Below are 54,806 nucleotides of genomic sequence, written 5' to 3'. Positions count from 1 at the left end.
GCGATTGACGAAACGATCGGGATTGCCGCCTTCGGGACTTGCCGCCTCGACGTTGGTGAATTCGCTCTGCACCGGCTTCAGTTCGTTCATATTCCCGCTCTTCCACACCGTCTGCCGCCAGAGTGCCGCGCGTCGTTCAGGACGCGCAAAGGACGCTCTGCCACTCCAAGGCCACGCATGATCCGTTCCGAAAACCGAAGTCGGTTTTCCGGGCCATGCATTAACCGGCTTAACTTATCCTCTGACAGGCTTTTGCGACAGTTTCATTTCATCGAACTTGCAAAGAGGCCTGTTATGATCCAGATGCAGAAGAGACTGCGTTAAGGAGACGACGATGGCAGGCGGTTCCATTCCCCATTTCCAGAACGATGCGGGCTACCCGGCTATCGACATCGGCGTCAAGGAATTCATGTGCACGGGCGCCAACCCGCCTTTCGATCACCCGCACGTGTTTCTCGACATGGGCGACGACAATGAAAAAGTTTGCCCCTATTGCTCGACGCTCTACCGCTATTCGCCCAAGCTGAAGGCGACGGAGACGCTGCCGGCCGGCTGCATCTATATCGACCAGGCCGCCTGATTCTTTCGCGACAAGCTCGATGAACGACATACGTTCCCGGCAAGTCCTCATCGCCGGGGCGGGCGTCGCCGGGCTGACCGCAGCGGTTGCTTTCGCCAAACGCGGCTATTCCGTGCGGGTGTTCGAACAGGCGCAGCGCCTGGAGGCGGTAGGCGCCGGCCTCCAGCTTTCTCCCAACGCGACGCGCATCCTTGGCCAGCTTGGCGTGCTCGATCGTCTGCTGCCGGCAGCGGTGCGGCCGGAAGCCGTGGTCTTGAAGGACGCCGCGACCCTCCGTGAACTGGCACGCGTACCGCTCGGACAGGTCGCCGAGGCCCGCTGGCAGGCACCCTATCTCGTCGCCCACAGGGCCGATCTGCAGAGTGCGCTGATGGCGCGTGCCAACGAGATCGCCGAGATCGCGATCGTCACTGGCGCCCACATCGACAGCGTTGCCACGGGCACCCATGGCATCACCGCGACGGCCGAGATCAACGGCAAGACCATCACGGCCGAGGGGTTCCTGCTGGTCGGCGCCGATGGCGTCTGGTCATCGGTGCGCGGGCTTGTCGATTCGGCCAAGGGGCCGGCCTCGCCAAGAAGCCGCTTTTCCGGCGAACTGGCCTGGCGCACGACCATTGCCGCGCAGAGTGCCGCAGGGCAGGCTTTCGCGGCGATCGGCGCTCCGGACTGCGTCACCACCTTCCTGCACCCGGGCTTCCATATGGTCGCCTATCCCGTCAGCAAGGGTGACGCATTCAATCTCGTCGCCTTCACCAAGGGCGAGCGCATTGCCGAAGGCTGGTCCGGCCATGCCGATCCCGGCATCCTCGCCGGCGCGGTGCGCGGCGCCGCGCCTGGCCTTGCAAGACTGGTGGAAGTGGCCGGCCCGTGGCTGACCTGGCCGCTCCATACGGTCGACCAGAAGCGACCCTGGACAACGCCGGACGGCATCGCACTGATCGGCGACGCCGCACATGCGATGACCCCGTTCGCGGCGCAAGGCGCGGCCATGGCCATCGAGGATGCGGCGACACTTGCCGGTATCATTGCCGACTCCCCTGCCCATCCGGCACGAAGCCTGCAAATCTGGGAGAACCTGCGGCGGCCGCGCGTCGCCAGGGTCGCACGCCGAGGCGCCATCAACCGCCTTGCCTGGCATGCCGCGGGCCCGGTCGCGATCGCGCGAAATCTGTTCCTGAAAATGCGCTCGCCGGAAAAGCTCGCGGCGGATTTGGACTGGCTCTACGGCTGGCAGCCGCAGAAGATCATTCGACGTTGAACGTGCCGGGACCGCTAGCTAAAAGCACCAATCGGTTGGCAGGACAGAGGGGGGTGTGAAGGAACGCGACGCTTGCCAATTCGCGGAATGCCCCCGCTAATTATACAGCCGCATCGACAGGCCAAGCGATACAGGCAGCGGATTCCACCAGCCGGTGCGCAGGCCGGCGGTGCGCAAGGCGGCCGCCGTCCAGGTGTTGCAGCCGACCAGTGCATTGAAATGGCCGTTGGCTTCGTAAAAGCCGTCGAACCTGGAATAGGCCGCGTCCGAAACAAGGATCGGACCCTTCGGCCCCCGCTGGAAACTCGCATCGATGAAATCGAGCAGCGCCACGAAGCGCACCTCGCCGATATCGAAGCCGGCAATGCCGGGACGATCTTCGACGATGTCGCCGGAGACATCGACATGCATGACCGACGCGTCGAGGGTCAGTGCCTTCATCACCGGCACCGCCTTCAACTCAGACCATGTCGGCGTCGCCAGATAGAAGGCGCGGCCGCCCCAGCCGAAGACGATGTAGCGGACCTCAGGGGCATCCGCCGGTATGCCGGCGTCGGCCAGGAAATGGAAACGCTGGCGCACGGCATCGTTGACCGGAATGGCAATGTCCGTGTGGATCGGGTTCTTCAGCACCAGGATGCGGTGCGTGTTGGCGGGTGCTGCCGCGACGGCCGGCCGCCACAGCGGGCGCGGCACGAGAGCGCCCATCGTCACAGCGAGCGCAATGACGATCAACAGAAGACCTAGAAAACGTCCCAGCCTTTTCATGAATGGCGGCCCCTGCAAACGCGTCCGGCGCAACACATCTGCCCACCTCCTGGCGGTCCATACGAAAAAAGCCCGGCCAAGGTTTCGGCCGGGCTTCTTCCGTCTGTGGAAAAACAATCAGTGCAGGATCTGCGACAGGAACAGCTTCGTGCGCTCGTGGCGCGGGTGGTCGAAGAACTCGGCCGGCGTGTTCTGCTCGACGATCTGGCCCTGGTCCATGAAGATAACGCGGTTGGCGACCTTGCGGGCAAAGCCCATCTCGTGGGTGACGCACAGCATGGTCATGCCTTCTTCGGCAAGGCCAACCATCGTCTCCAGCACCTCCTTGATCATTTCCGGGTCGAGCGCCGAAGTCGGCTCATCGAACAGCATGATGCGCGGGTTCATGCACAGCGAGCGGGCGATCGCCACACGCTGCTGCTGGCCGCCGGACAGCTGGCCGGGATATTTGTGGGCCTGTTCCGGGATCTTGACGCGCTTGAGGAAATGCATGGCGATTTCCTCGGCCTGCTTCTTCGGCGTCTTGCGCACCCAGATCGGCGCCAGCGTGCAGTTCTCGAGGATGGTCAGATGCGGGAACAGGTTGAAGTGCTGGAACACCATGCCCACCTCGCGGCGGACCTCGTCGATCTTCTTGAGATCGTTGGTCAGTTCCTTGCCGTCGACGATGATCTTGCCCTTCTGGTGCTCTTCCAGACGGTTGATGCAGCGGATCATCGTCGATTTGCCGGAGCCCGAAGGGCCGCAGATGACGATACGCTCGCCGCGCATCACTTTCAGATTGATGTCCTTCAGCACATGGAATTCGCCATACCATTTGTGCATGGCGATGATGTCGATGGCGACATCGGTGGTGGAAATCTGCATCTTGGCGGCGTTGACCTTGATCTCTTCCGCGCTAACGGCATTTTCGGTGGCCATGACAGGGTCCCCTTGTTCTTTTGTTTAGCGTTTGTGGCCGGTGTCGAGCCGACGTTCGGTGAACATTGAATAGCGCGACATGCCGAAGCAGAACAGCCAGAAGACGAAGGCCGCGAAGATCAGGCCAGATCTGGCCGTCTGCGCCGTTGCCCAGTTTGGGTCGGAGAAGTTCTGCTTCACAATGCCGAGCAGGTCGAACATCGAGATGATGATGACCAGGCTGGTGTCCTTGAACATGCCGATAAAGGTGTTGACGATGCCCGGGATCACCAATTTCAGTGCCTGCGGCATGATGATGAAATACATCTTCTGCCAATAGCCGAGGCCGAGCGAATCCGCACCTTCATACTGTCCCTTGGGGATCGCCTGCAGTCCGCCGCGCACCACTTCGGCCATATAGGCGGCGGCAAACAGCGACACGCCGATCAAAGCGCGCAGGAACTTGTCGAACGAGACGCCGGCCGGCAGGAACAGCGGCAGCATGACGCTGGCGAAGAACAGCACGGTGATCAGCGGGATGCCGCGCACCGTCTCGATGAAAACGACGCACAGCGTCTTGATAATCGGCATCTTGGAACGGCGGCCGAGCGCCAGCACGATGCCCAGCGGCAGCGACACGGCAATGCCGACGAAGGACAGGCTGAGCGTCACCAGCAGCCCGCCCCACAGCGAGGTTTCGACATGCGGCAGGCCGAACATGCCGCCGACCAGCAGGATGAAGGCGACGATCGGCAGTGCAAAGAACAGCAGAATGGCATTCAGGCCCTTGCGCGGCACCTTCGGGATAAGCATCGGCACCAGCAGCGCCACGAACAGGATGGCGACCAGGATCGGACGCCAGCGCTCCTCGATCGGATAACGCCCGAGCATGAACTGGCCGAATTTGGCATTGACAAAAGCCCAGCAGGCGCCGGTCCAGCCCTCCGGCTGGACGCCGCCTTGCGTCACGGTGGCGCATACGGTCCGGTCCGGCCCGGTCCACACAGCGTTGATGAACGCCCAGTTGATGATTTGCGGCAGGATCATCGCCACCAGGGCGATGCCGACGATGGTCATAATGGTGTCGCCGGTGGAAGCGATCAGGTTCTTGCGCACCCACGCGCCGAAACCCGTGACGCCGGCAGGCGCTGGCTGCGCCAGCGCCATTTCGCTGCGCACCCAGGACATATCATGTTCTTGCATGTCCTTACCTCACCTCTCCACCAGCGCCATCTTGGCGTTGAACCAGTTCATCACAACCGAGGTCAGAAGGCTGATGGCCAGATAGATCACCATCATGATCACCACGCCCTCGACCGCCTGGCCGGTCTGGTTCAGCACCGTGCCGGCGGTCGCCGTCAGGTCCGGGTAGCCGATGGCGATGGCGAGCGACGAGTTCTTGGTCAGGTTGAGATACTGGCTGGTCAGCGGCGGAATGACGATGCGCATGGCCTGCGGCACGACGACCAGCCGCAGGATCGATCCGGGCCGCAACCCCAACGCACCGGCAGCTTCCGTCTGGCCCGTGCTGACACCCCTGATGCCGGCGCGTACGATCTCGGCAATGAAGGCGGCGGTATAGCAGGACAGCGCCAGATACAGCGACAGGAACTCCGGCCTGACCTGGAAGCCGCCGGTCAGGTTGAAGGTCGATTGCTTCGGGTAATCGAAACTCAAGGGGAAGCCGCTCAGCGCATAGGCGAGCAGCGGCAGCCCGACGATCACCGCGGCGGACGTCCAAAACACCGGAAATTGCTGGCCGGTCGCCATCTGCCGCTGCCGCGCCTTGCGCGCGACGAACCACGCCATGGCGATGCCGACAAGCAGAGCGACGAAGATCAGCCACGAGCCGTCGCCCCAGACGGCGCGTGGAAAATAGAAGCCGCGCTGGTTGAGGAAGGAGCCGAACGGCAAATTGATGCTCTCGCGCGGCGGCGGCAACACGGCAAGCACGCCGGAATACCAGAAGAAGATGACCAGCAGCGGCGGGATGTTGCGGAACACCTCGACATAGACCGTGCAGATCTTCCTGATCAGCCAGTTTTGCGAAAGCCGGCCGATGCCGACAATGAAGCCGATGATTGTCGCGGTGATTATGCCGACGACGGCGACGATCACGGTGTTGAGGAAACCAACCAGGATGGCACGGCCATAGGTCGAATCCGATGAATAGGCGATGGCGCTTTCGCTTATGTCGAAGCCGGCGCGGCCCTTGAGGAAGCCGAAGCCCGACGCGATGTGCAGCCGGGTCAGATTGTCGATGACGTTGTGGGCAATCCACCAGACGCCAGCCACCAGCACGACGACGACCACCGCCTGGAAGAATACGCCCCGGACCCTCGGATCGTTGATGAAGGAACCGCGGCTGGGCTCCTCGCGAAGAACTTCCTGCGATGCCATTCGACCGTCCCCTGGAAAGAGAAACCGGGAAGCAGACGACCTGCCTCCCGGATCACATTTCGATCAGCGGATCGGCGGAGCGTACTGCAGGCCACCCTTGGTCCACAGCGCGTTGATGCCGCGCGCGATCTTCAGCGGGCTGCCCGAACCGACATTGCGTTCGAACATTTCGCCATAATTGCCCACGGCCTTGACGATGTTGACGACCCAGTCGTTGGAGACGCCGAGATCGGTACCGATCTTGGTATCGGCTTCCTGGCCAAGCACGCGCTTGATCTCCGGGCTGGGCGAGTTCTTCATTTCGTCGACATTGGCCTTGGTGATGCCAAGCTCTTCCGCCTGCAACAGTGCGAAATAGGTCCACTTGACGATGTGGTACCACTGGTCGTCGCCCTGGCGCACGGCCGGTCCGAGCGGCTCCTTGGAGATGATCTCGGGCAGCACGACGTGGTCGGCCGGCGAGCCCAGCGTCAGGCGGATGCCGTAGAGGCCCGACTGGTCGGTGGTGTAGACGTCGCAACGGCCGGCGTCATAGGCGGCGTTGACCTCTTCCAGCTTTTCGAAGACGACCGGATTGTACTCCATCTTGTTGGCCTTGAAATAGTCGGCCAGATTGAGTTCGGTGGTGGTGCCGCTCTGCACGCAGACGGCGGCGCCGGAAAGCTGCAACGCCGAATTGACGCCCGGCAGCTTCTTGGCATTGATCATGAAACCCTGGCCGTCATAGTAGGTGACGCCGATGAAATTCAGGCCAAGCGCCGTGTCGCGGTTGATGGTCCAGGTGGTGTTGCGCGACAGGATGTCGATCTCGCCGGACTGCAGCGCGGTGAACCGCTCCTTGGCGCTGAGCGGCGTGAACTTGACCTTGGTGCCGTCACCAAAGACGGCGGCCGCGACAGCGCGGCAGAAATCCGCATCGATGCCTTGCCAGTCACCCTTGTCGTCCGGCGCCGAGAAGCCGGCCAGGCCTGTCGAGACGCCGCACTGGATGAAACCCTTCGCCTTGACGGTATCGAGCGTGGCCGCCGACGCGGCCGACACCATCAACCCAAGCGTGGCGGCGCCAAGAATGCCGATAGCAATATGTTTCATGACCCACAGACCCTTTTCTCTGTTTTTCAGGGCAAACCCTGACCTTTTTCCCGTGTGAATGCAGTTCCCGTTCCGGCCCATTCCCGGAACCCCGCATCGGTAACCGACGCGCAGCCTCCCATTCACGAATGTCATCGAAGGCGATAATTCCTGTGAGGTCAAGGGAAATGACCGAAACCGAAGGAGTTTGAAAACCGATTGCCGCAAATGCCTGAATTGCAGACAAACGCGCCCGCGAATTAGTCAGCAGCGCAAATAAAGACGGCAAAGCTCATACAACGCAAATGCAGGCCGCGGCAGGCGAGATTCATCCCAGGCAATACCTCGGCGTTACTGACCCGGCGCAATGGTATCCAACGCATATTGGGCGGTTGCGAGCCAATATCGCCTTGAGACAAGGATCGTTTTCAAAGCGCCCGAAAGACGAGCCAGGTTCCGATAGCAGCCATCAACGCGCCGGAAACGCGCGGGATCAACTGCCCGGTCGGGACCGTTTTCTCCAGCAAGACAAGGATGGCGATGCCGGCGATCCAGAGCACGTTCATGACGCCGCCGACGAACAGCAGAGCCATCAGCGCCCAGCAGCAACCGAGACAATAGGCGCCATGATCGACGCCGAGCCGAAGTGCGCCGAGCGGAGCGGAGCGGAACCCGCCATGGCTGGTCAGGAACGCGATCGGCGCCTGACATTGGCGCAGGCAGACGCCCTTGATCGGCGTCCATTGATAGAGACCAGCGGCGATCAGGACGAGCCCACCGAGGATCGCGCTGTCGGTCGCCATCGAGGGATCGAGCAGGGCAAGACGGGCGAGCAGCCATTGCGCACCGGTCGCCACGATGCTGAACACGACCCAGACGGCGAGATAGCCGGCAAAAAACCATCCCGTCGAAGCGATAGGCCGGCCATCCGCTCGCGCCTTGCGAGCGACGCCGGCATAGAGCAGCAGCATCGGCGCGACCGAAGGCGTCATCATGCCGACCATCATCACCGCCCACATCGTGAAGATGAAAGCGAAATCGGCCGATGCCCATGCCCGAAAACCGGGCGCCACCGTGGCGCCCATATCCATGCCGCCCATGTTCGACATGTCCACTCCCGCCATGTCACTGCCTGCGCTGTCCGGCAAGGGGGAGCCGGGCATGACCATGTGGGCGGCGAGCCACAGCACGTAGGCCCAGGCGAGCACGGCAATCACGACGAGCGCGGCCGTTACGACCGCGCGGTCGCGCCGCAGCACCGCCTCGAGGGCTGTGTCGGTCATTGGATCAGGTCAATGCACGATGCCACTCTGCGTGAGATGCAGATTGGCGAAATGGCTGTGCGAATCGGCCAGTTCGAACTTGATTGGGCCCGTCGTCTTGGTCCAGCCACGTCCGACTTCGGCGATCGCGTATTCGAAGCCGTGCGGCAGGTCGATGCGCGCCCGGTGTTCCGCGCCGGTGACCGGATTCTTGATCGGCTCGCCATGGCCGTCGGTTACGCCGTTGACGTGCAGCCGCGCGGTTCGCGCGCCGACATCGACCTTGAATTCGATCGGGGCAAAGATCGGATCGTGGAATTTCTCCAGCGTGGTCGAAAAGACCTGGAATATCGTCGCACCTGGTTCGGTATCCAGACCGCCCAATATGCGAAGCAGCGCACCACGCTGGGCCTCGGTCGCCCTGTCGTCGATAACCACAGCGGCTTCGCCCCTGCCCTCGTGTATGGCGCCGGGCCAGCGGAAAATTCCGACGAACCGCAATCCGTCGAGCTTGGTGTCGCCGTGATGGCCACTCTCGATTTCCATGCCAGCAACCGCTTCACAGAAACCGTATGTCGGCATGGCGTTGAACTGGCACGGGCAGCCATAGGCGCAGTTGCAGTTGGTGAATTCGCGCGCCTTCATTGTCCATTTGACGTCGGGCATGGCATTCCTCCCCTTGCCGCGCGCACGCTTCGTGAACGCGATCCGGATCGTGGAGGACCAGAAGGACAACCGGCAACAACCATCCGGCAGCATCTGATCGAAGCAATCCGGCGATTAATATTAGCAGACGATTATATATCTTTCGCAATCGTCCACAATAGGCCGATCGGCGGAGATAGGGCTCCGAATTCAGGTTAATAAAAGACCTGACGACAGCCAGTTCGGCGGTGTTGGCAGTTTTTGTGCCGGCAGCTTTTCACGATAGGAATTTTTTCTTGATTCCATGACCTCAGCTATGGTACATATTCCTCCATGGTGCTGATTTGCGCCAGTGACCCGCCGCACAGGCGGGTTTTTCGGTTGATGCTCCGTCAGCCAACGCGCCGGCGAAGGCTGCGAGGGAACCCGAGTTCGTTGCCCTGTCGGCGGAGACTGGCGCTGTTGCCTACAACGCACCGCCGGGGTCGCGTCACTCCCCGCATCGCCACCGTTTGCCGCGACGAATTGGCATATTCGAAGTCCATCCCCTGGCGGCCGGTGGCTGTTGCACGGTCCATGACGCCGCACTATGGCTAGCGGCTTGTCAACAAGGCGACGCGGAATGGCGAAAGACGGCAGCGAACACTTTAGCGGCGGGATGGGCATCAACACGCGGCTCGCCCATTCAGGCAACAATCCGCATGACTATTTCGGCTTCGTCAATCCGCCGGTGGTGCATGCCTCGACCGTGCTTTTTCGTGACGCGGCGTCGATGGCGGCACGCAGCCAGAAATACACCTACGGCACGCGCGGCACGCCGACGACCGATGCCCTTGCCCACGCCATAGACGCGCTGGAAGGCTCGGCCGGCACGATCGTGGTGCCATCGGGCCTGGCGGCGGTGACCGTGCCGCTGCTCGCCTTCGTGTCGGCGGGCGACCATCTGCTGATCGTCGATACCGTCTATCACCCGACCCGCAACTTCGCCGACACGATGCTGAAGCGGCTGGGCATCGAGGTCGAATACTACGCTCCCGAGGTCGGCGCCGGCATCGCGGCGTTGATCAAGTCCAACACCAAGGTGGTGTTCACGGAATCTCCAGCGTCCAATACGTTCGAGGTGCAGGACATCCCGGCCATCGTCAAGGCGGCGCACGCCGCGGGCGCCATCGTCATGATGGACAACACCTGGGCGACGCCGCTGTATTTCCGTCCACTGGACCACGGCGTCGACATCTCGATCCATGCGGCGACGAAGTACCCGGCCGGCCATTCCGACGTGCTGCTGGGCACGGTGTCGGCCAATGAGAGCTGCTGGAAGCATCTCTATGAAAGCTTCTGCACGCTTGGCTGCTGTGCCGGACCCGACGACGTCTACCAGGTGCTGCGCGGCCTGCGCACCATGGGCGTGCGCCTGGAGCATCATCAGCGCAGCACGCTCGCCATCGCCTCCTGGCTCGAAGGCCAGAAAGGCGTGGCGCGCGTGCTCCACCCTGCCCTACCCAGCCACCCGGACCACGATTTGTGGAAGCGCGACTTCTCCGGTTCGAGCGGCATCTTTTCCATCGTCCTTGCCGGCGGCGGCCAGAAGCAGCAGCACGCCTTCCTCGACGCACTGCGGATCTTCGGCCTCGGCTATTCCTGGGGCGGCTATGAGAGCCTTGCCGTGCCGGTCTGGCTCGGCGACCGCGTTGTCGCGAAAGCGCCCTATGAGGGTCCGTTGATCCGCCTGCAGATCGGCCTCGAGGATGTCGACGACCTGAAGGCCGACATTTCGCGCGGCCTGACCGCCGCGGCGGCTGCGTAGCGGAATTCTATTCCCTCAAACTGCTGTTTCCCGGATCAGTTTGGCTTTCAAATCCAATGTTGCCGCGTCATTGCGGTGCGAACAGTACACTTTCGACTTCCCCTGGAATACGGCAGAGTTTTTCGACGTCATGGCCTTCCGCCTCTTTGTTCCCATTCTTGCCGGCGCGACGCTGCGCGAGCGCCTTGTCGCCTGCATCGGCGCGACGATCGGCATTGCACTCACCGGCGTCATCGCCAGCCTTGTGCTCGGCAACGGTCCGCATGTGCCGCTGCTGGTGGCGCCGATGGGGGCGTCGGCCGTGCTCCTGTTCGCCGTCCCCGCCAGCCCGCTGGCGCAGCCATGGTCGATCATCGGCGGCAACACGATATCGGCACTGGTCGGCGTGATCGTGGCGCATTTCATCCACGAAACCGCGCTTGCCAGCGGCATCGCGGTGGCACTGGCCATCGCCGCCATGTCGTTCACGCGCTGCCTGCATCCACCGGGCGGAGCCGCCGCCCTGACCGCGGTGCTGGGAGGGCCCGCCGTCATCAGCGCCGGCTTCCTGTTCCCATTCGTGCCGGTGGCGCTGAACTCGATCCTGCTGGTGGCGCTCGGCTACGGCTTCCACAGACTGGCCCGGCGCAATTATCCGCATGTGCCGGTTGCAGCACCGACGAATAGCCATGGCACCAGCGATCCGCCTGCACAGTCGCGCGTCGGCTTCCGGTCCGAAGACATCGATGCCGCGCTTGGCGCACTCGACGAGACATTCGATATCGATCGCGGCGATCTCGACCGGCTGCTGCGGCAAGTCGAATTGCAGGCGATGGTGCGCGCGCACAAGACCGTTCTGTGTGAGGACATCATGTCGCGCGATGTAATCTCGGTCGACGCACACACCTCAGCCGAGGCGGCGCGCCAATTGCTGCTCGACCACAACATCCGCACCTTGCCGGTCGTCAACGCGGAGGCAAGGCTGGCGGGCACCGTGGGATTGCGGGAACTGACCCTGGCCTCAGGCACGGTTGGATCCGTGATATCGCCGGCGGCGACAGCCGCCGCCGATTTCGCCGCCATGGGTCTGCTGCCCGTGCTCACCAATGGCCGCAGCCATGCGGTGATCATCGTCGACGACGACGAGCGGATTCTCGGGCTGATCACCCAGACCGATCTCCTGGCGGCCACGGCGCGCCTGCAGGCTGCTGACAAGCCTTCATTGGATGCGGTAGCTTAACCCCGCCGGACCCGGAGAAAGATCTTCGGGAACCTTTTGCCGGCAACAGCGTCCAATCTCTCAATCTCAGCATGCCGAACACATCGCCGGCATGCTGAAGCAAGGACCGGGAGCATGCCGAAACGCAATCTGTGGATTGCGTTGATGCTGGCCGGCGGTATCGTCCCGGCGCAAGCTGAAACCATCCAGGTCACCATCGACAAACTGGTGTTCTCGCCGGCCGCCGTCGAGGCGAAGGTCGGCGACACGATCGAGTGGGTGAACAAGGACGCGTTCGCCCACACGGCCACTTTGAAAGGTGGCTGGGAGGTGACGATCCCGCCGAAGAAATCCGCGAGCCTGACATTGAAAGCCGCGGGATCGGTCGACTATTTCTGCCGCTTTCACCCCAATATGAAAGGCCGGCTGGTGGTGGCGCCCTGATCCGACGCCAGCGAGGCTCGCCTGGGCTCGTCAGGCCGCGCGATATGCGTCCATGTGCCCTTATGGCGCGGCTCGCGCCGCTCGATCCAGGCATCGAGCCCTTCGCGCAAATCGGCTGTCGAGGCCATGCGGGCGAACTGCTCGGCCTCGACCAGCAGGCCGTCGGCGATGCTCTGGTTGAGGCCGCGCGCCACCGCCGTGAGGATGCTCGCGATCGCCAGATCGGAGTGCCGCAGGATACGCCTGGCCAGGCCGATTGCGGCCGGCATCAAATCGCCATGCGGCACCACCTCGTTGACGAGGCCAAGTTCGAGAGCGCGCCGCGGCGGGAACCAATCGCCGGTCAAAAGCAGTTCCAGCGCCCGCTTGCGCCCTGCGAGCCTGGGCAAGCGCTGCGTTCCACCAAAAGTCGGCGGCATCGCAAGGTTGATTTCCGGCTTGGCGAACAAAGCCCGGTCGCTGGCAATGGCCAGCGGCACCGCCTCGGTGATTTCGCAGCCGCCACCAAAGGCAATGCCGTTGACGGCGGCGATGACGGGTTTGCGGAAGGCTTCCAGCCTTGCCGTCAGGCGCTGCCCGCGCATGACGAAGTCCCGCATCGCGACATCGACGCCAAGCGCCACGCTGGCCGAGAACTCGGCGATGTCGCCACCCGCCGAAAACGCCCGCTCCCCTGCTCCGGTAAGAATGACCGCCCGGACGCCGTCGTCGATTTCAATGTCGTCGAGGATCGCAAGCAGGCGATCGATCAGGGCATAGTTCAGCGCATTGAGTTTCTCCGGCCGGTTGAGGGTGAGGATGGCAATCCCATCCCTGGTCTCGTTGAGGACAAGATCGGTCATTGGCTCTTCCTTCTCCATCATGCTGATGGCCGGAAGACTATGCCCTTTGGCGCTTGTGTATATTCACTAGTCGGTATACTTAAGCTCATGCCTGACGCACAAAGCCCCACCCGCAAACGCATTGTCGATGCCGCGACCAGGCTCTTCTACGCCGAAGGAATCGGTCGCGTCAGCGTCGATGCCGTCGCCGAGGCGGCGGGTCTCACCAAGCGGACGCTCTACTACCATTTCAAGAGCAAGGACGACCTCATCGCCGCATATCTCGATGGCCGCGACCAACCCAATCTGAAGCGGATGGCCGGCTGGTTCGATGCTGCCGAAGGCGGCGCGGATCGCAAGGTCGAGGCGATCTTTACCAATCTGGCACGGGCCGCCCGCCATCCGAAATGGAAAGGATGCGGTTTCCTGCGCACGGCCGCGGAACTCGCCTCGATGCCCGGACATCCGGCGATCAAGGTCGGGTCGCGGCACAAGTTGAATTTCGAAACATGGCTGGCTGGCGAATTGTCCGATCGCGGCGTCGGGGAGCCGCAAGCCTTGGCGCGCGAGATCGTAGTCCTGATCGACGGCTCGTTTTCGATCATGCTGATCCACCGCAACCCCGATTATATCGAGGCGGCCGGCCGCGCCGCGGCGACGCTTGTGCGGGCGCGGACTTCAAGCGACTAGATCTAGAACCCAAGCGCCAGCCATGCGGTGCCGGCCGCCAGCGTTATCAGCGTCAAGGGCAAGCCTACCTTGAAGAAGGCGCCGAATGACAGCGGCGTGCCGGCGGCCCGTGCCTGTTCGGCGACGATCAAATTGGCGACCGAGCCAAGCAGCGTGAAATTGCCGGCCAGCGTCGAGCTCATGGCGACCACCAGCCAGGCGCGCTCGGGGTTTTCGAGGCCGGGAATGAAAGGCCGCAGCGCCAGCACTGCCGGGACATTGCTCATGATGTTGGAGAGCACCGCGGTGAAGCCCGACAGGCGCCAGACATCGTCCAGCCCGAGGTTCTTTGCCGAGGCGATCATGTCTGATGTAAGCAGCGTCTTTTCGGCGCCGGCGACCACAATGAACAGGCCGGCGAACATGAACAGCAGCGGACCGTCGATCTCGCGGTAGATGCGTTCCGGCTTGATGGCGCGGGTGAGCAAGAGGATCGCGCCGCCGACGAGTGCCGCCTTGGCGACGGGCACACCAGCGAAGAAGGCAATTGCCAGTCCGATGCACACCACCACCGCCTTCAGCACCTGCCGCTTGTGCATGCGGCCACGCGAGACCTCGGGCGTCAATTGGACCTTTCGGGCGAATTCGGCCCGGTAGACGACGCGGATGATGACAACGACCGCGACGAGGCCGAACAGAGCGACCGGAGCGAGTGCCGCCGAAAAGGCCGGATAGGAAATGCCCGACAGCGCGCCGATGACCATGTTTTGCGGATTGCCGGTGATGGTGGCGACGCTGCCGCAATTCGACGCGGTGGCGGTGGCGATCAGATAGGGGATCGGGTTGCGCTTGATGACGCGGGTGACGTGGACGACGATCGGCGCCATGACAAGGCAGATGGCGTCGTTAACCAGGAAGGCCGACAGCACGCCGGTCAGCAGCGTCACCATCACCAAAAGTATGAAGGGCGCATGCGCGTGCTCGATGGCGATGGCGCCAAGGCCGCGAAAGGCGCCCGACACTTTCAGATGCGCCACCACGATCATCATGCCGAGCAGAAGCGTGATGGTGTCGAAATTGATCGCCCGGTAGGCGTCCTCCATGCTGAGCGCGCCGATGGCGATCATCGCGGCCCCGCCGAGCAGCGCGATCCCCGCACGGTCGAGACGCAGGCCGGGGATGCGGCCAATGGCGACACCGGCGTAAGTCAGGACAAGGATCAGCAGAGCCGCCGCGCTCATCAATGTCATCGGTAAGAAGTCCTGCTCAGCCTGTGGTGCGCGCTGGCTGTCCGCCCCGATGGTCCGCCTGCATGCCGGCTTTAACGCGATGTCGAGATCGTTGACAACACACGGACACGTGTTGCGCCGAGGGTGTCCGCGAAGCCCGACGGATGATGTGCCGCTAACGCAGATAGAAATCCAGCCGCCGTCGCAGTGCCTGCGGCGAAAACAACTGCTCGACCGTCTGCCGCGCCTCGCGACCCACTGTCGCCCGCAGTTTCGGATCGGCTTTGAGATCGGCCAGGATCCGCGCCGCCTGTTGCGTCGTCTCGAACAGGAAGCCGTTTTCGCCATGCCTGATGTGGTCGGCGTAGCCGCCATGCGAATGACAGACCACGGGCAAACCACAGGCCATCGCCTCCAACACCACGCGACCGAACGTCTCCACCACATGCGAGCCGGTGCGATAGTAGAATGCGTCCAGCTTCAACAGGAACTGTTCGGCGGCAAATTGGCCCTGCGGCAGGAGTTCCAATCGCGGATGGAGCGCGAGCCGCTCCTTCAGCGGCATCCCGCCCTGAATCCGCACCGCAGCGCCATCCGCCAGCAATGCCTCGTAAAGCGGCGCATCGTCGGCGTGATGCTTGTCCGGCGCATCGCGGCTCAGCCGCCCCACCGTGAACGGACCATCCGGTCGGACCAGCCTTGGTGAAAAACGTCCGATCTCGATCGGCGACGGATGCACGACACCGTCGATTTGAAGCACGCTTTTTTGAAAATCGGAAATCAGCACCAGTTCGGCTTCGGGCCAGTTCAGCATGCGGGGCATGCGCGCCGTCAGCGCGATGACTTTCGGGTGAAAGGTGTTGAAGACGTAGATCACCCGGCGCGGCCGCGGGATCAGGTAAGGCCATATTTTGTTGCGCCAATGCGCTCCGAGAAAGACATAGGTGCCGCCATCCGGCACGTTCCGCGTTAGCGGCGAGATGCGGCGAATTGGTGAGTGTCGCATCAACTCGCCGGACACCCTGGAGGAGGTAGCCCACAGACGCACCTCCGCGTCCGCGCTCAACAGCCGATAGAGTTCCAGCGTCTCGAGGTCACTGCCGCCAAAGGGGCTCTGAAAGCCATTGAATAGATGGATCATTGTTGCCGCGCTGACCTTGCCTTGTCTCGTCCCGCCATTCGTTCGCCGGCATTGAGAAGGCCCGTGACTGGACCGCCGCCCGGATGCTTAGGGAACTTAGGAAAGCGGGAATGTTTTCAGCGGTGCCCCATAATCACCGAGGCGGAAGAAGCACGGCGATAAGGCAACGTCAAGGAAAGCGATCCGAGGCAGCTTTCCTTCACCGCACGTTGGCGAGTCCCGGGTTACGGGAAACAAAAAGGCCGCCGACACCAGCCTGTTATGCGGTGTGACGAGCTTTACGGCAGCAGAAGAATATCGCTCTCCCCGCCAGGCAAATTGCGAATGTCCATCTCTCTTTCCGACTTCCCGCTGAAGACGACGCAGCGCCCATAGTGCTGAGATAGATATGCGGTCATTTCGTTCGCTTCTGATGGCCCGTACCAAGACGGCACATACTCCATCAAGATCGGAATGCGACGATCAACCAGTTCCCTCATGGACTTCAACGCTCCCAGTTCGGCACCCTCGATGTCCATCCAGACAAGACCGATGTCGTCAGGGCTAACGTTCACCCCACGCAGAATATCATCCACGCGACGGAGCGGCACTCGCGTTGAGCACGCGTTGTCTTTTGGCTTGATCATACTGCTTGCGCCATAATTTCTTTCGTTGAAATAAAAATCAACGACGCCGTTGTGATCGCCCACCGCGCACTCCACAACTATTGTTTTATCTGTCAAATCATTGAGAAATAGATTCTGTTTCAGTAGTTTGACGTTTCTTGGCTCCGGCTCAACGCAAATTAGCCGATCGAACTGGCCGCTACGCGTCAAATATACACTATGCGTACCAATATTTGCGCCAATCTCTAAAAGAGTCTTCCCTCCTGGCTTTCCAACAATCTCTAGTACCCTGTCCGCCAGTCCACGTTGAAAGTGACCATTCTTGAATAAACTCTTTCCTATTGTTTCGTGCGGAGAGAATGTCAGCTTATGATCAGCAAACTGCCTGGTAACTAGTACTATATCGTTGTTTATCGTCAGCAAGCTGATCTGCCGAAACTGATCAAAGGATCGAAGCCGCTCAAACACTCTATCACGCGAGCGTCGAAGCGCTTTTTCAATTGAAGGAAATATTTTCATGAGTGGGTTCTTGAATGACTCTTATGGCCAATGGTCAGAAAGCAATACATTCACGGCAACGCACTGAAAAGGTCTCAATGCGCTGCGCATGCCGAATTGCCGCGCAAGCCGAATTAAAGTCGAGCCACAGCACGAGAGAATGCGTCGATCTATTCGCTGGAGAAACGGAGCGGCGGTGACGCCAGATCGCGTCATCGGCTCAGATCGGACGAATGAGTCGCTATTTTCGTGGGCGATCTGGACTGATCGCGACGGTCGCCTTTGCTCTCAATGCACCGTAGCGACGCTGGGTTGAGGCACCGGGGCGGCCGCCGCCGGATCGAAGCTGACCTGATCGCGCCCGTTCGACTTGGCCGTGTAAAGCCTTCTGTCCGCAGCGGAGAAGATTTCCTGATAGGTGATCGGTCCGGTAAAGCTCGTGCCGCCGATGCTGACGGAAAGCGGGCAAGGTCTGCCACCGGGCGAAAAGTCCATCTCCCTGATACGCCGGCGGATGCTTTCGGCAACCACCCAGGATTGCGAGGGATCCACGCCGGGAAGAAACACGCCGAATTCTTCGCCGCCGATGCGGCCGACAATATCGCCGCCACGCAGTTGCCCTTTGATCGCCTGCGCTATCAGCTTGAGCGCCTGGTCGCCGCAGTCATGGCCCAGGCGGTCGTTGATCAACTTGAAGTGGTCGGCGTCGATGATCAGCAGCGCCCCCGAACGGGTCTGCTCCTGCTTGCGGGTCTGCTCGAGATAGGCCTCGACCAGCATCGAGAAGGCACCACGGTTCAGCACCGCCGTCAGGCTGTCGGTCGCGGCAATGACGCTGAGGTCGCGCTGCGCGATGGCCAACTGGCGGATCTTCCACATGAGGAAAAACAAAAACGAGCCGCCCAGCACCAAAGGCAGCATCAGGTCGGTCATCTGCGCCCGCCACACGGCCTCGCGCGACAGATAGGGGAAATTGAAAGAATCGACGAAGAACGCCACGGCAATGAAGAATGCCGTACCGGCGATGGTCACAGCGATCACCCTGCCCCAACCCGTCGGCGACAGATCGATCCTCATCGCGTTCAACTCCGTTAGTCGCCGCTACCATGACGGACCAACGCAAACAAATTGATAAGACTTTCCCTCCAATTGAATATCGGGCGGCAAGGCAACGGCCGCTGACGGCGGCCGCGCTGGCTCTCGCGATCAGAACTTCGGGCTGATGGAGGGAAATGTCAGCGGTTGGACGCCTGTTCGCCCAGCGTCTCGACAACGAAGGATGCCGCGATTAGGTCGTCGGCATCCAGCCGTAGGGAGCCGTCGCCCGGCCCCATGATGGCGGCGACCTTGTGAAACGTTTTCATCTCATGGTCGGAAATTTCCGCATCCTGCATTCTCGCCCTGAGTTCAGCGATACGCCGCCCCAACGAAGGGGACGTTCCAATTTCACGTTTCGACATAGCCTGGCTTCTCCTCCCCCAACCCGCGCTTGTTTTGCCCCACCCATTCGCCGGCCCGCACATTGCCTTTTTAATAGGCACCGCGAATACAAGGCCCCGAACGCGCTATGGGAGCTAAGGTTCCAACCCTGCCAGATCACGAAATAATTCCGGATCGCCGCGCCGAATGGGCTGCAAGGCCAGACTGGATTCCCTGCTGCATAGGGTTGCGGCGCTGGCCGTCGCTGGATGCCAGGGCTTGCGGCATTGATCAGAATACCGGCACAAGTCTTTGAAATTACTGGCGATCCCGACAGGATTCGAACCTGTGACCATCGGCTTAGAAGGCCGGTGCTCTATCCAGCTGAGCTACGGGACCGCTAGCCGGCCTTTGGGCCGGCTGGATGCTTGACGCTGGCCGCTGTTCAATGCGTCCAGGGCGTCCTGCGGTCATAGCGGAAATTCTCCGCATAGGAAATCTGGCGGCGCTTGGTCTCTTTCGGCTCCTCGACGCGGTAGGCGAGTGCTTCCTTTTCGGCGTAGGCCACCGCCTCTTCGCGCGTATCGAAGGTGAGCCTGATCTGGCTTCTCATGTCTCCCGACGTCGTATAGCCCATCAGCGGGTCGATCTTCTTGCGCATCTCGGGGTCAAATTCCAGCACCCAGTAGCCGGTCTTGGCCTTGCCGGACTGCATCGCGGTTTTGGCAGGGCTGAAAATGCGCGCGGACATGGCCACCTCGTTATTGTGCAAGGCAGCATCGCCACCCTTCGACCGTCATTACTGCGCAATGCGCATGGCGGCAAGGTTTTTGCACTTGCCATGCTCCACTGAAATGAATAGGCAACAGACCGTTCGGAGTGTAGCGCAGCCTGGTAGCGCATCTGGTTTGGGACCAGAGGGTCGGGAGTTCGAATCTCTCCACTCCGACCATCCACCATCCCTGGCAATGCAAATGCCCCGGCGATGGTCACCCTGCTCCGGTTCCTAGAGCACACTCTCTATGTCGGTCTTAGAAAAATCGCCGCCGACATAAAGCAGGCGGCAGGCATGCTCCTTCGCCACTTCGTAGGCGAAGCAGTCGCCGAAATTGAGTCCAGCCGGGTGGTTGCCCTCGCCCCATCGAGCATAAGCCTCGGCGATGCGGCGCGCCGAGGCCGGCGTCACCGCCACTATCTCGAAACCAAGTCCGTCGATCAGGCCGGACAACTCTTCACCGACATTGCGTCGTGCCGCGACGATCAAGGCTTCGGCCACGGTGCCGGCGGAAATCAGAACGTCATCCCCGGCTTCGAGGGCGGCGATACACAGGTTCGCATCGGGCGCATCAAGAACAATCGCCATGAGAGCCGAGGTATCGACCGCGATCATTCGGGCAGGCCATCATCACCATAGAGGAAATCCTGGCTACGGGCAGCGGACGGTCCGGCCTTCGCCTTGGCAGCCCCTGCCGCACGCACGGCTTCCAGGAGCGCCCGGCGGCCCACCTTGTCGAGCATTGCCTTGATGGGAACCAGCCGCACCGCGGCATGGCCGTGACGGGTCAGAATGACCTCGTCGCCCGCCTCCGCACGGCGCACCAACTCGGTCAGCTGCCCCTTGGCGTCGGTGACAGATACTTGCATTGGTCGCTCCTTATGGACCATTCGATGGTCCACATCTCAGCAGAGAGATAGACCATCGAATGGAAGCTGATGATTGCCGTTGGGAATGTCCACCGCCGCGGTACCGGCGATCGCTCGATGCATTTGAAGGCAAGCTCGCCGGGTGAGAGCCCAAGCGCCTCACTCCCAGGGCCTACAACCTGATTTGGAGCGCAGGCAGGACCGGGGTCAGCCGGCAAACTCATGCAATCACGTCGCACGAAGTGTTTCGCGGTTGCATGGCCGAGCAGGGTTTCGTCTCTCGCTGACCCGGCGGCGCCCTCAAATCTCGAACTCGCCCTGCCCTTCATCCATGGCACTGACGGTTTCCGCGGCGAGCGTGCGCGTGATCGGCGTCTTGCGCTCGAGCGCGGTGCGATCCAGCCTTTCCACCACGCGCATCGCTGTCGCCAGCGAGCGCTCGATACGGCGCACCAGGTATTGCACGACATGAGGCTCGACCTCGACCTGGCGGTCGGCGAACAGCTTGGTGATGACGCCGGCAAGCAAGAGATCGTCGGGCTCATGGATTTCCACCGTCGCCGCCGCCTTCAACCGTGAGGAAAGGTCAGGCAGCCTGACACCCCAGGCCGAGGGAAAGCGTCGCGCCGTCAGGAGCAGCGTGGACCCGGCACCACGCACCGCATTGATCAGATGGAACAGGCCATGTTCATCAACCGCTCCGGTATCGACATCGTCGATCAGTGCCGGGCGGGCGCCGAGATTGGCGATGCTGTCACCGATACGCTTGGCGTCGATCGCAACCGCGTTGGCGCGTTTGCGCCATATGGAGGCCAGATGTGTCTTGCCCGAGCCTGCGGGACCGGCCAGCACCACCACCTGCGAAGGCCAGTCCGGCCAGCGATCGACCAAGGCTACAGCCTGGTTGTTGGTGCCGGAGACGACGAGCTCGTCGCGCGAATAGCCGGTGCCATGGCCGAGATCGAGCGGCAACTGGCGCGGCGGATCGGTTGGCTGGGCAGTCACGTCAGCGACGCGGTTGCGTGCGGTGGCCGCCGCCGCGATCGGCCGGAAGCTGTGGCACAGGCCCCGCGCCGTGACCTTTGTAAAGCGGCGATTCGAGATAGCGGGCTATGGCAAACCGCACCAGCACGGCAACGGCAGCGGAAGCCGGCACCGCGATCAACAAGCCGACGAAGCCGAACAGCGCGCCGAAGGCAAACAGCGAAAACATCAGCCACACCGGATGCAGGCCGACGCTTTTGCCGACCAGCCGCGGCTGCAGGATGTTGCCCTCGATGAACTGGCCGATGAAGAACACCACCGCGACGGCGACGATCATCGTCCAGTCCGGCCAGAACTGAACGAAGGCGACGCCGACGGCCAGCACCAGCCCGGTCAGCGAGCCGACATAGGGAATGAAGGAGATCAGCCCGGCGAACAGGCCGATGAGGATGGCGAAATTCAGCCCGGTCAGCGTCAGCCCGGTGGCGTACATGGCGCCCAGCACCAGGCACAGCGTACCCTGGCCGCGCACGAAGCCGGCGGTGGCGGTGTTGATGTCCTTGGCGATGGCGCGCACCGTCGCGACATTGTCGCGCGGCACCCAGCTGTCGATGACCGCCACCATGCGGTCCCAGTCGAGCAGCATGTAGAAGGCGACCACCGGCGTCACCACGAACAGGCTGACCACCGAGACCAGCGCCACGCCGGAACTCCAGATCGAGGTGAAGACCGTGGTGAGCAGGCCGAAGCCGGAGGTCAGCAGCGAATTCAGTCCGTCGCGCAAGCCATTGGCGTTGACACCGAACTTCTGTTCCAGCCATTTCGGATCGAAAGAAGTGATCAGGCTCTGCAGCCGGGTCAGGTATTCCGGCAATTTGCCGGCGAAATCGGCCATCTGCGTCGCCAGCACCGGAATGAGGATGACGAAGGCCAGCACCAGCACGATAAGGAAGGTGATGAGGATGACCACCGTCGCCATGAAGCGCGACAGGCCGAGCCGCTGCAGCCGGTCGGCGACCGGATCGAGGAAATAGGCCAGCACCATGCCGGCGACGAACGGCAAAAGGATGCCTGAGAAGACGTAGAGGAACAGCGCCAGCAGGACGGCGCTGATCAGCCAGAAGCGGATCTGGCGGCGAAACGCCAGGGACGCAGTCTCGCCTGCCGCCGCGGCCTCGGCGGCCGCTTCGATGGATTCTTGATCAGGTGCCCGGTTTGGAGCCTTCGCCATAGCCGCTCATATGCCTCAGCCAAGCCACGAGATAGGCCGCGGCCGAAGCCACGGTCAAGACCCCGGACAGCAATATGAGGCCTGGCCTTAGCGGGTCGAGGTGAACCGACAGGGCAAGTTCGCCGAGCACCACCGAGGCCAGCACGATCTGGATGGCGGTGTTGGCCTTCGACACGAAAAGCGGCTTCATCTCGACCGGATGGGCCATGACGGTGGACAACACAACGGCGCAGACGATCAACGCGTCGCGCGACACCATGGTCACGACGAGCCAGAGCGGCAATTGCCCGATGAAGCCCATGACGACGAAGACCGAAACCAGCAGCAGCTTGTCGGCCATCGGGTCGAGATAGGTGCCGAGCGTTGACTGCTGGTTGAACCGGCGGGCGATGAAACCGTCGACGCCGTCGGAAATGCCGGCAACGAGGAACCCGGCAAAGGCCCAGTCCCAGCGCGCCTGCAGCATTGCCAGCACCACCGCCGGCACCAGAACAAAGCGCAGGATGGTGATCAGATTGGGGACGGTCAAATGCGTGCCTGTTGGGTTTGCTTGCCGATAAATGATGGAGACGAAGGAGGATCGCAAGGGAGAAGCGCCAGACATGGCAAAGGTCTGTTTGAACCCCTATGCCCTGCCGGCCATCTCGACATGCGATATCCCTACCTTCACGGAAAAGGTGCGGTCGCTGGACAGCGAAGACCCGCGACCTGGGCTCGCGGCGACAACTTCTTTGGTCAGACCGCGGATGCCTCAAGGATGGAAATGGGTCCTTGGGTCTGAATCACTCGTTCAAGGCGTAGCCCGGCGACGTCGAACAAGCTTGCATATTGGACCCGCGTTCTTTCTAGGCCGCCAGTGACGGCGAGCATGACCACGTCGATACCCTTGATCTGGTTCGGTTCGTCACCTGGCGGCACGAGCGTCTCGGCCACGAGCACCTTGCCGTTCGGCAGCATTGCCTTGCGGCAATTCCGCAGGATCTCCACGGCACGCCCATCATCCCAATCGTGAACGACCTTCTTGATGACGTAGACGTCCCCGGTGGGAACACTCTCAAAGAAATTACCGGCGACAAATTCGGTACGCGGCAGGTCGCCTCCGGCACCCTGACGTGCTGCCGCGACGCCCGAAGGCAGATCGAAAAGCACGCCGTCCAGATGAGGGTTGCGAGCCAGGATCGCCGAGAGAAGCTGGCCATGTCCGCCGCCAACGTCGACGATCCGCGTGAACGGCTTGAAATCATAGGCTTCGGCAACGGCCTCGTTACTGCCCTGGCTCAGGGCGACCATGGCACGCTGAAACAAGGCAGCCTGCTCCGGATGTTCCGACAGCCAGTCAAACCTTGGGCTCCCGAACACCTTGTCGAAGGCCGGCTTTCCGGTGCGGACAGAATGCAGGAGCTGCTCGAAGGCAAGATAGGCCTCGCTGTTGATCATACGGATGAAGTCACGGGGACCCGGCCGATCGGAGCGCAGCACCGCACCAACCTCCGTCAACTCGAAATGACGGGGCAGCACTTCCCTAAACACCCCTTCAGGCGCGAGAAGTCGCATCACACGATAAAGCGAGTCAGCATCCGATTGAGTGGCAGCCGCCAGTTCATCTACCGACCGCTCGCTGGCAGCCAGGAGATCGGGGATGCCGAGTTCGATAATGACGCGCAGCGCCTGTGACACGGCGAATCCGAAGCCTAGTCTCATGATCTGTTGCGAAGGATTGAGCATGCCTTGTCCCCCAATGCCTGATGCATGGCAACAGAGCACCAACAACAACTACATACAAGGATGCAAAGGGGTGAGGCGAAAATGGAGACGCGAGATTTTGCCTCCGATGAGAAAACGAGGGCGGAGGGGATTTTGCACAAGGGGCGCCATCGCCTCGTTTTTATCGGGGTAAAAGCCAACCATTCTGTCGTCATCCTTGCGAGGCGCAGCCGTTCATGCGAAGAGCCCGCAAACGAGCAGGAAAATTGCGATGAGCAAGCGCGACACAAGCCAGCCCGAAATGGGCCAGCCCAAAACGAGCAAGCGCAGGAACGGGCTCACCTATGCCGAGGCCGGCGTCGATATCGACGCGGGCAATGTCATGGTCGAGAAGATCAAGCCGCTGGTGCGCGCGACGCGCCGGCCGGGCGCCGATGGCGAGATCGGCGGCTTCGGCGGCCTGTTCGACCTCAAGGCCGCCGGCTTCACGGATCCGGTGCTGGTGGCGGCCAATGACGGCGTCGGCACCAAGCTCAAGATCGCCATCGATGCCGGCAAGCACGACACGATCGGCATCGATCTCGTCGCCATGTGCGTCAACGACATCGTCGTGCAGGGAGCCGAACCGCTGTTCTTCCTCGACTATTTCGCCACCGGCAAGCTCGATCCCGACCAGGGTGCCGCGATCGTCGGCGGCATCGCCGAGGGCTGCCGCCAGGCCGGCTGCGCGCTGATCGGCGGCGAGACGGCCGAGATGCCCGGCATGTATCATGGCAACGACTACGACCTTGCCGGCTTTGCGGTGGGCGCGGCGGAACGCGGCCAGCTCTTGCCCACCGACGACATCGTCGAAGGCGACGTTCTGCTGGGCCTCGCTTCCTCGGGCCTGCATTCGAACGGATATTCGCTGGTGCGCCGCATCGTCGCCGTCAGCGGCCTGGCGTGGGGCGATCCGGCGCCGTTCAACGACGAGGCCACCCTGGCAGAGGCGCTGCTCGAGCCGACCCGCATCTACGTCAAGTCGATCCTCAAGGCCATCCGCAACACGCATGGCATCAAGGCGCTCGCCCACATCACCGGCGGCGGCTTCCCGGAAAACATTCCGCGCGTGCTGCCCAAGGATTTTTCGGCCGAGCTCGACCTCGAGGTGATCGACGTCCCTCCAGTGTTCTCGTGGCTGGCCAAGACCGGTGGCGTCGCGCCGGAAGAGATGATGCGCACCTTCAATTGCGGCATCGGCATGATTTTGGCGGTCGCGTCCGGCCAGGCGGCGCAGGTCGCCGCCGTGCTGCAGGAGGCCGGCGAGACGGTGACGCCGATCGGCCGCATCGTGCCTCGCCGAGATGCCGGCGTGATCTATCGGGGCTCGATCAGCCTATGAGCGTACAGAGGAAACGTACCGTTGTCCTGATCTCGGGGCGCGGCTCCAACATGACCGCGCTGATCGCGGCGGCCAGCGATCCGGCCTTCCCGGCCGAGATCGTCGGCGTCATTTCCGACAACGCCGACGCCGCCGGCCTCGGCATAGCCAGGGCGCGCGGCATCGCCACGCAGGTCATCTCGCGCGCCGACCATGGCAGCAAGCAGGCGCATGATGCCGCCATCGACGCGGCGCTCGCGGCATTCAACGCCGAGATCGTGGCGCTGGCCGGCTACATGCGCATTCTCACCCCCGGCTTCGTCCAGAAATGGCAGGGCCGCATGATCAACATCCACCCTGCCCTGCTGCCGGCTTTCAAGGGGCTCGATACTCATGCGCGCGCACTCGCCGCCGGGGTGCGCATCCATGGCTGCACCGTGCATTTCGTCACCTCCGAGATGGATGACGGCCCGATCATCGCCCAGGCGGCCGTGCCGGTGATGGTCGGCGACAATGCGGATACACTGGCTGCCCGCGTGCTGAAGACCGAGCACCGGCTCTATCCGCTGGCGCTGGGGCTGGTCGCCGAAGGCAAGGCGCGCATGGAGGCCGGCCGCACCATACTTGCCCACTTTGCCGACGATGCCGACAACAGCACCTCGGTGGTGATGGCCCCCGACCCGCTGCGCGAGGAAGCCGACCTCGAGCATCTGGCGCGCATCACGCCGTGAGTCGAGAGCGTGGCGATGAAACAGCTTCTCCTGCTTCGCCACGCCAAATCGAGTTGGGACGATCCGGCACTCGATGATTTCGACCGACCGCTCACCGACCGCGGATTGAAGGCGGCACACTTGATGGGGCGCGAGCTTGCGGCGCGCGACTGGCTGCCGGAACTGGCGCTGGTGTCGCCGGCACTGCGCGCCCGCGACACCTGGCGGCTGGTGGCGGCGGAACTGCCTGCCCATGCCCAGGTCGTATTCGCCAAGGCGCTGTACGATGCTTCAGCGGCGGATATTCTGAACCAGCTTCGTCAAGCCGACCCGTCGGGCGGCAGCTTGCTGGTGATCGGCCACAATCCGGGCCTGGAAGATCTGGCCAACCAGCTTGCCGGGCCAGGGTCGGAGGCCAAGGCGCGCAAGAAGCTCGAGGAAAAGTTCCCGACGGCAGCCCTCGCGCGCTTCGTCTTCGAGGGCGACTGGTCCGGCCTGTCCTGCGCCCGGCTGACACATTGTCTGCGGCCGAAGGACCTGGGCTAGGATCCAGGCGCGGCAGACCAAGCCTGCCATGCAGCGGACCCCGGCCAATCCGATTTTATTTTTGGGCGAGAACTGAACTGTTTGTTGCCGACGGCGAGGATTGGCGGCTTGAGCCAGCGCCCCCGGCTGGCGCTACTCCGCGCAAAAAACAAGAGCGGCGGGCCAAGCCCACCGCTCTTTGTAGTCAGACTTGGTAGTCACGACTAGCCTAGATTAGCGGCCCCAGATGCCTTGGCCAGACTCAGCCGGCACCTTGGCGTTGGCGTCGCCCTGTGCCTTCGAGGGCTTCAGGATGGAGCCGGTGTGCGAGGTGTCGATGTTGAAAGTCGACTGGCTCGAAGGCGACTGGTTGGGAACCGGCTGGTTGGCATTGTAAGAGCCGTAATTGTCGCTGCCGGCGAAAGCAGTGCCCGTGGCAACGAGCATGGCGGCGGCGGTAAGAGCGATCTTGGTCATTTTGCTTACTCCAGTATTTCTTTGTTCTGTCCGTCTGGTGGCGTGCCCTTGGGAGGAATTTCGCGTCGCTCGGACCACCCCGAGATGGGTTTGCCCCGCCACGGATTCCAATCACGAAGATGTTCCACGGATCGTGCGATTTCGGCCCTTGAAATTCGACAAACAGCCTCCGCGGTCATAATTTTATTCATCAAAATCAGATTGTTGGCAGAAACCCCCACCGCCGGGCGCGACCGTTCACCGAGCCGGCGTTCACCACATGCTGCACGGTCCGTCAACAGAAGACGAACCGATCGGTTCGATTTGTGCGAAGGCGCCGCCGCCTGAACCTCGGGATCTCCAGCATTTGCCTTGCGGATGGATCGATATTATCGCTGGTGCACGATCATCAATCGGGCGCGACCTGGCTGTGCCAGTCGAAGAAACGGATGGAAATCCGGGTGAACCGCACCCCAGGACAGCGATAGAGATGCGGCTGCTGCTCGTCGAAGACAATCGCGACCTGGCCGACTGGCTGGGCAAGACCCTGCGTCAGGCGAACTATGTGGTGGACGTCGTCCATGATGGCGAGGATGTCGAGCATGCCCTGGCCGCCGGCGACCACGCGCTTGTCATCCTCGACCTGGCATTGCCGCGCATGGGCGGGCTAGAGGTGCTGCGCATGTTGCGGGCGCGCGGCAACCGTGTGCCGGTGATCGTGCTGACCGCCAATGCCAGCCTCGACGGCCGCGTCAAGGGCCTCAATGAAGGCGCCGACGATTATCTGGCAAAGCCATTCCAGATCGAGGAGCTGGAGGCTCGCATCCGCGTGCAGCTGCGCCGCGCCAATGACCGCACCGCGCCCGTCGTCGCCTGCGGCGATCTCGTCTTCGACACCAATACCCGGCTGTTTTCGCTCGCTGGCGAGACGTTGGCGCTGACGCCGCGCGAACACGCAGTGCTGGAGCAATTGATGGTCAAGGCCGGGCGCACGGTGAGCAAGGCGGCGTTGTCGGCCGCGATCTATGATTTCGAGACCGACGCCGACCCCAGCGCCATCGAGATCTATGTGCACCGTGTACGCAAGAAGCTCGAAGGATCTCGTGTCCAGATCGCCACCTTGCGTGGCCTCGGCTATCTCTTGCGTCATGACGATTTGGCGCCATGAGGACCAGCAGCCTCCGTTTGCAGTTGCTGGCCTGGGTGGTGCTGCCGCTCGCCGGGCTCGCCACCATCAACCTGTGGACCAGCCACCGCAGCGCGCAGGCGACCGCCGATCTGGTCACGGACCGGATGCTGTTGGGTTCGGCGCGCGCCATCGCCGAGCAGGTTGCCATTGTCGACGGCGTGCTCGACGCCACGGTGCCGCCGGCGGCGATCGAGATGTTCGACACCGGCGATCGCGACAGCGTCTATTATCGTGTCGAGACGGCTGGCGGGCGTTTGCTGACCGGCTACCCCGACCTGCCCGAGGGTCCGAGGCGGCCCAGCATGGAAGCAGTCTATCGCGACCACGCGCTGCGGCTGCTGACATTCAGTCATGCGGTGGTCGGCGCCGGCGCTGACTCGCCAATATCCGTCACCGTTGGTGTCACGCTGGCCGGGCATGATGCGATGGTGAAGCGGCTGTGGCTCAGCGCCTTTGCCCAGCAACTGGCGCTGGTGGCCATTGCCGGCATCTTCGTGCTGCTTGGCCTGCGTCGCGGCCTGGCGCCGCTGATCCGGCTGCGCGACGCGGTGCGCTCGCCAGGCCGCAGCGAGCTCGATCCGGTCGAAGTGCCGGGCGCGCAAAGCGAAATTCAGCCGCTGATCGATGCGTTGAACGCCTACATGGAGCGGGTGCGCGCGCAGATGGCGGCGCAACGCCGCTTCATCGCGAACGCGGCGCACCAGTTGCGCACACCGCTGGCGCTGCTGTCGACACAGGCGAGCTACGCGCTTCGCGAAAGTGCTGCGGAGGCGCGACAGGAAGCCCTGGTGGCGCTGCAGGCAAGCTCCGGCAAGCTGGCGCGGCTGGCCGAACAGTTGCTTACCCTATCGCGAGCCGAACCCGGTAGCCGGCGGCCTCGCGCCGACCGCATCGACCTGACCGACGCCGCCCGGCACGTGCTGGAAACCCAGGCGCCGGCGGCGATCGCTCGCAGGATCGATCTCGGCCTCGAGGAGGCTGGCCCCGTGCCGGTCATCGGCGACGGCACCATGCTGCGCGAGATGATCGTCAATCTTGTCGACAATGCGCTTCGCTACTCGGCGGCCGGCGGCAGCGTCACGGTGAAGCTGGCGGTCATCGACGGCAAAGCCGTGCTGACGGTCGCCGATGATGGGCCCGGCATTCCGGCGGACGAGCGAGACCATGTGTTCGAACGCTTCTACCGCATTGCCGGTTCGACCGAGGAAGGCAGCGGGCTTGGCCTCGCCATCGTACGCGAGGTCGTCGAAAATGCCGGCGGACGCGTCACCCTTGGAGATGGCGCGACCGGTGGCCTGGTGGTTGAGGTAAGGTTGCCTTTGGCCTGATCGCGGCATGCCGAAGTGGATCAGGTCCCCTGCTCGTTGAACGGCGCCGGCCGCCATTTGACGACATAGTTCTCGAAGCGGGTGATGATGAACTCCACCACCAGCGCCATCACCGCCAGGATGATCATGGCGGCAAAGACACCATTGGCGTTGAAGGCGCCCTGCGCCGTCGAGATCAGCAGGCCCATGCCTTGCTTGGCGCCGAGGAATTCGCCGACCACCGCGCCGACCAGGGCAAAGCCGAAGCTGACATGCAGGCTGGCCAGGATCCAGCTCATCGCCGACGGGATGATGACGGTGCGGGTGATCTGGAATGGCGAAGCGCCGAGGATCTGGGCGTTGGCGATCATCGCCCGGTCGGCCTCGCGCACGCCCTGGAAGGCGTTGGCGAAAACGACGAAGAACACCATTACCACGGCGAGCGCCACCTTGGAGGCCATGCCGAGGCCGAGCGCGATGATGAACACCGAGCCCAGCACGACGCGCGGCACCGAGTTGGCGATCTTGATGTAGATCGAAAAGACGTCCGCCAGCAGTCGGTTGCGGCCGAGGATGATGCCCGCGGCGATGCCTCCGACGGCGCCGATGACGAAGCCGAGGAAGGTTTCCTCGAGTGTCACATAGATCTGCACCCAAAGCGGCCCTTGCGACGTGCCCTCGGTGACCCACACGCAGATCTGGTCCCAGATACCGGACGGGCTGGCGAAGAAGAACGGATCGATGATGTCGTGGTCGGCACCGAGTTCCCATAGGCCGAGGAAGACGACCAGGATAGCCAGGCGCAGGCCGATGACCAGCGCATGCCGGCGGCGCAGCCGTGCTTTCGCCCGGCCTTCGGCAACGGCGATGGAGGCATCGCGGACGGCGGCCTGGGAAGTGGTGGGAGATATGGCGGTCATGGCAGCGTCTCCTCTCAGAGCAATTCCAGGAAAAGTGCCAAGCGGTTTTCCGTCCGGAATTGCGAAAAACAAAACCATTGGAGCGGGTCGGCGACCCGCTTCAATGGCCGGTTTGCAAGGTGCGGCTCTGGCCGAGCTGCACTTCCTCGCGCAGGTCGTTCCAGATCACCTTGGCGATCTCGACGAATTTCGGGTCGTAGCGAATGTCGGCCATGACGCGCGGACGCGGCAGGTCGATGTGGTAGACGCTCTTGACCGTGCCTGGCCCGGCCGTCAGCACATAGACCTTGTCGGCCAGTGCCACTGCCTCCTCCAGGTCGTGAGTGACGAACACGACGGAAGACTTCTGCTGCGACCACAGACCCAGCAGCTCGTCCTGCATGGCGGTGCGCGTCTGCATGTCGAGCGCGCTGAACGGCTCGTCCATCAGCAGGATCTTGGGCTGGTTGATGAAGGTCTGGGCGAGCGCGACGCGCTTGCGCATGCCGCCGGACAGCTGGTGCGGATAGTGCTTTTCGAAGCGGCCGAGGCCGACACGGGCGATCCAGTCACGCGCCCGCTCATAGGCCTGCGCCTTTGGCATGCCGCGATAGAGCGGGCCGGCGGCGACATTGTCGATGACGCTGCGCCAGGGAAACAGCGCGTCGGCCTGGAAGACGAAGCCGATGTCGCGGCTGATATCGGTGACGGGGCTGCCCATGACACGGACATCGCCGGTCGTCGGGCGCAGCAGCCCGGTGACGAGATTGAGCGTCGTCGACTTGCCGCAGCCGGTCGGCCCGACGACGCAAGCGAATTCGCCGCGCGCCACTGTCATGGTGAAATCGCGGATCGCCGTCATCATATGGCCATCCGGCGTGACGAAGCGCAATGTCACGTCGTCGATGCCGATCGCGGCGTCAGCTGGCGGCGCGGCCTGAGACAGCCTCTTGGCCGCCATGGGTTGCAGTTGCATGGCACACTCCTGTCGCAATGGGGCAAGGGAGCCCACGGCGCGGCCGCGGGTCTCCTGGTGGTCCGGCAAGGGCCGTGCCGCTGCCGGTTACATTCAAGCAAGCGGCGCAAGCCGTTGTTCTTCAACGAGCAGAGATGGAAGCCTCTGCCCGTCGGGCGACGCTACTTGGCGGCGTCGACGAACGCCGTCGTGTAGGTCTTCGACAGGTCGATCTGCTTGCCCTGCAGGCTCTTGGAGAATGTCGAGAGGACCTTGAGCACGGTTGGCGGGCCGTCGGCCGGCATGCGGCCGTCCGGCGTGAACATCGCCTTGCCGCCGGCCAGCCCCTGCACGTAGAGATCCCTGTTGCCGGCGTAGTAGTCCTTCGGCATCTTGTCGGCGATCTCCCCGGCCGAATGCGTGGCGATGAACTTCATCGTCATGACGAAGGCATTGGCGAGCTTCTGTGCCTCATCCTTGTGGTCTTCGAGCCAGGCGGACTGGACGTAGAAGGACGCCGCCGGATAGGGGCCGCCCAGCGCTTCCTTGGTCTTTTCAGGCGTGCGCATGTCGACCAGGACACTGGCCTCACCGGTCTTCAGCAATTGGGAAATCGTCGGCTCGGTGGTCATGCCGGCCTGGATCTGATCCTGCTTGACGGCGGCAATGAAGGTGTTGCCGGCGCCGACCGGCAGCAGCGTATAGTCGCCAGGCTTCAGGCCGTTGCGCACGGCCAGATACTGACTGAGGAAATCGGTCGACGAGCCGAGGCCGGTGACGCCGAGCGTGGCGCCCTTGAAGTCGGCCGGCGATTTGATTTCGGGATGCTTGGCGGAGACCAGCTCGACCTCGCCCGGCGCTTGGCTGAACTGGACGATCGACTGGATGTATTTGCCCTTCGACTGCAGGTCGACGGTGTGGTCGTAAAAACCAACGACGCCCTGCACGGCGCCGGCCAGCAGTTCATTCTCGGCCTCGACGCCGGCGCGCGAGTTGACCAGTTCGACATCGAGCCCCTGGTCCTTGAAGTAGCCGAGTTGCTGGGTGAGCACGGCCGGCAGATAGATTTGCTTCTCCATACCGCCGACGATGATGGTGATCTTGTCGGCCGCCGATGCCGCCGTGGCACTCGTTGCGGCGATGGCCAACGCCAGCGTCGCTGAACGCAAGGCGTACTTCGAGATGATACCTGTCACGAAACTTCCTCCACCTGGGCGGCGCGCCGACAGGCTGCGCCGCATTTCCTCCTCACCGGCCACCAAGGGCCGGTCACGCGGTGAACACCGCGGCCCCGTCATGGCATGCCCAAGCTTTCAGCTGGCTTTCAGCGGTTCGATGAGCGGAATAGATGAAATCGGGCGGGATTGCTCATCACGAGGCGTTGAACCCAAGCACGTCGCGCATGTCATATTCGCCGGGCGGTCGGCCCCTCACCCAGAGTGCGGCGGCGATGGCGCCGCGCGCGAACATGACACGGTCCTGCGCCGAATGCGACAGGGTCACGGTCTCGCCGTCGGCGCAGAAGCCGACGCTGTGTTCGCCAATGATGCTGCCGCCGCGCATCACCGCGAAGCCGATCTCGCCGGCTGGACGCGGGCCGGTAACGCCGTCGCGAGCGCGCCTTGCGACCGTCCCCAGGTCGATGCCGCGCCCGCCGGCGGCGGCTTGCCCGAGCATCAGCGCCGTCCCCGACGGCGCATCGATCTTGTGGCGATGATGCGCCTCGACAATCTCGACATCCCAGTCGTCGGGCTCAAGCGCTTTCGCCGCCCGCTCGACCAGCCCGACCAGCATGTTGAGCCCAAGCGAAAAGCTGCCGGAGCGCACGATGGCGATGGTTTTCGCGGCATCGGCGATAGCAGCCAATTCAGCGGCGTCGAAGCCGGTCGAACCAATCACAAGTGCGGGCCCTCCACGCGCGGCGCAGGCTTCGGCGAGCGCGGCGGACGCAGCCGGCGCGGTGAAATCGATCACGACATCGGCCATGGCAAGCGCCTCGTCGCGGCTCACCAGACCTTCGCCGACAATCCCCGACCGGTGGAAACGAGCGGCTAGCGCCAGCCGCGCATCGGCCTGCACGGCGTCAGCCATTTGGCGACCCATGCGGCCCAGCGCGCCCGCGAGGGCTATCCTGGTCGGTGGTTGGGGCATGGCGCTATCCCAGAAACTATTTCCACATGCCGCGCATGCGCGCGCCGATGTCGACGCGCACCTCCGGCCGGGCCGCCCTGCCCTGCGCCGCTTGCGCGGTCGGCCACGATACCTGTTGGAATGCCGCAAGGATCGAAGCCGGGATGAAGCGGGTGCGCGAAGCATAGAGATGGCGGTCGCCGCGCGCCGCCTGGCCGTGCGGAAAGAAACGTTGCGGCATGACCAGGTTGAGATTGTCCTTGGCCCGCGTCATCGCCACGTAAAGCAGCCGGCGCTCCTCGTCGATATCTTCCTTGGTGCCGACGCCGAGATCAGCCGGAATGCAGCCATCGACCGTGTTGAGCACGAAGACATTCTTCCATTCCTGGCCCTTGGCCGAATGGATGGTCGACAGGATCAGATAGTCCTCGTCGCGATGCGGCGGCCCGGCCTGGTCGCTGGTCGCGTCCGGCGGGTCGAGCGTCAGTTCGGTGAGAAACCGTTCGCGCGAGGCATAGCCCGATCCGATCTGCTCAAGCTGCAACAGATCGGCACGCCTGGTCGTCGCATCCTCGTGGATACGTTCCAGATGCGGCTCGTACCACAGCCTGATCTGTTCGAGATCAGCAGGCCATTTGGCGCCGGCCCGTAGGCCGGAATAGAGCGAGACGAAGCCCGGCCAGTCATCGGCCGCGCGTTGCGGCGGGCGCCAGCCGGCCAGGCCCATCGCAACGTCGAGCGCCGTCGTCATCGTCTCGACGATCTGCGCGGCGGCCGAAGGGCCGATGCCCGGCATCAGTTGCAGCACGCGGAAGCCGGCGACGCGGTCGCGCGGGTTTTCGGCAAAGCGCAGCACCGCCAGCACATCCTTGACATGGGCGGCATCGAGGAACTTCAGGCCGCCGAACTTGACGAAGGGGATGTTGCGGCGGGTCAGTTCGATCTCCAGCGGTCCGCTGTGGTGCGAGGCGCGAAACAGCACCGCCTGGGATTTCAGTGCCGTGCCGGCCTCGCGCTCGGCCAGGATGGTGTCGCAGACGAAATTGGCCTGCTCGACCTCGTCGCGAACGGTCACCAGTTTTGGTCTGTCGGTCGATTTGCGCTCCGACCACAGGTTTTTGGTGAAGCGCTCCGAGGCCTCGCCGATCACTGCATTGGCGGCGGCGAGAATGGTTTCGGTCGAGCGATAGTTGCGCTCCAGCATCACCACGTCGGCGGCCCGCGCGAACTGTTTTGGGAAGTCGAGGATGTTGCGCACCTCGGCGGCACGGAACGAATAGATCGACTGGGCATCGTCGCCCACCACGGTCAGCCCAGCGCCGTCGGGTTTCAGCGCCAGCAGGATCGAGGACTGCAAGCGGTTGGTGTCCTGATACTCATCGACCAGCACATGGTCGAAACGTCCGCCCAGATGGGCCGCTATTTCAGGTTCGGCCGTCATCTGCGCCCAGTAGAGCAGCAAATCGTCGTAATCGAGCACGTTTTGCGACTGCTTGGCCTCGACATAACCGGCGAACAGCAGTTTCAGCTGCTCGGCCCAGCCGGCGCACCAGGGAAAGGCAGACCCCAATACCTCGTTAAGCGGCGCCTGCGCATTGACGGCACGCGAATAGATGGCAAGGCAGGTGCCCTTGGTGGGAAAGCGCGCTTCCGTTTTCGAGAAGCCGAGCTCGTGCCGCACCAGGTTCATCAAGTCGGCGGAATCCTCGCGGTCATGGATGGTGAAGGCCGGGTCGAGGCCAATCTCCAGCGCATAGTCGCGCAGCAGCCGTGCGCCGATGCCGTGAAAGGTGCCGGCCCAGGTCAGCGCGTCGGCGATCACCGCGGCGTCGCGGCCGAGCACTTCGCCGGCGATGCGCTCGACACGCCTGGCCATTTCGGACGCGGCGCGGCGCGAAAAGGTCATCAGCAGGATGCGGCGCGGGTCCGCCCCCTTGACGATCAGGTGGGCGACGCGGTGAGCCAGCGTGTTGGTCTTGCCGGAGCCAGCGCCGGCGATGACCAGCAGCGGGCCAGCGATCTGGCCGTCGCCATGCTCGACGGCCTGGCGCTGGGCATCGTTCAGCCGCGCGAGATAGGCAGGCTGGACGGTTGGTTCCCGAAAGGTCGAATCAGCGGCGGCGAGGTTCATCGCCCATCAAGCATCGTTTCTGCTTTGTTCGCAACGTCAATGCGAGGCAGACCGAGCCCCACGGACCGAGGAAACGGATCGCCCCTAGCGCCCGGGATCGACACCCATGGCGGCTGACTGCCGGCGTAAGGCCTCGCGATCATGTTGCGGCGGTGGCAGAAGCAGCGGATCGACTGTATCGGGCACGTCCTCGACCATCTTCCTGGCGATACGATAGGCGACATAAGCCAAAGCGCCGACGACAAGCAGACGGAACATGGTTGCAACACTCCATTGAAGCATTGAAGCAGGACCAACCGAGGAAACGGCATTTGGTTCCCTTGCCGATCATCCAGGCGCGCGATCAAAGTTCGAGGGCGGCGATGACTTCGCTTGCGCTTCCCCGATGCATTCTCAAGGCGCCGAGGGCGGAACTAGGCGTTGCGAGTTTGTGTCCTGCCTCATGTCGCCTGTGGAGTCCGGAGCTGAGGTCGCCGTCAGCTCACGCTCCAGTTCGGCAGGCTCTTGGGGAAGAAGGCCGGCGCCGCTTGGGAGGAAGAATGAAGCGCCGGCCAAGCGGATAATTAGGTCCGCCGCACAGCAGAAGGTAGCTGAGTCTTTCCCCGGCGTCATCGGGCGATCGTCTTCGTTAAAAACGTACCCTCGCGGGCCTGTCACCCGTGTGTCTTGACCATCATCCCCGCAATCTCCTTGAGGATTTTTGCCGCCACGCCGGCGGTCAGATTGGCGATGTCGCGAGACGGGTTTAGTTCAACGATATCAGCGCCCACGATCGGCTGGTTGGAACGGATCGCCGACGACATCAGCTACCGACGAAACCGAAGGAAGGCGGCCGAAATCCTGCCGGTATGATTGGCGCGAAAGGAACTGAGTTCTTAGCCTGCCGCGCGCAGCCAGACCTTGTTGTCGTGGAAGGCGGCACCGCCATAGGGTGCCGGCGCATCGGCGCCGGTCAGCACGTTGATGCCTTCGCCACGCTCATGCGCGCTGTTTGGCCAGATGCCTTCGGCGATGACCACGCCGCGCTTGATGCCGTCGAACAGTTTTGCGTGCAGCACGACCTCGCCACGCTGATTGCCGACCTCGACGCGGTCGCCGTCGGCCAGTCCATGTGCCGCGGCATCGTCGGGGTGCAGCAAGAGCTCCGGCCGGCCTTCCCTGGCCTTCGATACCGGTGTCTCCGAGAATGTAGAGTTGAGGAAATTGCGCGCCGGCGACGTCGCCAACCGGAACGGATGCGCCTCGTCGGCGACCTCGATCAGGTCGACATGATCAGGGAATTCCGGCAGCCGCTCCACCGGCCCGAACAGCCCCATGCTTCTCGGCGGCCTGTTGGGCGCCGCCTGCCCGGTCCAGTCGGCGCGGAAGCGGAATTTACCATCCGCATGGCCAAATCCCTTGATGAAATGCGCGGTCTCGAAATCCGGCTGCAGGTCGACCCATTTGTCCTCCTTCAAGCTGTCGAAGCTGCCCAGCCCGCGCTTGCCCAGGATGATGTCGATATGCTGGCGCTCGGTGAGACCAAAACCCGGGCGGTCGGCGACCCCGAGGCGCTCAGCCAGTTCCTCGATGACGAAATGGTTGGTGCGCGGGCCTTCCGGTGGCTCGATCAATTTGGGGCCAAGCGTGATGTGCTGGTTGCCGCCGCCCTTGTAGACGTCGTCATGCTCCAGGAACATCGTCGCCGGCAGCACGACATCGGCGAGCTTGGCCGTGTCGGTCATGAACTGCTCATGCACGCAGGTGAACAGGTCGTCGCGCATAAAACCCTGCTTCACCAGCCGCTGCTCGGGCGCGACATTCACCGGGTTGGTGTTCTGGATCAGCATGGCCGTTACCGGCGGGCCGCCATAAAGCGCATCGCTGGCACCGGTCAGCACCGGGCCGATACGTGAATGGTCGAGATGACGGATCGAGGGATCGCGCATCTTCGTGCCTTCAAGCACATCCTGGTTGAGCTTGAAGATGCCGGAATTGGAGTGGAAGGCGCCACCGCCCTCATATTGCCAGCTGCCAGTGACAGCCGCGATGCACGACGCGGCATGCATGTTGACGGCGCCATTGCGCTGGCGTGCAAAACCATAGCCGAGCCGGAAATAGGTTTTCTTGGTCGTGCCGACAAGCCGGGCGAAGGCCTCGATCTCGGGGGCCGTCAAGCCTGTGATATCAGCCGCCCATTCCGGCGTGCGCGTCCTCAGATGCTCTTCCAACCCTTTCGGGTCGTCGGTGTACTTTTCGAGATAGGCGCGGTCGGCGAGGCTGTCGCGAAACAGCACATGCATGACAGCACACGCCAGCGCGCCATCGGTGCCCGGCTTCAGCACCAGGCCGAGATCGGCCTGCTTCATCGTCGCATTCTCGTAGACGTCGATGACGACGATCTTGGCACCACGCTCCTTGCGCGCCTTGATGGCGTGGGTCATGACGTTGACCTGCGTGACCACCGCATTGGTGCCCCAGATCACCACGCAATCGGATTTCGCCATCTCGCGCGGGTCGGGACCACGCAGCGCGCCTGCCCCCATCATCCAGCCGGTCCATGCCAGGTTGGTGCAGATCGAACCGAAGAAGCCGGAATATTTCTTGGCATGGCGCAGCCGGTCGATGCCGTCGCGCTGCACCAGTCCCATCGTGCCGGCATAGTAATAGGGCCAGACCGTCTCCGAACCGTATTTCTCCTCGGCCACGATGAACTTTTCGGCGACGAGGTCGAGTGCTGCCTCCCAGCTCGCTTCCTTCCAGGCGCCGTCGCCCTTGGCGCCAGCTCGGACCAGCGGTTTCAGAAGCCGGTCGGGATGGTGGACGCGGTCGGCATAGCGAGCGACCTTGGCGCAGACGACGCCAGCCGTATAGCTGTTGGACTTGGCGCCATGGACACGGCCGATGCGGTTGCCGTCGAGCAGTTCGACCTCGAGCGCGCAGGTCGACGGGCAATCATGCGGACAGGCCGAATGGCCGATTCTGAGCTTGGCGTGCTGGTTCATGGGTGCAAAGTAATTGATTGTGACCGGCGCGTGTAGGGCCAGATAGCGCCTTCCCTTCTCCCCCTGTGGGAGCGCCGGGACGGTTGAGGGGTGTTCCAGCGGAGTGAGACGCTTGCGTTCCCTGGAACACCCCTCATCCGACCTCGCTTCGCGAGGCCACCTTCTCCCACAAGGGGAGAAGGAAAGAACACTCCCCTACTCCGCCGTGCCTTCCTCATATTCGGCCGACATGGTCAGCCATTTTTCCTCGTGGCCGGCCAGCGTCTGCGCGAGTTGCGAGCGCTCCTTGGCCAAACGGGTCGCGGTCGAGGGATCCTTTTCATAGACAGCAGGATTCGACAGCTCGTCCTCGATGCCGTCGATGCGCTTGCGGATGCGGTCCATCAGCGCTTCGGTGGCGCGGATCTCCTTGGCCAGCGGCTCGAAGGCGGCGCGGCGCGCTGCCGCGTCGCGGCGGCGATCGGCTTTTGACGCCTTGTCGGCCTCGCGCTTGCCGCGGCGGTCGCCGGACACGCCGGTGACCAGCGTCTTGTAGTCTTCCAGGTCGCCATCATACGGGTTGACCGCGCCGTCTTTGACCAGCCACAGCCGGTCGGCGGTCGCCTCGAGGAGATGGCGATCGTGCGAGATCAGGATGACGGCGCCGGGAAACTCGTTCAGCGCATGGATCAGCGATTCGCGGCTGTCGATGTCGAGATGGTTGGTCGGTTCGTCGAGGATGAACAGGTTGGGGCCCTCGAAGGCCGACAGGCCCATCAACAGCCGTGCTTTCTCACCGCCCGACAGATCCTTGGCGGCGGTGTTCATCTTCTCGGTCGTGAGGCCGAATTGGGCGACGCGGCCGCGCACCTTCGATTCAGGGGCTTCCGGCATCAGCCGGCGGACATGCTCGTAGGCGTTTTCCTCAGGCCGGAGATCATCGAGCTGATGCTGGGCGAAGATCGCCACCTTCAGCCCGGGCGCCACCGTCATGGTACCACTCTCCTGCTTGAGCCGGCCGGACAGCAATTTGGCGAACGTCGACTTGCCGTTGCCATTGGCGCCGAGCAGCGCGATGCGGTCGTCAGCGTCGATGCGCAGCGTCATCTTCTTGAGGATCGGCTGCCCGTCGGTGTAACCGACATTGACGTTGTTCAGCGCCACGATCGGCGAGGCCACCGTCTTCACCGGTTCGGGGAACGAGAATGGCCGCACCGAATCGTTCACGATCGCCGCGATCGGCTTCATCTTCTCCAGCGCCTTGATGCGCGACTGGGCCTGCCTCGCCTTGGAGGCCTTGGCGCGGAAGCGTTCGACGAAGGATTCCATATGTTTGCGGGCGGCTTCCTGCTTGACGCGGCCCTTTTCCTGCAACTCCTTCTGCTCGGTGTACTGGCGCTCGAACTGGTCGTAGCCGCCGCGCCAGAAGGTCAGCTTCTTCTGGTCGAGATGGACGATCGAGTTGACGGCGCGGTTGAGCAGGTCGCGATCATGCGAGATCAAAAGCACCGTGTGCGGGTATTTCGACACATAGTTTTCCAGCCACAGCGTGCCTTCGAGATCGAGATAGTTGGTCGGCTCGTCGAGCAGCAGAAGGTCGGGCTCCGCGAACAGCACCGCGGCGAGTGCTACGCGCATCCGCCAGCCGCCGGAGAAGGACGAGGCGGGGCGGCGCTGTGCCGCGTCATCGAAGCCGAGGCCGGCGAGAATGGTGGCGGCCCGGGATTCGGCGGAGTGGGCGTCGATATCGGCCAGCCGCATATGGATATCGGCGATACGGTGCGGATCGGTCGCCGTCTTTTCCTCTTCGAGCAGCGCCGAGCGTTCGAGATCGGCCTTGAGCACGATCTCGATCAGCGCATCCTCGGTGCCCGGCGCTTCCTGCGCCACCTGGCCGATGCGGGTGCTCTTCGGCAAGCTGATCGAGCCCGTCTCCGAGGGAAAATCGCCGGTGATGGCTTTGAACAGCGTCGTCTTGCCGGTGCCGTTGCGACCGACAAGGCCAGCCTTGGTGCCGGCCGGCAAGGTCAGCGAGGCATGGTCGAGAAGCAGGCGTCCGGCCATCCGGAGCGAAAGGTCGTTGATGATCAGCATGGCCGCGCTTTTGCACTGGACATCAACGCTTCGCAAGACCTTGTGGCCAGTTGGCCGCACAAGGTCTTGAAACGACGCCCGCGAAGGCGCCGTCAAAGCAGTCGATCAGTGGCTCGCCTAGCGGCCAGGCAGCGCTCAGGCAGGGACCTTGCGCTTCGCTTTGGTAACGGCGGCCGGCGCTGCTGCCGGCTTGCGGCCAAGTCCTGTCGACTTTGCCAGCGCCGACCGTGTCGCCGAGTAATTTGGCGCAACCATCGGATAGTCCGGCGGCAGACCCCATTTGGCCCGGTAGTCGTCTGGGCTCAGGCCGTGGTCGGTCCGCAGATGCCGCTTGAGAGACTTGAACTTCTTCCCGTCCTCAAGACAGATGATGTAGTCGGGAAACACCGACTTCTTCGGATTCACCGCCGGAACAAGATTTGGAGTTTCCGTGACAACCGCACCGGCGAGCTTGCGAACCGAAGCACTGACGCTGGCAATCAGCTCGGGCAAGCCAGAAGCCGGAAGTGGATTGTTGCCTACATAGGCCGAGACAATATCGGCCGTCAGCTCGATAACGGTCTTATCATCGATATTTGACAATTCTTTCATCCTATTTGCGACAATATCTTCCACCCCAGCGAAGACTTATGTCGATGTATCTCTTTACCCGCGTCCCCCTACGGACCGCCAACTCTCAACAAGGAATCAAGAACCGGCAAAATAGCTTTCATGCGAAATCGACGTCGCGCAAATTAGAAAATCTAATACTTCGAACCAGCAGACTTCGCGGCGAGGCTATCGGCCAATATCTCTAGAATACGCTTCCAGCGGGCGCAACGCCCGAAATCCTTCTGTTCTATCGCCTTTTCGGCCTTCATCGCGGCGTAAAGCGGCGCCTCGGCGCCAAATTCCTTGATCAGCCAATGCGCTTCCTGAATGTCCAGACGTTCATTTTCGTCAAACATGGCATTTTCGTCAAACATGATTTTCGGCCTCCGAACGTTCCACACCGACCGCGACGCAACTGCCGATGACCAGGACGGCTCCGACAATGGCCGTCATCGTCAGCCGTTCACCGGACAGGGTCAGCAGCAGGGTCGAAGCGATCGGCGTGAGATAGGCGACGACCGCGACCTTGCCGCTGCCTTCGAGCTTCAGGGCGCGCGACCAGAAATAGTAGCCCAGTCCCATCGGACCGGCGCCGAGATAGAGGCCGAGAGCCAGATCCGTGCCGACGGGCCAGGCGAAACCGTCGTGAACGCACCACAGAAACGTCAAGGCGACACCAATCAGCGCCGATGGCAGCAACAGACGTTCCGGCGAGGTGACAACCCGTCCCACCATGATCGAATAGAAGGCCATGCACAGCGCGGATCCGAATGCGGTGAGATAGCCGACGAGATCACCCTGGAGCCACGATTGGTTACGCCCTCCCGAAATCACCAATGCAACGCCAATGAAGCCCACCACCGCGGCAAGGCCCAGCAGCACCGGGCGCTGTGGATTTTCAAAGGCGATGACCGCCGCCGCGACCATCAACGGCCAGGTATAGGCCACCAGATTGGCCTCGATCACCGGCATCGAAGCAAAGGCCATGTATTGCAGCACCATGGTGCCGACGAGGCCGATAAAGCCGACCGCGAGAGGCACGAGCGCGGCCCCGGCCGCAACCGGCGCGGCGCTCTCCCTGCTCATCAACCGGATGGCGGCGAAGACGAGTGCGGCGCCTGCAAATTGCAGGAACTGCACCTGCGACACCGGGTGGCTGGCCAGCAGGGATTTGCCGACCAGCGCGTTGGTCGACCACAACGCCACCGCGCCGGCAGCGAAGACCAGCGCGGATATCGAGCCTGACCCATGCCGAAAGGTCCGGCATGGGTCTCTATCTCTATGTTTGACCATGATCCTGCCCGAAAACCGGTTCCCACTTTTCGGAATCATGGCTCGTCACCACGATTCCCTGGCTCCGCCCGGAGCCGGCGCGTCAACCGCGGCGGGCACGGGATGCTCTGCCTCGAACCGTCGATAGGCCGGCAACTGGTTGGTCCAGACATCTTCGGCCAGTTCGTTGACCCACTCACGGTCGTGATCATTGTCGGCGGCGAGATAGAACATGCGGTTGTCGTCGACATAGGGTTTGGCCACCGAGCGCTGGTTGAGCACCAGCGTGACGCGCTCGCCGAACCGGATCGGGGCGGTGCGATGGAGGACGCCCAGGAACTGCCCCAGCGTCGCGTAGTTCATCTTGTGATCGATGCGCATGACACGGTTGCGCGGGATCTCGCGGCCGGATTCGAGGATGGCGCGGCCGGTTTCGGAGTCGTCGCAGTAGATTTCGAGATGGCCGCCGACCAGCGGATTGCTGATCGACAGTGGAATGAGTTCGGTGACCGGAACGCCATCGCAATGCCATTCCACGGCGCCGTCCTTGGGGTTCATGAAGGTGACCGTCGAGCCGACGATCGACAGCGGATAGGGCTCCAGCTTGGTGCCCATCATGTCGGACAGCCGCTCCAGGCGCAGCTTGTCATGGAGCAATTCCCTGATCTCGGGGATGAAACGGTCTGCCCCGGTGATGAAGGTCAGATCGAGGTGCTTGTGCACGGCATGGCTGGCCTTGAGCTTCAGAGCAGCCTCCTCGATCGCGGCAAGCAGTGCCGGATCGTAGCCATGCAGATATTGCGCGACGCCGAAACTCGACACTTTCCAGGCGGTTTCGTGACCGATGATGGCCTCGCGGCTCATCGCATAGCGCAATTCGGGTATGATATGGGCGTTCATTGTACTTCTCCAAGTGAGGGCAATCACTTAGTTAGCAGTCGATTAAATTAGCATCCCCTGTAAAATTAGGAATGCTGGTGCTAGTGTAAGCTCAGCTTAAGGTCGAAACCGTGCGTCTGCTCAGTCAGGTCAATCTCAATTCGCTGAAAATCGTGGAAAGTGCCGCGAGGCACGGGAATTTCACGCGCGCCGGCGAAGAACAGTTTATCACCGCTTCAGCGGTCAGCCAGCGCGTCAAAAGCCTGGAGGATCAGCTGCGATTCAAGATCTTCCAGCGCGGCGGCAATGCGGTGTCGCTGACGCCGGAGGGCGAGACCTATGTCTCGCGCGTTCGCGAGGCGCTGGAGAGAATCGTCGCCGCCAGCATGGAAGCGACCGGGCAATCCCAGGAACATGTGCTGAAGATATCAGTGCTGCCGACCTTTGCGGCACGCTGGCTGTTTCCGCGCCTGCCGCTGTTCCAGCAGCGATATCCCGACATCGTGATGCGGGTCTCGACCTCCTACGCGACGCATGAGTTCACGACCTCCGAGTTCGATCTTGAAATTCGCTATGGCGACGGTCACTTTCACGGGCTGCAATCCGATCTGCTGTTTCGGGAAGACCTGACACCAGTGTGCAGCCGCAAGCTGTTCCATGAAGTTCTCGGCGACAAGAAGCTGTCGAAGGTGATACCGGACGACCTTAGGCACTTCACGCTGCTGCATTCCGATACCTGCACCCAGAACTGGCAATCCTGGCTTGGTTTCGCCGGCGCCAGCTTCGTGCTCAGCAAGGCCAAAAGCATTTATTTCGACTCGTGCATGATGTCCTACGAGGCAGCCAATTCCGGGATGGGTTTTGCAGTGGCCAACCGCGCCTATATGGCCAGCGATATCCGCGCCAAAAGGCTGGTGGCCCCGTTCGCCGTCCACCATCCGAACACGGCTGGCTGGTATTTTGTCTCTTCCCCGAAGAGCCTTGCCGCACGCAAGGTGCTGCTGTTCAAGCAATGGGTGATGGCGGAAGCGGCTCTGACGCAGCGCCAGCTCGACAGCGAAACCAGCGGCGAGGCCGCCATGGCTGTCTGAATTTCGGGCGAGCATTTGGTTGGCCGCCGATGAGATACGACCGGCAAGAAGCAAGTTGAGAGCCATCGGTTAATGGACGCCCAATCCATACAGCCCGCATTGGTCGGTGTGATTGTAGAGCTCGTGCCGCTTCAGCAGGACCATTCGTCGGGGCTTCTGAGCGCGGCGGCGGATGGTATGCTGTGGAACCTGAAGGCCACCGTGGTCCCCGGTCCAACCGCCAAACATCGCCGGGATCAGGCGAAAGCCCTGCCTTCCTCGGTGCGCTGGAAGAGCATCAGATCCAACCCCAGGCTTGGCCGTCCCAGGATGGTCAGGATTGTATGCGCCTGGCCGCGATGGTGAGTCTGGTGATTGAAGACATGGTCGAGCGCCGGCGCCAGCCTCTGCGAGACCGTGCGCATGTCCGAGACTGTCATGTAGGTGAAGCGGCCTGTCAAAGCCTTGTCATTGAGGCCGCCGACCCAATCGATGATCCTCCTGTCCTCGGCTTCACGCGCCATCCGCAGACCGGGCAATCCCCGATGCAGGATGGCGTCCAGCGTCGTCGGCGCGTCGCCCTCGCCGGTGAAGCGCTTCATCCAGATGCGGTCGGCTGTCAGCAGGTGGTTGAGCGTGCCCATCATCGAGCCGAAGAAGGCGCCGACATTGCGGTTGAATTCCTCTTCATCGAGCTCCGCGGCGGCATCATAGATGCGTTTGTTGGCCCATTGATTATAGGCCGCAAACATCATGAAATGCTGTCTCATGGCTTCCCCTCGGCTCGCGTCGATAAGGAGGCCTACCTAACCCGCGAGAGGGCCGCCGCCAATGACCATTCTGCTCTATGACCTCGTCGGACGCGACACCACACGTCCGTTCAGCCCGCATTGCTGGAAGGTGGTGATGGCGCTTGCCCACAAGGGGCTGGACACAGCAACCGCGCCGACGCGCTTTCTCGAGGTGCCCGCCGTCGAGGGCGGCGTTTCGAAAACCGTTCCGGTGATCCGCGACGGCGAGACGGTCGTTTCGGATTCCTTCGCCATCGCTCTCTATCTCGACGAATCCTATCCGGACCGGCCGACGCTGTTTGGCGGTGAAGGCGGCAAGGCGATGGCGCGCTTCATCGAACGCTGGTCGCAACTGACCATTCATCCCTATGTGACCACCGCGGCGATCATCGACCTGCATGCCATGCAGGACGCGGAGAACGCCGCCTATTTCCGCCAGAGCCGGGAGCAGCGTTTCGGCAAGCGGCTGGAGGACGTGATAGCAGCCCGGGAGGCCGGCCTCGGCAACTTCAGGGCCTCGCTGGAACCCTTGCGTTCAATGCTCGGCTATCAGCCTTTCATCGGCGGTGCGTCGCCGCTGTTTGCCGACTATATCGTCTTCGGCGCGCTGCAATGGGCGCGCATAGCCTCGCCCTACCAATTGCTCGACGACGGCGACGTGATGGCGCAATGGTTCGCCCGCTGCCTCGACCTGCATGGCGGGCTGGGACGAAAGGTGGCCGCGGCGGCGTGACGCTAAAACGCATGCCCTTTGCCGCAAGGCAGGGCCGTCAGTGTCCTGCAAGAAAGCTCAGCCGCGAGGCGATAGCCAGGCCTTACTTGGCCGCTGCCTTCTTTGGCTTGCTGGCCTTCGTGGCGGCCTTTGCTTCCTTGGGGGCGGCTTTTGCCTTGGTGGCGCCAGCTGCCTTCCTGGCTGGTTTTTTGGCTGCCGACTTCCCCGCGGCATCCTCCTGGTCGACATCGGCCGCCGCCTGATGCCAATGGCGCTCATGGTGTCCAGCCGGCTGTCCCTCTTGCAGCCAGATCTGATGCGCGCGGTTGCGAATGCGTTCCTGACGATCGTCTGCCATGATCATGTTGTCTCCATGCGGGCCGACTTCAGCGCGGCGCCGACAGGTAACTATAGCAAGCAAAGCGTTGCTGTGCAGCCATCCGATCTCGCCCGCGGGTCCGTCCGCTTCGCGGACCGCTCCTCGCCCCTTGGCAATGGGCCGGACGGCTTGTATAGAGCCCGCCACCCTCAATTCCATTCTCAGACAAGGACGACCCATGGCGCTCGAACGCACATTCTCCATGATCAAGCCGGACGCAACCCGGCGCAACCTCACCGGCGCCATCACCAAGATGCTGGAAGAGGCCGGCCTGCGCGTCATCGCCTCGCGCCGGGTCTGGATGAGCCGCCGTGAGGCGGAAGGCTTTTATGCCGTGCACAAGGACCGCCCGTTCTTCGGCGAACTGGTTGAATTCATGTCGTCGGCACCGACCGTCGTGCAGGTGCTGGAAGGCGAGAACGCCATTGTCAGGAACCGCGAAGTGATGGGCGCCACCAACCCGGCCAATGCCGCCGAAGGCACGATCCGCAAGGTGCATGCGCTGTCGATCGGCGAAAACTCGGTGCACGGCTCCGATGCGCCGGAGACCGCGGCGGAAGAGATCAAGTACTGGTTCTCGGATACCGAGATCGTCGGCTGAGCCGATAGTCCAAAGCGTGATCACGTAAAGAAAGGCTGGCGTTTCGCCGGCCTTTTTTTCGGCCGAACAGTCAGCCCGCGTGCGAACCGCATGTGCTAGGATGCCGACGATGGAGCGGACCACAGCATGACCAGTGCCATTCCGGGTTTCTTCCAAGGCACGGAGATGCCGAACAGCGACTGGTGGGAGGCGCTGTGGCCCAACCCCGCCGCGGTGGTTTCGGCAACGGGGATCAAGCCAGGCATGGACGTGATCGATCTGTGCTGCGGCGACGGCTGGTTTACGCTGCCGATCGCAAGGGTGGCTCGTCATGTCGTGGCCATCGATATCGACGCCGATCTGCTCGAAGAAGCCAGACATCGGTTGGCCGAAGACGGCGCGACGAATTGCGACTTTGTCGTAGGCGATGCCTATGAGCTTGCAAGGCTTACGCCTCGGCCTGCCGATTTCATCTTCATGGCCAACGCCTTTCACGGCGTTCCTGACCGGCCGCGTCTGGCGCGCGCGGTGCGGGCGGCACTCGGTCCGGGCGGACGTTTCGCAATCGTCAACTGGCACCAGCGTCCACGCGAAACAACGATGGTCCAGGGCGAGCCTCGCGGACCGAGGACCGAATTGAGGCTGTCGCCGGAACAGACCGTGGCGGCCGCAGAGGCGGGAGGCCTCAGGCTTGCCAACATGGTCGAGGTGCCGCCCTATCACTATGGCGCCGTATTCGAACAAACGACGGCTTGAGAGGCCCGCCGCCGCCACGGCGGGTTCTGGTCACTTCGGCTGGCGATCTTTCACGTTCGCATGGGCGTTCGCTGCCTCCGTATCGGTGGCCGGTGTCTGGGTATCGGCACCCGCGAATGGACTACCCTGCCCAGGCGCGAGATCGCCGCTATGGCCGGCCTTGTTGGTCTGGAATGGGTGGCCATCGGCGCTGAGACCATGGTCAAGGGCATTGACCAAATGGTCGTCCGCCGACGCAAGGCCGGTAAGAGCAAGGAGCGATACGCCTGTGACAGCAAGGATAAGCGTGTGCGTTTTCATCTCTGGACTCCTTTGAGTTAAGCCAGAACGAGCCGCAGCAGGTCTGGCGGCTTCAACCGAGGGATATCCGAAATATCCCCTTTGCCTTGCCCGCCATGTCTGGGAGAGAAACGCTTCTCTTGCCCGAATTATTCCGAAAAAAGTTTTAGCAATGAAATACGCGCTAGCTCGCGGCGCTGAAGCGCAGGATTTCGAGGCCATCCTTGTCGGCAATGATGAGCTTGCCGGCAGCGACATTGTATGACGCAGCCTTGGCCAATGCATCGAACAGCGCCTTTTCCTCGGCCATCACCTCGGGCGCGCAGGCCTTGTAGGTCGAGCCGATGTCGCTGATCGCGATCGTCTGGCCATCGATCTTGGCGGTGGCGAAATAGGTGTTGCAGGGGCCGCTGCCGCCTGCCTTGCCAGCCTCGCTGACCCTGAACGTCGCTTGCGGCGCGGTGATGGCGCCGATGCCGTCGACATAATCGACCAGCCAGAGCTGATCAAAGACGGAAACCGCCGGCTCGGCGCTCGGCGTCACCATCTTCAGCACGATGGTCTGCGGCACGTCGGTCAGCGGATCGACCTGATGGCGGACATCGGAGATGAACAGGAGCTTGTCATCGACGGTAATGCGGGCTTGCAAAGCGTAGGTCATCCGCGACCGGATGACGGAGGGATCGAATTTAATCTCGAAGCCGATCGGCACCTGGCCAGCCGGCTTGACGGTCTGCTTGCCGATGATTTTGGCCGGTGCATCGGCCAGCGACACGTCGGCAAGCTGGACCGAGAGCACGGCACTGGGCGGCAAGGCGATGCGCTCGCGATAGATGACCTCGCCTCTCACGGAATTTTCGGCGGCAACAGACGGTTCCGGCACGGCCAATATGCCAACGACCAGAGGCACGAAACCGAAGACGAAGAACTCCGCGATCCTGTCCAGCATGACCATCTCCCCTTGCCCAGGCTGGCCAATCAGGCTGACCAACCGCAGTCAATTGGCCAAAGGATTGCGGTCAATACATGGCTGTGGCGGTATTTTAGTCTGACGATTTCCAGCGGCCGGCTGCCTCGTCGTCGGCTTCCTTGGCCTCGACCCAGCCGCCCTCGGAACCGTCGGCGCGATGCTCCTTCTTCCAGAACGGCGCCCGCGATTTCAAATAGTCCATGAGAAAATTCGCCGCCTCGAATGCCGCCTGGCGATGCGCCGAGGCGGCCACCACCAGCACGATGTTGTCGCCGGGCGCGATCTTGCCGTGGCGGTGGATGGCGGTGAGACCCTGCAGCGGCCAGCGCTCGACCGCCTCAGCAGCGATGCGGGCGATTTCTGCTTCGGCCATGCCGGGATAGTGCTCGAGTTCAAGCGCCGAGAGCGCGCCTTGCTCGTCGCGGCAAAGGCCGGAGAAGGTGACGACGGCGCCGATATCGGCGCGGCCTTGCGTCAGTCTGGCGATCTCGGCGGCGACGTCGAAATCCTGCGCCTGGATGCGCACGACAGGTACGACCGCGGCGCTCATGTCAGCCCCCGGTCATCGGCGGGAACAGCGCAATCTCGCGCGCGCCCGCGATCTTCTCACGGTGCTCGACATGTTCCTGGTTGATGGCGACGCGGATCACATCGGGATATTGCAGCGCGTGCTCGTAGCTCTCGCCCCGCGATTTCAGCCAGCGCAAGAGGTCGGCGACCGTCTCGATGTCAGCGGGCAAGTCGACGTCTTCCTCGGGCATGCCGATGCGTTCGCGCACCCAGGCAAAATAGATGAGTCGGGTCGTCATCTCACTCGTCCATGATGTGCTTGAGGCCGGCGCGGAAATAGTCGTAGCCGGTGTAGAGCGTAACCAACGCCGCGATCCACAGCAGCACCAGCCCGGTCTGGGTGGTCAGCGGGAAGATCTTGTCGCCGGCCGGGCCGGCCAGCAGGAAGGCAATGGCGACCATCTGGATGGCGGTCTTCCATTTTGCCAGCTGCGTCACCGGCACCGAGACCTTGAGCGCCGCCAGATATTCACGCAGGCCCGAGACGAGGATCTCGCGGCACAGGATGATGATCGCCGCCCATAGCGACCATCCGGCGATGCCGGCATGACGGTCAGTGTCCGCGGCCAGCAGCAGCAGGCAGGTGGCGACCAATAGCTTGTCGGCGATCGGGTCAAGCATCTTGCCGATGTTGGAGGTCTGCTGCCAGGCGCGCGCCAGGTAGCCATCCAGATAATCGGTGATCGAGGCGAGCAGGAAGATGACCAGCGCCGACCAGCGGGCGAAGTCGCTCGACTTCAAATGCCCTTCAAGAAAAAAGCACAGCACCACCAGCGGCACCGCGACGATGCGGGCGTAGGTGAGCATATTGGGCAGGTTGAATGCGCGCTGGGCCATATCTGGGAAAACTCTTTCTGCCTGCCTACTCAAATCAGATGCCAACGTAGGGGGTCAACAGGCGACAATCGATTGGCCAGATGAAAATAGCTCCTGGCTGTCAGCTCTCGTGGAAATGATTGTAGACCAGTTTCGCCACCCGCTCGGAAATGCCGTCGACTTTCCTCAGATCCTCGATGGCGGCGCGGCTGACCGCCTTGGCGGTGCCGAAGGCCAGCAGCAGGGCTCGTTTGCGGCCCGGACCGATACCGCTGATCTCGTCGAGCGGGCTCTTGACCATCTCCTTCTTGCGGCGCGCACGGTGCGAACCGATGGCGAAACGATGGACCTCATCGCGCAGACGCTGGACGAAATAGAGCACGGGATCGCGCACGGGGAGCGAAAAAGAGTCCCTGCCCCTGACGAAGAAGCGCTCACGGCCGGCATCGCGGTCCTGGCCCTTGGCGATGCCGATCGCCACCACGCGGTCCTCGATGCCGAGATCCGAGAGGATCTTGCGCACCGCGCTCATCTGGCCCTGGCCGCCGTCGATCAGGATGACATCGGGCCAGGCCGGGAAGTTGCCGGAGATATCATCCTCGATATCATCGCCCGCCCCGCCCGCAGCGTCGGCAACGGCAACATCGCCATGTTCCTTGAGCAGCCGCGAAAACCGCCGCTCCATCACCTCGCGCATCATGCCGAAATCGTCGCCAGGCGTGATCTCGGTCGAGCGAATGTTGAATTTTCTGTACTGGTTCTTCACAAAACCTTCCGGCCCGGCGACCACCATGGCGCCGACCGCATTGGTGCCCATGATGTGCGAATTGTCATAGACTTCGATGCGCACCGGCGGCTTGGCAAGGCCGAAGGTTTCGGCGAAACCGGCAAGCAGGCGTCCCTGGGTGGAGGTTTCGGCAAGCCGCCTGCCCAGTGCCTCGCGGGCATTCTGCAGCGCGTTGTCGGTCAGATCCTTCTTCTCGCCACGCTGTGGCACAAAGATCACGACCTTGCGGCCGGCGCGGGTGGAGAGCGCCTCGGCCAGCAATTCCTGGTCCTCGACGCCATGCGACAGAAGAATGTTCCGCGGCGTCGGCTTGTCGTCATAGAACTGCGCCAGGAACGAGCCCAACACCTCAGCCGCCTCCAGCGCCGGATCGGCCTTGGGGAAATAGGCGCGGTTACCCCAATTCTGGCCTGTGCGGAAGAAGAACACCTGGATGCAGACCTGGCCGCCTTCCTGATGGATGGCGAAGACATCGGCCTCGTCGACGGTCGCCGGATTGATGCCCTGGTGACTTTGCACATGCGACAGGGCGGCCAGTCGATCGCGATAGATCGCGGCGCGCTCGAAATCGAGAGCTTCAGACGCCTGCTGCATGGCGGCCGAGATTTCCGTCTTCACTTTCTGGCTGCGGCCGGACAAAAAGTCCCTCGCTTCGCCGACCAGCACGGCATAGTCCTCATGCGAGATCTCTCCGGTGCAGGGGCCGGCGCAGCGCTTGATCTGATACAACAGGCACGGCCGTGTGCGGTTCTCGTAAAAAGAGTTGGTGCAGCTGCGCAGCAGGAAGGCGCGCTGGAGCGAGTTGATGGTGCGGCCGACGGCGCCGGCCGAAGCGAAGGGGCCGAAATAGTCGCCTTTGCGCGAGCGTGCGCCGCGATGCTTGTAGATGCCGGGCGAAACATGGTCGCCGGTCAAAAGAATATAGGGAAACGACTTGTCGTCGCGCATCAGAACATTGAAGCGTGGCCGCAAGCGCTTGATAAGATTGGCTTCGAGCAATAGCGCTTCAATCTCGGTGCGGGTGACGACGAACTCCATCGTCGATGTCTCGCGCACCATGCGGCCGATGCGGGTGGTGTGGAAGCGGCCTTGCGCATAGCTGGTGACGCGCTTCTTCAGGCTGCGCGCCTTGCCGACATAGAGCACGTCGCCGGAGGCGTTCATCATGCGATAGACGCCGGGCGCGTTGGGCAGCTGCTTGACCAGCGTCTGGATCACCTCGGCGCCGACCATGCCTTCGGCGTCGCCGGCATGCGGCGTCCAGTCGATGGCGGTGAAGGCGACATCGGGACCCGCAGGTTCGACGATCTCCTCGACCGCCTCGTCCTCGAGGTCGATATCGGGGGGCAGATCATCGGCGCCGCCGCGCGGCTTGTTCTTGTGATCCAAAGGACTCATTCCGTCATGCCTGTCACATCGGGCGTCTGCCATGCAAGATGCTGGCCGCCATCGAGCGCGATCATCTGGCCGGTGGCCGAGCGCGCTTCCCAGAGATAACGGATTGTGGCGCCGAATTCCGGCAATTCCGGGCCGCGCTTGAGGATCAAGCCGTCGACTTGGGCGGCAAAATCGCTGTCGTCCTGGCGTGTGTTCTTCAAGGTCGGCCCCGGACCGATGGCGTTGACGCGGATGCGGGGACCGAGCGCTTGCGCCATTGTCTGCGTGGCCGTCCACAGCGTCGACTTGGACAGCGCATAGGAGAAATAGCGCGGCGTCGGCCGCCAGACGCGCTGGTCGATGATGTTGACGATCAGGCCCTCCTGCTCCTTAGGCAACGCCCGGGCGAAATTCTGCGCCAGCAGCGCCGGTGCCTTCACATGGACGGCAAAGTGCCGATCCCAGGCCCGCCAGTCGAAATCCAGAACCGAATCGTCGACGAACAGCGACGCATTGTTGACCAGCAGCGAGATCGGTCCGAGCGCTGCCTGCGCCTGCCCGACGAGGTCGCCTACGGCGTCCATATCGGTCAGGTCGGCGGCAACCACGGCGGCGCGGCCACCGCTGGCGATGATTGCGGCAGCCAACGCATCGGCCTCGACATGAGAACGGTTGCAATGGATGGCGAGGGCAAAACCGTGGGCGGCGAGATCCTCGACGATTGCCCTGCCGATCCGTTTGGCCCCACCCGTCACCAGCGCCGTGGCCGTGGCTTTGCTCATAGCGTGTCAATCCTCAATTTCGACCCGAAAAACGGTGCCGGCGAAATATGGCCCGGCATGCGTTAAATGGCGTTCGCACCTTGGGCAGCATTGTGGCGAAACGGCCTTTTCGGCGTCCCGACTCGCCTTGGACTCGGAGCCGCCCGACCGGAATATAGGGTGCTGGACTCCTTGCACCAAGCGGTGTGCGGCGCAGCACGGGACGGCTCCTGCCATTTCGCTGTTGCGAAGATGCAACGTCAAGTTTCTGCCTCATTCGTGCCGGGGAATGACCCAAGTTCAGGTTCGCTTCAGCCGCATTTTGACACGACATTTGGAACCGACGAACGCCAGATCCGTTTCACCCCCCGGACGGGTAGATGGCGATCGTGAGAAAAAAGCCTGTGTCCTGTGGCTTAAGGAGTAAAGAACAATGCAAGCCAATCTCAAATTCGCACGGCCGCTCGCCGTGGCGCTCGGGCTCTTCGCCCTCAGCGGAACCGCCTACGCCGCGGACGTCGTCCAGGAAGAGCCGCCGGCACCCGCGCCGATCGCCGAACTTCCGGTCGCTTCCTGGGCCGGCCCCTATGCCGGTCTCAACGTCGGCTATGGCTTCAGCGGCCGTACCAAGGAAAAGGATCTCGGCTTTGAGACCGATACCAAGGGCTTCGTCGGCAGTGTCTTCGGCGGCTACCAGTGGCAGCAGGAGAACTTCGTCTATGGCGCTGAAGCCGAACTCGGCTACAACGGCGTCAAGGGTGACGATAACGGCATCAACTCCAAGGCCGGCTTCGAAGGCTCGCTGCGTGCCCGTCTCGGCTACGCCGTGACCCCGGAAATCCTGCTCTATGGCACCGGCGGTCTCGCCGGCAGAAGCCTGAAGGTGGAGGACACCGACCTTGACGCCAGCGACACCGCAACCATGCTCGGCTGGACCGCCGGCCTCGGTACCGACATCAAGCTGACCGACAATGTCTTCGGCCGCGTCGAGTACCGCTACACCGACTTCGGCAGCAAGAGCTTCGATGGTATCGGCAAGGTCAAGGCCACCGACAACCGCGTCACCTTCGGCGTCGGTATGAAGTTCTAAGTCGTTCAAGCCACGACACGAAAAAGCCGGGCCTCGCGCCCTAATGCAGTTCACTTAGGCACCTTCAGTGTTCTGACAGGATATTTGGCTGGTAGCCTTTTGACGACACGGGGGCATGATCGCCCC

The 54,806-nt window shown here is 62.7% G+C and carries 60 protein-coding genes and 2 tRNA genes (1 of these 62 running past the window's edge); 17 read left to right on the top strand and 45 right to left on the bottom strand.

The window, feature by feature from the left end:
- Positions 1 to 90: the 5' end (the start) of an RNA degradosome polyphosphate kinase gene (locus tag NKH02_RS26230; RefSeq protein WP_352882617.1), read on the bottom strand. 2,112 nt of this gene lie to the left of the window's left edge; the window shows 90 of its 2,202 coding nt (coding positions 1–90); its start codon is at positions 88 to 90; the stop codon falls past the left edge of the window.
- A 244-nt stretch (positions 91 to 334) separates the two neighbouring features.
- Between NKH02_RS26230 and NKH02_RS26225 the strand changes: the two genes are divergently transcribed.
- Positions 335 to 580 carry a zinc-finger domain-containing protein gene (locus tag NKH02_RS26225; protein ID WP_023761953.1) on the top strand — a complete coding sequence of 82 codons (246 nt, stop codon included), beginning with the start codon at positions 335 to 337 and terminating at the stop codon, positions 578 to 580.
- Between the two features lie 19 nt (positions 581 to 599).
- Entirely contained in the window at positions 600 to 1,841 is a 1,242-nt protein-coding gene (locus tag NKH02_RS26220; protein WP_352882616.1) for an FAD-dependent monooxygenase, read from the top strand.
- Positions 1,842 to 1,937: 96 nt separating this feature from the next.
- Here the strand turns inward: NKH02_RS26220 and NKH02_RS26215 are convergent, their stop codons facing one another.
- The 7 genes from NKH02_RS26215 to NKH02_RS26185 form a co-directional block, all read right to left on the bottom strand.
- Positions 1,938 to 2,609, bottom strand: a complete 672-nt coding sequence (locus NKH02_RS26215) for a TIGR02117 family protein (protein WP_352882615.1) — start codon at positions 2,607 to 2,609, stop codon at positions 1,938 to 1,940.
- Between the two features lie 117 nt (positions 2,610 to 2,726).
- Complete coding sequence (locus NKH02_RS26210) at positions 2,727 to 3,476, bottom strand: amino acid ABC transporter ATP-binding protein (protein WP_031260969.1); 750 nt, start codon at positions 3,474 to 3,476, stop codon at positions 2,727 to 2,729.
- Positions 3,477 to 3,554: 78 nt separating this feature from the next.
- Entirely contained in the window at positions 3,555 to 4,712 is a 1,158-nt protein-coding gene (locus NKH02_RS26205; RefSeq protein WP_352867976.1) for an amino acid ABC transporter permease, read from the bottom strand.
- 9 nt (positions 4,713 to 4,721) lie between these two features.
- The gene (locus NKH02_RS26200) at positions 4,722 to 5,909 is read right to left on the bottom strand and encodes an amino acid ABC transporter permease (RefSeq protein ID WP_352867977.1); all 1,188 of its coding nucleotides are present in this window, start codon (positions 5,907 to 5,909) and stop codon (positions 4,722 to 4,724) included.
- A gap of 63 nt (positions 5,910 to 5,972) precedes the next feature.
- Complete coding sequence (locus tag NKH02_RS26195) at positions 5,973 to 7,001, bottom strand: amino acid ABC transporter substrate-binding protein (protein WP_352882614.1); 1,029 nt, start codon at positions 6,999 to 7,001, stop codon at positions 5,973 to 5,975.
- Between the two features lie 407 nt (positions 7,002 to 7,408).
- Positions 7,409 to 8,263, bottom strand: a complete 855-nt coding sequence (locus NKH02_RS26190) for a DUF2182 domain-containing protein (protein ID WP_352882613.1) — start codon at positions 8,261 to 8,263, stop codon at positions 7,409 to 7,411.
- Positions 8,264 to 8,272: 9 nt separating this feature from the next.
- Complete coding sequence (locus NKH02_RS26185) at positions 8,273 to 8,908, bottom strand: DUF1326 domain-containing protein (protein ID WP_352882612.1); 636 nt, start codon at positions 8,906 to 8,908, stop codon at positions 8,273 to 8,275.
- 601 nt (positions 8,909 to 9,509) lie between these two features.
- Between NKH02_RS26185 and NKH02_RS26180 the strand changes: the two genes are divergently transcribed.
- The 3 genes from NKH02_RS26180 (at position 9,510) to NKH02_RS26170 (ending at position 12,336) form a co-directional block, all read left to right on the top strand.
- Positions 9,510 to 10,694, top strand: a complete 1,185-nt coding sequence (locus NKH02_RS26180) for a cystathionine beta-lyase (protein ID WP_352882611.1) — start codon at positions 9,510 to 9,512, stop codon at positions 10,692 to 10,694.
- A gap of 130 nt (positions 10,695 to 10,824) precedes the next feature.
- Positions 10,825 to 11,913, top strand: coding sequence for an HPP family protein (locus NKH02_RS26175; protein WP_352882610.1), 1,089 nt, complete (start codon positions 10,825 to 10,827; stop codon positions 11,911 to 11,913).
- A gap of 114 nt (positions 11,914 to 12,027) precedes the next feature.
- Positions 12,028 to 12,336: a cupredoxin domain-containing protein gene (locus NKH02_RS26170; protein ID WP_352882609.1), complete on the top strand. Its 309-nt coding sequence runs from the start codon at positions 12,028 to 12,030 to the stop codon at positions 12,334 to 12,336.
- Here the strand turns inward: NKH02_RS26170 and NKH02_RS26165 are convergent.
- Complete coding sequence (locus NKH02_RS26165; RefSeq protein WP_352882607.1) at positions 12,297 to 13,178, bottom strand: crotonase/enoyl-CoA hydratase family protein; 882 nt, start codon at positions 13,176 to 13,178, stop codon at positions 12,297 to 12,299. The two genes, NKH02_RS26170 and NKH02_RS26165, sit on opposite strands and share 40 nt — an antisense overlap.
- A gap of 87 nt (positions 13,179 to 13,265) precedes the next feature.
- Between NKH02_RS26165 and NKH02_RS26160 the strand changes: the two genes are divergently transcribed.
- Positions 13,266 to 13,847, top strand: coding sequence for a TetR/AcrR family transcriptional regulator (locus tag NKH02_RS26160; protein ID WP_352882606.1), 582 nt, complete (start codon positions 13,266 to 13,268; stop codon positions 13,845 to 13,847).
- Between the two features lie 2 nt (positions 13,848 to 13,849).
- On the opposite strand, the gene NKH02_RS26155 is transcribed toward NKH02_RS26160, so the two are convergent.
- The 7 genes from NKH02_RS26155 to NKH02_RS26125 form a co-directional block, all read right to left on the bottom strand.
- On the bottom strand, positions 13,850 to 15,076 hold the full coding sequence (locus tag NKH02_RS26155; RefSeq protein WP_352882604.1) for an anion transporter: 1,227 nt from the start codon (positions 15,074 to 15,076) through the stop codon (positions 13,850 to 13,852).
- Between the two features lie 154 nt (positions 15,077 to 15,230).
- Entirely contained in the window at positions 15,231 to 16,196 is a 966-nt protein-coding gene (locus tag NKH02_RS26150) for a glycosyltransferase family 4 protein (protein WP_352882602.1), read from the bottom strand.
- Positions 16,197 to 16,474: 278 nt separating this feature from the next.
- Positions 16,475 to 17,320 (bottom strand): FkbM family methyltransferase, encoded by an 846-nt coding sequence (locus NKH02_RS26145; protein ID WP_352882600.1) that lies wholly within the window; start codon positions 17,318 to 17,320, stop codon positions 16,475 to 16,477.
- 267 nt (positions 17,321 to 17,587) lie between these two features.
- Entirely contained in the window at positions 17,588 to 18,376 is a 789-nt protein-coding gene (locus tag NKH02_RS26140) for a GGDEF domain-containing protein (RefSeq protein WP_352882599.1), read from the bottom strand.
- A 158-nt stretch (positions 18,377 to 18,534) separates the two neighbouring features.
- Entirely contained in the window at positions 18,535 to 18,759 is a 225-nt protein-coding gene (locus NKH02_RS26135; RefSeq protein ID WP_352868015.1) for a hypothetical protein, read from the bottom strand.
- 281 nt (positions 18,760 to 19,040) lie between these two features.
- Positions 19,041 to 19,117 (bottom strand) — tRNA-Arg (locus NKH02_RS26130).
- Positions 19,118 to 19,163: 46 nt separating this feature from the next.
- Positions 19,164 to 19,469 carry an ETC complex I subunit gene (locus tag NKH02_RS26125; RefSeq protein WP_056587179.1) on the bottom strand — a complete coding sequence of 102 codons (306 nt, stop codon included), beginning with the start codon at positions 19,467 to 19,469 and terminating at the stop codon, positions 19,164 to 19,166.
- 124 nt (positions 19,470 to 19,593) lie between these two features.
- Between NKH02_RS26125 and NKH02_RS26120 the strand changes: the two genes are divergently transcribed.
- Positions 19,594 to 19,670: transfer RNA gene (locus NKH02_RS26120), tRNA-Pro, on the top strand.
- Positions 19,671 to 19,724: 54 nt separating this feature from the next.
- On the opposite strand, the gene NKH02_RS26115 is transcribed toward NKH02_RS26120, so the two are convergent.
- The 6 genes from NKH02_RS26115 to NKH02_RS26090 form a co-directional block, all read right to left on the bottom strand.
- Positions 19,725 to 20,108, bottom strand: a complete 384-nt coding sequence (locus NKH02_RS26115) for a type II toxin-antitoxin system VapC family toxin (RefSeq protein ID WP_352882597.1) — start codon at positions 20,106 to 20,108, stop codon at positions 19,725 to 19,727.
- On the bottom strand, positions 20,105 to 20,362 hold the full coding sequence (locus NKH02_RS26110; protein ID WP_352882596.1) for a type II toxin-antitoxin system Phd/YefM family antitoxin: 258 nt from the start codon (positions 20,360 to 20,362) through the stop codon (positions 20,105 to 20,107). Before NKH02_RS26110 ends, NKH02_RS26115 begins: the two co-directional genes overlap by 4 nt.
- Positions 20,363 to 20,662: 300 nt before the next feature.
- Positions 20,663 to 21,367 carry a DnaA regulatory inactivator HdaA gene (gene hdaA, locus NKH02_RS26105; RefSeq protein WP_352868021.1) on the bottom strand — a complete coding sequence of 235 codons (705 nt, stop codon included), beginning with the start codon at positions 21,365 to 21,367 and terminating at the stop codon, positions 20,663 to 20,665.
- Between the two features lies 1 nt (position 21,368).
- Positions 21,369 to 22,577: an AI-2E family transporter gene (locus tag NKH02_RS26100; RefSeq protein ID WP_352868023.1), complete on the bottom strand. Its 1,209-nt coding sequence runs from the start codon at positions 22,575 to 22,577 to the stop codon at positions 21,369 to 21,371.
- Positions 22,549 to 23,106 (bottom strand): CDP-alcohol phosphatidyltransferase family protein, encoded by a 558-nt coding sequence (locus NKH02_RS26095; RefSeq protein ID WP_352882595.1) that lies wholly within the window; start codon positions 23,104 to 23,106, stop codon positions 22,549 to 22,551. The genes NKH02_RS26100 and NKH02_RS26095 overlap by 29 nt, the downstream gene beginning before the upstream one ends.
- Positions 23,107 to 23,312: 206 nt before the next feature.
- A complete protein-coding gene (locus tag NKH02_RS26090; RefSeq protein ID WP_352868027.1) occupies positions 23,313 to 24,302 on the bottom strand; it encodes a methyltransferase in 990 nt (329 codons plus the stop codon).
- 250 nt (positions 24,303 to 24,552) lie between these two features.
- On the opposite strand from NKH02_RS26090, the gene purM reads away from it, so the two are divergent.
- The 3 genes from purM to NKH02_RS26075 are packed head-to-tail and all read left to right on the top strand — an operon-like array spanning position 24,553 to position 26,897.
- Positions 24,553 to 25,662 (top strand): phosphoribosylformylglycinamidine cyclo-ligase, encoded by a 1,110-nt coding sequence (gene purM, locus NKH02_RS26085; RefSeq protein ID WP_352882594.1) that lies wholly within the window; start codon positions 24,553 to 24,555, stop codon positions 25,660 to 25,662.
- A complete protein-coding gene (gene purN, locus NKH02_RS26080; RefSeq protein WP_352882593.1) occupies positions 25,659 to 26,372 on the top strand; it encodes a phosphoribosylglycinamide formyltransferase in 714 nt (237 codons plus the stop codon). Before purM ends, purN begins: the two co-directional genes overlap by 4 nt.
- A gap of 15 nt (positions 26,373 to 26,387) precedes the next feature.
- The gene (locus tag NKH02_RS26075) at positions 26,388 to 26,897 is read left to right on the top strand and encodes a SixA phosphatase family protein (RefSeq protein WP_352882591.1); all 510 of its coding nucleotides are present in this window, start codon (positions 26,388 to 26,390) and stop codon (positions 26,895 to 26,897) included.
- A gap of 213 nt (positions 26,898 to 27,110) precedes the next feature.
- On the opposite strand, the gene NKH02_RS26070 is transcribed toward NKH02_RS26075, so the two are convergent.
- A complete protein-coding gene (locus tag NKH02_RS26070; protein ID WP_352882590.1) occupies positions 27,111 to 27,353 on the bottom strand; it encodes a DUF680 domain-containing protein in 243 nt (80 codons plus the stop codon).
- Positions 27,354 to 27,822: 469 nt separating this feature from the next.
- On the opposite strand from NKH02_RS26070, the gene NKH02_RS26065 reads away from it, so the two are divergent.
- Together NKH02_RS26065 and NKH02_RS26060 are read left to right on the top strand one after the other, a co-directional pair.
- Entirely contained in the window at positions 27,823 to 28,500 is a 678-nt protein-coding gene (locus NKH02_RS26065) for a response regulator (RefSeq protein WP_352868038.1), read from the top strand.
- Entirely contained in the window at positions 28,497 to 29,849 is a 1,353-nt protein-coding gene (locus NKH02_RS26060) for a sensor histidine kinase (RefSeq protein WP_352882589.1), read from the top strand. The genes NKH02_RS26065 and NKH02_RS26060 overlap by 4 nt, the downstream gene beginning before the upstream one ends.
- 20 nt (positions 29,850 to 29,869) lie before the next feature.
- Here NKH02_RS26060 and NKH02_RS26055 read toward each other — a convergent pair whose 3' ends face one another.
- From NKH02_RS26055 to NKH02_RS25995, 13 genes are all read right to left on the bottom strand, one after another.
- On the bottom strand, positions 29,870 to 30,748 hold the full coding sequence (locus NKH02_RS26055) for an ABC transporter permease (protein WP_352882587.1): 879 nt from the start codon (positions 30,746 to 30,748) through the stop codon (positions 29,870 to 29,872).
- Positions 30,749 to 30,848: 100 nt separating this feature from the next.
- Complete coding sequence (locus NKH02_RS26050) at positions 30,849 to 31,703, bottom strand: ABC transporter ATP-binding protein (protein ID WP_352882584.1); 855 nt, start codon at positions 31,701 to 31,703, stop codon at positions 30,849 to 30,851.
- Between the two features lie 161 nt (positions 31,704 to 31,864).
- Positions 31,865 to 32,878 (bottom strand): ABC transporter substrate-binding protein, encoded by a 1,014-nt coding sequence (locus NKH02_RS26045; RefSeq protein ID WP_352882583.1) that lies wholly within the window; start codon positions 32,876 to 32,878, stop codon positions 31,865 to 31,867.
- Between the two features lie 175 nt (positions 32,879 to 33,053).
- Positions 33,054 to 33,833, bottom strand: coding sequence for a 4-hydroxy-tetrahydrodipicolinate reductase (gene dapB, locus NKH02_RS26040; RefSeq protein WP_352882581.1), 780 nt, complete (start codon positions 33,831 to 33,833; stop codon positions 33,054 to 33,056).
- Between the two features lie 16 nt (positions 33,834 to 33,849).
- The gene (locus NKH02_RS26035) at positions 33,850 to 35,943 is read right to left on the bottom strand and encodes an ATP-dependent helicase (RefSeq protein WP_352882579.1); all 2,094 of its coding nucleotides are present in this window, start codon (positions 35,941 to 35,943) and stop codon (positions 33,850 to 33,852) included.
- Positions 35,944 to 36,027: 84 nt separating this feature from the next.
- Complete coding sequence (locus NKH02_RS26030; RefSeq protein ID WP_352882577.1) at positions 36,028 to 36,201, bottom strand: hypothetical protein; 174 nt, start codon at positions 36,199 to 36,201, stop codon at positions 36,028 to 36,030.
- A gap of 395 nt (positions 36,202 to 36,596) precedes the next feature.
- Positions 36,597 to 36,746: an arginase family protein gene (locus tag NKH02_RS26025; protein ID WP_352882575.1), complete on the bottom strand. Its 150-nt coding sequence runs from the start codon at positions 36,744 to 36,746 to the stop codon at positions 36,597 to 36,599.
- Positions 36,747 to 36,818: 72 nt separating this feature from the next.
- The gene (locus NKH02_RS26020; RefSeq protein ID WP_352882574.1) at positions 36,819 to 38,927 is read right to left on the bottom strand and encodes a molybdopterin-containing oxidoreductase family protein; all 2,109 of its coding nucleotides are present in this window, start codon (positions 38,925 to 38,927) and stop codon (positions 36,819 to 36,821) included.
- A gap of 195 nt (positions 38,928 to 39,122) precedes the next feature.
- Positions 39,123 to 41,000 (bottom strand): ABC-F family ATP-binding cassette domain-containing protein, encoded by a 1,878-nt coding sequence (locus NKH02_RS26015; RefSeq protein WP_352882572.1) that lies wholly within the window; start codon positions 40,998 to 41,000, stop codon positions 39,123 to 39,125.
- A 135-nt stretch (positions 41,001 to 41,135) separates the two neighbouring features.
- Positions 41,136 to 41,591, bottom strand: a complete 456-nt coding sequence (locus NKH02_RS26010) for a Ros/MucR family transcriptional regulator (protein WP_352882620.1) — start codon at positions 41,589 to 41,591, stop codon at positions 41,136 to 41,138.
- Positions 41,592 to 41,743: 152 nt separating this feature from the next.
- A complete protein-coding gene (locus tag NKH02_RS26005; RefSeq protein ID WP_352868274.1) occupies positions 41,744 to 41,947 on the bottom strand; it encodes a hypothetical protein in 204 nt (67 codons plus the stop codon).
- A gap of 10 nt (positions 41,948 to 41,957) precedes the next feature.
- Entirely contained in the window at positions 41,958 to 42,884 is a 927-nt protein-coding gene (locus tag NKH02_RS26000; protein ID WP_352882570.1) for a DMT family transporter, read from the bottom strand.
- 45 nt (positions 42,885 to 42,929) lie between these two features.
- Positions 42,930 to 43,763 carry a hypothetical protein gene (locus NKH02_RS25995; protein ID WP_352868062.1) on the bottom strand — a complete coding sequence of 278 codons (834 nt, stop codon included), beginning with the start codon at positions 43,761 to 43,763 and terminating at the stop codon, positions 42,930 to 42,932.
- 110 nt (positions 43,764 to 43,873) lie between these two features.
- Here NKH02_RS25995 and NKH02_RS25990 point away from each other — a divergent pair, with 110 nt between their 5' ends.
- Positions 43,874 to 44,833, top strand: coding sequence for a LysR substrate-binding domain-containing protein (locus NKH02_RS25990; protein WP_352882568.1), 960 nt, complete (start codon positions 43,874 to 43,876; stop codon positions 44,831 to 44,833).
- A gap of 236 nt (positions 44,834 to 45,069) precedes the next feature.
- Here the strand turns inward: NKH02_RS25990 and NKH02_RS25985 are convergent, their stop codons facing one another.
- Positions 45,070 to 45,582 (bottom strand): DinB family protein, encoded by a 513-nt coding sequence (locus tag NKH02_RS25985; protein ID WP_352882566.1) that lies wholly within the window; start codon positions 45,580 to 45,582, stop codon positions 45,070 to 45,072.
- A gap of 61 nt (positions 45,583 to 45,643) precedes the next feature.
- Here NKH02_RS25985 and NKH02_RS25980 point away from each other — a divergent pair, with 61 nt between their 5' ends.
- On the top strand, positions 45,644 to 46,336 hold the full coding sequence (locus NKH02_RS25980) for a glutathione S-transferase family protein (protein ID WP_352882564.1): 693 nt from the start codon (positions 45,644 to 45,646) through the stop codon (positions 46,334 to 46,336).
- Positions 46,337 to 46,418: 82 nt separating this feature from the next.
- Here NKH02_RS25980 and NKH02_RS25975 read toward each other — a convergent pair whose 3' ends face one another.
- The gene (locus NKH02_RS25975; protein WP_352882562.1) at positions 46,419 to 46,673 is read right to left on the bottom strand and encodes a DUF2934 domain-containing protein; all 255 of its coding nucleotides are present in this window, start codon (positions 46,671 to 46,673) and stop codon (positions 46,419 to 46,421) included.
- 199 nt (positions 46,674 to 46,872) lie between these two features.
- Between NKH02_RS25975 and ndk the strand changes: the two genes are divergently transcribed.
- The gene (gene ndk, locus NKH02_RS25970) at positions 46,873 to 47,295 is read left to right on the top strand and encodes a nucleoside-diphosphate kinase (RefSeq protein ID WP_352882560.1); all 423 of its coding nucleotides are present in this window, start codon (positions 46,873 to 46,875) and stop codon (positions 47,293 to 47,295) included.
- A 126-nt stretch (positions 47,296 to 47,421) separates the two neighbouring features.
- Positions 47,422 to 48,030, top strand: coding sequence for a class I SAM-dependent methyltransferase (locus NKH02_RS25965; RefSeq protein ID WP_352882559.1), 609 nt, complete (start codon positions 47,422 to 47,424; stop codon positions 48,028 to 48,030).
- 30 nt (positions 48,031 to 48,060) lie between these two features.
- On the opposite strand, the gene NKH02_RS25960 is transcribed toward NKH02_RS25965, so the two are convergent.
- The 7 genes from NKH02_RS25960 to NKH02_RS25930 all read right to left on the bottom strand — a co-directional run bounded on the left by NKH02_RS25960 (position 48,061) and on the right by NKH02_RS25930 (position 53,611).
- Positions 48,061 to 48,330: a hypothetical protein gene (locus NKH02_RS25960; RefSeq protein ID WP_352868075.1), complete on the bottom strand. Its 270-nt coding sequence runs from the start codon at positions 48,328 to 48,330 to the stop codon at positions 48,061 to 48,063.
- Positions 48,331 to 48,493: 163 nt separating this feature from the next.
- Complete coding sequence (locus tag NKH02_RS25955) at positions 48,494 to 49,258, bottom strand: YbaY family lipoprotein (RefSeq protein WP_352882557.1); 765 nt, start codon at positions 49,256 to 49,258, stop codon at positions 48,494 to 48,496.
- 94 nt (positions 49,259 to 49,352) lie between these two features.
- Positions 49,353 to 49,829 (bottom strand): molybdenum cofactor biosynthesis protein MoaE, encoded by a 477-nt coding sequence (locus NKH02_RS25950; protein WP_352882555.1) that lies wholly within the window; start codon positions 49,827 to 49,829, stop codon positions 49,353 to 49,355.
- 1 nt (position 49,830) lies between these two features.
- Positions 49,831 to 50,088: a molybdopterin converting factor subunit 1 gene (moaD, locus tag NKH02_RS25945; protein ID WP_352868081.1), complete on the bottom strand. Its 258-nt coding sequence runs from the start codon at positions 50,086 to 50,088 to the stop codon at positions 49,831 to 49,833.
- Position 50,089: 1 nt separating this feature from the next.
- On the bottom strand, positions 50,090 to 50,686 hold the full coding sequence (gene pgsA / locus NKH02_RS25940; protein ID WP_352868083.1) for a CDP-diacylglycerol--glycerol-3-phosphate 3-phosphatidyltransferase: 597 nt from the start codon (positions 50,684 to 50,686) through the stop codon (positions 50,090 to 50,092).
- A gap of 100 nt (positions 50,687 to 50,786) precedes the next feature.
- The gene (gene uvrC / locus NKH02_RS25935; RefSeq protein ID WP_352882553.1) at positions 50,787 to 52,850 is read right to left on the bottom strand and encodes an excinuclease ABC subunit UvrC; all 2,064 of its coding nucleotides are present in this window, start codon (positions 52,848 to 52,850) and stop codon (positions 50,787 to 50,789) included.
- The gene (locus NKH02_RS25930; protein WP_352882552.1) at positions 52,847 to 53,611 is read right to left on the bottom strand and encodes an SDR family oxidoreductase; all 765 of its coding nucleotides are present in this window, start codon (positions 53,609 to 53,611) and stop codon (positions 52,847 to 52,849) included. The genes uvrC and NKH02_RS25930 overlap by 4 nt, the downstream gene beginning before the upstream one ends.
- Positions 53,612 to 54,023: 412 nt before the next feature.
- Here NKH02_RS25930 and NKH02_RS25925 point away from each other — a divergent pair, with 412 nt between their 5' ends.
- A complete protein-coding gene (locus NKH02_RS25925; protein WP_352882550.1) occupies positions 54,024 to 54,680 on the top strand; it encodes an outer membrane protein in 657 nt (218 codons plus the stop codon).
- Positions 54,681 to 54,806: the final 126 nt, after the last annotated feature.

The sequence above is a fragment of the Mesorhizobium sp. M1396 genome, assembly GCF_040317725.1.
Taxonomy (GTDB): Bacteria; Pseudomonadota; Alphaproteobacteria; order Rhizobiales; family Rhizobiaceae; genus Mesorhizobium.
Note: the sequence above shows the minus strand (reverse complement) of the source record. Positions and strands in the feature narration are given on the sequence as shown.

Bases quoted from the DNA above. Each gene is read 5' to 3' on its own strand.
- NKH02_RS26225 (WP_023761953.1), top strand. From the start codon at position 335: ATGGCAGGCGGTTCCATTCCCCATTTCCAGAACGATGCGGGCTACCCG.
- NKH02_RS26220 (WP_352882616.1), top strand. From the start codon at position 600: ATGAACGACATACGTTCCCGGCAAGTCCTCATCGCCGGGGCGGGCGTC.
- NKH02_RS26215 (WP_352882615.1), bottom strand. From the start codon at position 2,609: ATGAAAAGGCTGGGACGTTTTCTAGGTCTTCTGTTGATCGTCATTGCG.
- NKH02_RS26210 (WP_031260969.1), bottom strand. From the start codon at position 3,476: ATGCAGATTTCCACCACCGATGTCGCCATCGACATCATCGCCATGCAC.
- NKH02_RS26205 (WP_352867976.1), bottom strand. From the start codon at position 4,712: ATGCAAGAACATGATATGTCCTGGGTGCGCAGCGAAATGGCGCTGGCG.
- NKH02_RS26200 (WP_352867977.1), bottom strand. From the start codon at position 5,909: ATGGCATCGCAGGAAGTTCTTCGCGAGGAGCCCAGCCGCGGTTCCTTC.
- NKH02_RS26195 (WP_352882614.1), bottom strand. From the start codon at position 7,001: ATGAAACATATTGCTATCGGCATTCTTGGCGCCGCCACGCTTGGGTTG.
- NKH02_RS26190 (WP_352882613.1), bottom strand. From the start codon at position 8,263: ATGACCGACACAGCCCTCGAGGCGGTGCTGCGGCGCGACCGCGCGGTC.
- NKH02_RS26185 (WP_352882612.1), bottom strand. From the start codon at position 8,908: ATGCCCGACGTCAAATGGACAATGAAGGCGCGCGAATTCACCAACTGC.
- NKH02_RS26180 (WP_352882611.1), top strand. From the start codon at position 9,510: ATGGCGAAAGACGGCAGCGAACACTTTAGCGGCGGGATGGGCATCAAC.
- NKH02_RS26175 (WP_352882610.1), top strand. From the start codon at position 10,825: ATGGCCTTCCGCCTCTTTGTTCCCATTCTTGCCGGCGCGACGCTGCGC.
- NKH02_RS26170 (WP_352882609.1), top strand. From the start codon at position 12,028: ATGCCGAAACGCAATCTGTGGATTGCGTTGATGCTGGCCGGCGGTATC.
- NKH02_RS26165 (WP_352882607.1), bottom strand. From the start codon at position 13,178: ATGACCGATCTTGTCCTCAACGAGACCAGGGATGGGATTGCCATCCTC.
- NKH02_RS26160 (WP_352882606.1), top strand. From the start codon at position 13,266: ATGCCTGACGCACAAAGCCCCACCCGCAAACGCATTGTCGATGCCGCG.
- NKH02_RS26155 (WP_352882604.1), bottom strand. From the start codon at position 15,076: ATGACATTGATGAGCGCGGCGGCTCTGCTGATCCTTGTCCTGACTTAC.
- NKH02_RS26150 (WP_352882602.1), bottom strand. From the start codon at position 16,196: ATGATCCATCTATTCAATGGCTTTCAGAGCCCCTTTGGCGGCAGTGAC.
- NKH02_RS26145 (WP_352882600.1), bottom strand. From the start codon at position 17,320: ATGAAAATATTTCCTTCAATTGAAAAAGCGCTTCGACGCTCGCGTGAT.
- NKH02_RS26140 (WP_352882599.1), bottom strand. From the start codon at position 18,376: ATGAGGATCGATCTGTCGCCGACGGGTTGGGGCAGGGTGATCGCTGTG.
- NKH02_RS26135 (WP_352868015.1), bottom strand. From the start codon at position 18,759: ATGTCGAAACGTGAAATTGGAACGTCCCCTTCGTTGGGGCGGCGTATC.
- NKH02_RS26125 (WP_056587179.1), bottom strand. From the start codon at position 19,469: ATGTCCGCGCGCATTTTCAGCCCTGCCAAAACCGCGATGCAGTCCGGC.
- NKH02_RS26115 (WP_352882597.1), bottom strand. From the start codon at position 20,108: ATGATCGCGGTCGATACCTCGGCTCTCATGGCGATTGTTCTTGATGCG.
- NKH02_RS26110 (WP_352882596.1), bottom strand. From the start codon at position 20,362: ATGCAAGTATCTGTCACCGACGCCAAGGGGCAGCTGACCGAGTTGGTG.
- NKH02_RS26100 (WP_352868023.1), bottom strand. From the start codon at position 22,577: ATGGCGAAGGCTCCAAACCGGGCACCTGATCAAGAATCCATCGAAGCG.
- NKH02_RS26090 (WP_352868027.1), bottom strand. From the start codon at position 24,302: ATGCTCAATCCTTCGCAACAGATCATGAGACTAGGCTTCGGATTCGCC.
- purM (WP_352882594.1), top strand. From the start codon at position 24,553: ATGAGCAAGCGCGACACAAGCCAGCCCGAAATGGGCCAGCCCAAAACG.
- purN (WP_352882593.1), top strand. From the start codon at position 25,659: ATGAGCGTACAGAGGAAACGTACCGTTGTCCTGATCTCGGGGCGCGGC.
- NKH02_RS26075 (WP_352882591.1), top strand. From the start codon at position 26,388: ATGAAACAGCTTCTCCTGCTTCGCCACGCCAAATCGAGTTGGGACGAT.
- NKH02_RS26070 (WP_352882590.1), bottom strand. From the start codon at position 27,353: ATGACCAAGATCGCTCTTACCGCCGCCGCCATGCTCGTTGCCACGGGC.
- NKH02_RS26065 (WP_352868038.1), top strand. From the start codon at position 27,823: ATGCGGCTGCTGCTCGTCGAAGACAATCGCGACCTGGCCGACTGGCTG.
- NKH02_RS26060 (WP_352882589.1), top strand. From the start codon at position 28,497: ATGAGGACCAGCAGCCTCCGTTTGCAGTTGCTGGCCTGGGTGGTGCTG.
- NKH02_RS26055 (WP_352882587.1), bottom strand. From the start codon at position 30,748: ATGACCGCCATATCTCCCACCACTTCCCAGGCCGCCGTCCGCGATGCC.
- NKH02_RS26050 (WP_352882584.1), bottom strand. From the start codon at position 31,703: ATGCAACTGCAACCCATGGCGGCCAAGAGGCTGTCTCAGGCCGCGCCG.
- dapB (WP_352882581.1), bottom strand. From the start codon at position 33,833: ATGCCCCAACCACCGACCAGGATAGCCCTCGCGGGCGCGCTGGGCCGC.
- NKH02_RS26035 (WP_352882579.1), bottom strand. From the start codon at position 35,943: ATGAACCTCGCCGCCGCTGATTCGACCTTTCGGGAACCAACCGTCCAG.
- NKH02_RS26030 (WP_352882577.1), bottom strand. From the start codon at position 36,201: ATGTTCCGTCTGCTTGTCGTCGGCGCTTTGGCTTATGTCGCCTATCGT.
- NKH02_RS26025 (WP_352882575.1), bottom strand. From the start codon at position 36,746: ATGTCGTCGGCGATCCGTTCCAACCAGCCGATCGTGGGCGCTGATATC.
- NKH02_RS26020 (WP_352882574.1), bottom strand. From the start codon at position 38,927: ATGAACCAGCACGCCAAGCTCAGAATCGGCCATTCGGCCTGTCCGCAT.
- NKH02_RS26015 (WP_352882572.1), bottom strand. From the start codon at position 41,000: ATGCTGATCATCAACGACCTTTCGCTCCGGATGGCCGGACGCCTGCTT.
- NKH02_RS26010 (WP_352882620.1), bottom strand. From the start codon at position 41,591: ATGAAAGAATTGTCAAATATCGATGATAAGACCGTTATCGAGCTGACG.
- NKH02_RS26005 (WP_352868274.1), bottom strand. From the start codon at position 41,947: ATGTTTGACGAAAATGAACGTCTGGACATTCAGGAAGCGCATTGGCTG.
- NKH02_RS26000 (WP_352882570.1), bottom strand. From the start codon at position 42,884: ATGGTCAAACATAGAGATAGAGACCCATGCCGGACCTTTCGGCATGGG.
- NKH02_RS25995 (WP_352868062.1), bottom strand. From the start codon at position 43,763: ATGAACGCCCATATCATACCCGAATTGCGCTATGCGATGAGCCGCGAG.
- NKH02_RS25985 (WP_352882566.1), bottom strand. From the start codon at position 45,582: ATGAGACAGCATTTCATGATGTTTGCGGCCTATAATCAATGGGCCAAC.
- NKH02_RS25980 (WP_352882564.1), top strand. From the start codon at position 45,644: ATGACCATTCTGCTCTATGACCTCGTCGGACGCGACACCACACGTCCG.
- NKH02_RS25975 (WP_352882562.1), bottom strand. From the start codon at position 46,673: ATGGCAGACGATCGTCAGGAACGCATTCGCAACCGCGCGCATCAGATC.
- ndk (WP_352882560.1), top strand. From the start codon at position 46,873: ATGGCGCTCGAACGCACATTCTCCATGATCAAGCCGGACGCAACCCGG.
- NKH02_RS25965 (WP_352882559.1), top strand. From the start codon at position 47,422: ATGACCAGTGCCATTCCGGGTTTCTTCCAAGGCACGGAGATGCCGAAC.
- NKH02_RS25960 (WP_352868075.1), bottom strand. From the start codon at position 48,330: ATGAAAACGCACACGCTTATCCTTGCTGTCACAGGCGTATCGCTCCTT.
- NKH02_RS25955 (WP_352882557.1), bottom strand. From the start codon at position 49,258: ATGCTGGACAGGATCGCGGAGTTCTTCGTCTTCGGTTTCGTGCCTCTG.
- NKH02_RS25950 (WP_352882555.1), bottom strand. From the start codon at position 49,829: ATGAGCGCCGCGGTCGTACCTGTCGTGCGCATCCAGGCGCAGGATTTC.
- moaD (WP_352868081.1), bottom strand. From the start codon at position 50,088: ATGACGACCCGACTCATCTATTTTGCCTGGGTGCGCGAACGCATCGGC.
- pgsA (WP_352868083.1), bottom strand. From the start codon at position 50,686: ATGGCCCAGCGCGCATTCAACCTGCCCAATATGCTCACCTACGCCCGC.
- uvrC (WP_352882553.1), bottom strand. From the start codon at position 52,850: ATGAGTCCTTTGGATCACAAGAACAAGCCGCGCGGCGGCGCCGATGAT.
- NKH02_RS25930 (WP_352882552.1), bottom strand. From the start codon at position 53,611: ATGAGCAAAGCCACGGCCACGGCGCTGGTGACGGGTGGGGCCAAACGG.
- NKH02_RS25925 (WP_352882550.1), top strand. From the start codon at position 54,024: ATGCAAGCCAATCTCAAATTCGCACGGCCGCTCGCCGTGGCGCTCGGG.